The organism is Roseivivax isoporae LMG 25204 (assembly GCF_000521865.1).
GTDB lineage: Bacteria > Pseudomonadota > Alphaproteobacteria > Rhodobacterales > Rhodobacteraceae > Roseivivax > Roseivivax isoporae.
The window spans coordinates 1-44,392 of the sequence record NZ_JAME01000036.1; the positions used below are offsets into that span (position 1 = coordinate 1).

Genomic DNA, 44,392 nt, shown 5'->3' on the forward strand with positions numbered 1-44,392 from the left:
GGATTACTCCAAATACCCGCAAGGGAAAAAATCGCCCGGAGGCCGTTTTTTTCGTTTTTCTGTCATGCGGCGGAAAAAGTGCAAGAAAATCAGTCGCTTTCATGAGCGCCCCCGAACGGGGCCCCGGTGGCACCCAGGTTCCCGCCCGCCCCTGCCCCGCGTCGGAGGCGACTCGCCCCCCTGCAGGGACGCGGAATCGGGTGGGACGGTGGCCTGCCCGCCCCTATCGTGGACCCGCCACAGAAAGGGAGATCACCATGTTCACACGCCGCTCGTTCCTGCATGCCGGAAGCGGCACCGTCGCGGGCATGCTGCTCGGCCTGCCGGCGATCGCCGAACGTGCGCTCGGCACCGGCCGCCTGCGCACGGTGTCGGACGGCCATCTCGTCCTGCCCGAGAGCTTCGTGCTGGGGGACCTCCCCGAGGAGGAGGCCCGCGCGATCCTCGCCGCGCGCGGACTGCAGGCCGGCAGCCTCGAGACGCCCTGCAACCTCGCCCTCTGGGAGGACGGCACGCGGCGCGTTCTCTTCGACGCCGGCTCGGGCGGCTCCTTCATGCCGAGCGCGGGACGATTGGCCGACAGCCTCGCCGCGCTCGACCTTGCCCCCGGCGACATCACCCACGTGATCTTCACCCATGGCCATCCGGACCATCTCTGGGGCGTGCTCGACGATTTCGACGAACCGCTCTTCGTCAACGCGCGCCACGTGATGGGTGCCGAGGAAGCCGCCTACTGGCGCGATCCCGCAACTCTCGACGCCCTCGACCCGGCGCGGCAGAGCTTTGCCGCGGGCGCGTCGCGCAGGCTCGAGGTGCTGGGCGCGGGGCTCGACCTTGCGGGTGACGGCGACGAGGTGGCGCCGGGGATCACCTTCACCGCCCTCAACGGCCACACGCCCGGGCACATGGGCGCGCGCGTCGCGTCCGGAGGAGAGAGCGCGCTGATCGTGGGCGACGCGATCGGCAACGGGCACCTCGCGCTGGCGCGGCCCGACTGGCCGAACCCTGCGGACCACGAGCCGGACGTGGGCATCGAGACGCGCATGGCGCTCCTCGCCACGCTGGCCGAGAGCGGCGAGACCATGGTGGGCTTCCACCTGCCCGGCGGCGGGATCGGCACCATCGCCGCCGACGGCGACGGCTACGCCTTCACGCCCGCCGGATGAGGAAACGGCGGCGGGCCCGCGCCCGCCGCCGTCGTGCCGTCCCCTCCCGGAGGATCGTCAGCCGAACATGTCCGCGGTGATCGCCGCGTACCAGCCGATGCTTTCCTGGTAGGTGGCCGCACGCACCTCGGGCTCCTCGCCGGTCTGGCTGATGAAGCTCTCGGTGCTAGCGATCTTTTCTTCCGTCGGCTCGTAGGTTGCGCCGACCTTCACGCCGTCCTCGGGCGCGATGAGCGACCAGCACGTGTTCGAGTAGCGGGCCGGGAAGACCCGCGAGTCGGTGAGCGCGCCCAGGACCGCGTTGGCGCAGACCTTGGCCTGGCTGTTCGCGGAGTAGCCCGATTTCGGCATGTCCCCCTGCTGCGCCGCGTCGCCGAGGACGTAGATGTCCGGATCCGCACGCGAGGACATGTCGGCGGGATTGACCGGCGCCCAGTCGCCGTCGGTGATCCCCGCGTCATGGGCGATCTTGCCCGCGCGCTGCGCGGGAATGACGTTGCAGACATCCACGCTCTCGACCGCGCCGTCGATGTCGATGGTCATCGCCGCAGGATCGACCGAGGTGTTCTGCGCCCCGAAATCCGGGCCGATGCGCTCGATCATGCCGCCGTAATGCTTCTGCCAGCCTTCCTCGAACAGCGCCTGCTTGGAATAGCCGTCCTTCGGGTCGACGATGAGGATCTTGGCGGTGGGATTCACCTCGCTCAGGACGTGCGCGACCATCGAGATGCGCTCGTAGGGTCCGGGCGGGCAGCGGTAGGGGTTCGGTGGCGCGACCATCGCGTAGGTTCCGCCCTCGCGCATGGCGAGCACCTGCGCCCTGAGGAGCTCGGTCTGCGATCCGCCCTTGTAGGCATGCGGCATGGCGTTCTGGGCCGAAAGGTCCCAGCCGGGCACCGCGCCCTCCTTGAAGTCGATGCCGGGTGACAGGACCAGCTTGTCGTAGGGGACGCTGCCGCCGCCGGCCAGCGCCACGGTGCGCGCGTCGCGGTCGACCCCGACCGCCCAGTCGTGCACCACGTTGATCCCGTATTCCGAGGCCAGCGTGCCGTAATCGTGGCCGAGGCTCTCCATGTCGCGCAGACCGCCGATATAGAGGTTCGAGAAGAAGCAGGTGTAGTAGCGGCGGGTCGGCTCGATCAGCGTGACGTTCACCGCACCGGATGACTCCCGCGCGATGTAGCGTGCCGCGGTGGCCCCGCCGGCGCCGCCGCCCACGACGACGACACGCGGCGCCGCCTGCCCCATGACCATCGGCGCGCCGAGCACGGCGGCGCCGGCCGCCAGGCTGCCGAGAACGGCCCGTCTGTTAAGTCGCATGTCGTCTCCTCCCTTCGAAAAACGGGCCGTTCAATCGGCCTCGCTGAAATAGGCGGCGAGCGCCGCGATCTCCTCCTCGCCGAGTCGCGTCGCGATCGTCTGCATCACTTCATGCTGCCGCGCCCCGAGACGATAGTCCACAAGGGCCCCGACGATGTAGCCGGCCGGCAGGCCGTGGATCTGGGGAATGCCGCCCTCGGTGCCGACGCCGTGGCAGCTCGTGCATTCCGAGGCGAGCCAGGCGCCGTAGGCCGTGTCGGCCGGCAGCGCCAGGATGTCGGCGATCTCGTTGTGGACAAGCTCGTGATCGGGAGCCGCGGCCGCCGGAAGGACGGCGGCCGCGAGAGCGGCGAGGCCGCGCCGGATCATTCGGCGCCCGCCGACCGGAGGTACGCGACAAGCGCCGCGATCTCGTCATCCTTGCGCAGGCCGCCGAACGACATCTTGGTGCCGGGATAGGTGCCGCGCGGGTCAGCGAGGAACTCGGCGAGGTGCTCCTCGGTCCAGACATCCCCGGCCGCCCGCGCTTCCTCGAACACCGCGGAGTAGTTGAAGCCGTCGACGCTCCCGATGGGGCGCCCGACGAGATCGGTCAGATGCGGGCCGACGCGGTTCGCCGCGTCCTCGCCGACCTCGTGGCAGGCCTGGCACTTGCGGAACACCTGCGCGCCGGTCTCGACGAGTGCCGGGTCGGGCCCGGCGGCCGCCGCTTCCGTGGCCGGCTCGGGATCGGCGGCCGGTTCGGGGTCGGCGGGCGCGGCCGCCGGTTCGGGCGCGGCATCACCCGGGGACCCCGACGATCCCTCGAGGTCGATGCCGCCCCCGTCACCGCCGCCCTCGGGCGTCACGTCGAGCACGCGGGCATGCATGGTGATCTCGACACCGTCCTTGCACGCCTCCATGCACGGCGCCTCGGAGAAGCGGGCCAGCTCAACCTCCGGACGGTCGTCCATGTAGAAGTTGTCCTCGTTGGGCATGGTCACCTCGGCGAAGCTCTCGCGCGAGAGGACGAAATCGTCCTCGACCACCTCGTTGAGGTAGAGGATGTAGGCGGTGATCGCGTAGACCTCGTCCGGCGACAGCGACTGCGCGTTGCCGAAGGGCATGGCGCGGTGGACGTAGTCCCACACCGTCGAGAGGTACGGCCAGTAGGATCCGACGGTCTTCACCGGGTCCGGACCCTCGAGAGTGCCCTGCCCCATGGCGAGTTGCGGCCAGCGCCCCGCGCCCTCGCCGAAATCGCCGTGGCACATGGCGCATTGCTCGACGAACAGCTCCTCGCCCGTCCAGACGTCGCCCGAGCCCTCGGGCAGTCCCTGCCCGTCCGGGCGGATGTCGATGTCCCAGGCCGCGACCTCCTCGGGCAGCGCCGCGCGGCCGAGCCCGAAGTCGCCCTCGCGCGACGGCGACGGCGCGGTTTCCGTCCCGGCCGACGCGGCCTGCACGGTGGCCTCGGCCGGCACCTCGTCGGCACTCGCCGCCCCGACCAACGGCACGCCGCCCCGCGCCGGGGCGGGCAGGTCCACCACGAACTGGTCGGCGAGGATGTACGAGGCGCCGAGGACGACGGCGATGCCGCCGAAGGTCAGCCCGAACAGCTCAGGAGATCTCGACATTTTCGGCCACCCCGCTCTCGTTCACGGCCCAGGTCTGGATGCCGTTGTTGTGATAGATCGAATTCTCGCCGCGGATCTCGCGCAGCGCGTCCTTGGTCGGCTGCACGTACCCGGTGGAATCGTGCGCGCGGGACTGCAGCAGCATCGGCCGGCCGTCCCAGACGAAATCGTGGTAGAACCGGTGCAGCGACTTGTCGAAGGACGGCCCCGACATCCGCGCCTCGGTCCATGTCACGCCGCCGTCGAGGGTCACGTCGACCCGCGGGATGGTGCCGCGACCGGACCAGGCAAGCCCGGTCAGAACCATGGGCCCTGGCCCATGCGGAATGGGCGCCTGCGGCGAGGGGCTCGTGATGACGGATTTCGCGTCCATTTCCCAGGTGAAGCGGCGGGCGCGGCCATCTGGCAGGAGGTCGGTGTACTTCGACGTCTCCTCGCGGTGATGCCACGGCTGGTCGCCCACCTCGATCCGGCGCAGCCATTTCACCCACATGTTGCCTTCCCAGCCCGGGACCACCAGCCGGACGGGATAGCCCTGTTCGGGACGCAGGGCCTCGCCGTTCATCTTGAACGCCACGAGGCAGTCGTCGAGCGCCTTCTCGAGGGGGATCGACCGCGTCATCCCCGAGGCGTCCGCACCTTCCGCGAGGATCCACGCGGCCGAGGTCCTGACCCCCGCCTCCTCGAGCAGGAGCCGCAGCGGCACGCCCGTATACATGACGTTGTGGATCATGCCGTGCGTGAACTGGCAGCCGTTCAGCTGCGCGCCGCGCCATTCCATCCCGCTGTTCGCCGCGCATTCGAGGAAATGCACCCGGTTCTCGCGCGGGAAGCGCAGGAGGTCCTGCATGGTGAAGACGAGCGGGCTGTCCACGAGCCCGTTGATCATCAGCCGGTACGACCCCGGGTCGAGCTCGGCGATGCCGCCATGGTGACGTTCGAAGCAGAGCCCGTTCGGGGTGATGATCCCGTCGAGTTCGTGCAGCGGCGTGAAGTTCACGGACGAGGTCGCGTCGGCGGTCAGCCACGGCACGTTGCGGCGCACCACGTGCGCCTCGTGCTCGGACGGAAAGCCGTAGGGCCGGGCGTCGACGCCCTCGCCCAGGTATTGCTGCCACGGCTGCAGCTCGGTGATCGCGGGATCGGGCGCTGTCTCTGCGCCCGCGCGCGCCGCGACGAACCCGCCGCCGATCGCGAGCGCGCCGGTCAGGAATCCGCGTCGGGACGGATCTCGGGTGTCGGTCATCCTTAATGTCCTCCTTGGATCAGCCCGCGATCACGTCGACGCTCTGGTTCGGATCGATCGTCACGGTGCCCTGCTTGCGGATGTGCGCCTCGACCACGTCCCAGATGGGCGGGCCTTCGGTGCCCTCGTTGACGCTGGCCCAACCGGACACCGTGTAGGTCCGGTCGGGGTCGATACGCTCTCCCGTGCGCAGGAGCGTCATCTCGGTGATCCGGCTGCCCTGCGGCTGGGTCACGTCGATGCGGTAGCCCATGCCGCCCACGCGGACCATGTCGCCGCCCTGCTGGTAATAGGGGTCGGGGTTGAAGAGGTTGTCGGCCACGTCCTCGAGCACCGTGTGCAGGAACGCGCCGGTCATCTCGGTCCGGTAGGCCGCCGGATAACTCATGGCGGTGACGTTGAAGACGTCCTCGCGCGTGATCTCCTGCCCGGGCAGGAGCGTGGCACCCCAGCGGAAACCCGGCGACAAGGCGATGTCCGCCTCGCGCTCGGCCACGAGCGCGTTGCAGATCAGGTCGTCCCACGTGCCGTTGAAATTGCCCCTCCGGTAGAGCAGCGACCCCGTCGTGCCCAGCACCTCGGACATCTCGTCGGCGAAGGGCGCGCGCGTCTCCTCGACCAGCGCCGTCATCTCGGCATCCGGCGCGATCACGTCCGAGAAGATCGGGATCAGCCGGTGGTCGATGCCCTGCACCGCGCCGTCGCGCACGTCGAGGTCCACGCGGCTGACGAACTTGCCGTGGCTGCCGCTGGCGATGAGGGCGGTCTTGCCCACCATGACGGGCTCGGGGATCGCGTCGTGGGTGTGACCGGTCAGGATCACGTCGATCCCCGGCACGTCCTCCGCCAGCTTGCGGTCCACGTCGAAGCCGTTGTGCGACAGGAGCACGACCGCCGACGCGCCGGCGTCGCGGGCCGACTGCACGACCTCCGCCATCCGCTCCTGCCGGATCCCGAAGGAGAGGTCCGGGAAAAGCCAGCCGGGGTTGGCTATGGGCAGGTAGGGAAAGGCCTGGCCGATCACGGCGATCTGCGCGCCGCCGCGCTCGACCATGGTCATGGGCTCGAAGGCCGGCTCGTCCCATTCCGCGTCGAAGATGTTCGCCCCGAGGAACGCCGCCTGCAGGTCGCCCTCGACGATCTCGCGCACGCGGTCGATGCCGAGCGTGAATTCCCAGTGCGAGGTCATCGCCTCGACGCCCAGCGCGTTGAAGAGGCGCACCATGTCGGCGCCCTCGGTCCGCAGCGCTGGCAGCGATCCCTGCCAAGTGTCCCCGCCGTCGAGCAGCAGCGCGTCCGGACGGTCGGCCCGGATCGCCTTGACCACCGTGGCGATGCGGTCGAGGCCGCCCATCCGGCCATAGGTGCGCGCCAGCGCCACGAAGTCGTCGTGCGTGAGCGCGTAGTCCCGCGGCGATCCCTCGGCGATGCCGAAGGCCTGGCGGAAGGCCGCGCCGGTCAGGTGCGGCGGCAGCCCGGCCACCGCGCCCACGCCGAGATTGATCTCGGGCTCGCGGAACCAGACGGGCTGCGTCTGGGCGTGGATGTCGGTGATGTGGATCAGCGTGACGTTCCCGCTGCCCCCACCGCCGATCAGGTCGTCCTGCGTCAGGCTCTGCTGCGCCGCGAGGCGCGACCAGTTGCCGAAGCCCGACGCGCCCACGAGGGCCGAGGCGGCCAGTCCGGCTTGCAGGAAATGGCGGCGTGCGATCATCGTTTCACCACATTGCTATCTGTGAATGTGTCGGGGCCGAAAAAGCCCCGCGCCGCTGCCGGCACGGGGCCGTTCCGGTCAGTTCCGGACTGCGGGTCCCTCGACCGACAGACCGTTGCCGCGCGAGGCGACATAGAGCTCGAGCGCGACGAATTCCGGGCTGCCCGGCGAGAACGTCTGCGCCATGGTGTCCCGGATGCAGCCCTTGAAGCGGTTGTGCACCGAGTTCAGCTTCGTGTTCTTCAGCCGGTACGTGGGAAAGCCGTTGACCATGCCCTGGCTCAGGTGGTCGGCCCGGATCATGTTGTCGTAGTTGTCCTCGTGGCAGTTCGCGCAGGACAGCTCGAGCTGGCCGTAGCGGGTGTAGTACATGTCCTTTCCCTGCTGCCACGTCTCGGCCGCCGGGCCGTCGATCGCGACGTTCACGATCTCGCCCCGGGACACGAAGGACATCAGCGCCGACATGTTCACCATGCGCGACGCGTCATAGGGCCACGCCTCGGCGCCCATGCGCTCGGTCACGCATTCGTTGACCTGCATCTCGATGGTCTGCACCTCGCCCGCGGCGTCGTCCCACTTGGGGTAGACCGCGCGCACGCCGGCGAGGTCCTCCGGGCTCTCGTGGCAGGACGCGCAGCTTTCGCCGTTCGCCCCGAGGGACGCGTCGAAATCGTCGCGCGCGGCCTCGACGCCCAGGATCGCCGGGTTGTCGAAGTCGTCCATTTCCATCGCCTGCGTCTCGGGCGACCGGAAGGTCCAGCCCGACCGGATCACCGAGAACGCCTCGACGTGCTCGGGCGCCGGCGCCTGGGTCACGATCGGGATCTCCCCGTTGATCACCAGTTCGTCGTCGATGACCTCGTCCGCGCCCGCGAGCGGCGCGGCGAGGACAAGGGCCAGCGCGGCTGCGCCGCCCGACCGAAAGCCCCTCGCCATGAGTGTCTCCTCCCTTTTCTTTTCCTTGGATCCGGCGATCAGCCGACGGTGATCTCCTGGGAGTCCTCGTAGACCGAGCCGTCGTCGTCATACCAGGTGAAGGTCATCGTCCCGCTTTCGGGGATCTTCGCCTGGAACTCGAAATAGGGGTTGGTCGAGATCGCGGGTTCGAGCGTCACGTCGATCACCGTCTCGCCGTTGTAGGCGGCGACGAAGCGGTTGATGATCGAGCGCGGAATGACGTTTCCGGCATCGTCCTTGCGCTGGCCGCTCTCCATCTGGTGCGAGATGAGCGTCTTGATGGTGACCACCTCGCCCGCCGTCGCGGAGGACGGCACGCGCACGCGGGGTTTCACATTGTCTGCCATGACCTTGCTCCTGGTCCTGATACGGGTCGTGCTGCAAAGCGTCGGGGCGCGGTCACCTGGATGCCGCGCGCCGCGCTCAGCCGCCGCACCCGCCGATGGTGACCTTCACTTCCTGGCGCGCCTCGACGAACGAGCCGTCGCCCATGCGCGCGATCGCCACGACGTCCTGCGTCTCTGCGAGGCGGATCCGCGTGGAAGCGGACTGCGCCCCCGAGAGCGGGCCGAAATTGAAGGTGGCGACGTCGGGATTGGGGTTGCCGGCGGCCAGCACCATGATCGCCTCGGCGCCCGGTGCGGACACCTCAATGGGCACCGTGTTGCCGTTCTCGGCGATCTCCGGCGCGGTCAGCGTGATGCCGCCCTGCCCCACCGACGCGCCGCCGGTGAAGGCCGCGATCGCGTCGTCGGTCGCGGCCACCGCGACCTTCGGCAGGACGAACGCCGCGGCAAGGGCCCCGAGGCCCAGCGCCATGGTGTCTCTGCGGGACAATGTCGTCATGAGGTCTCGCTCCTTGTTCGGTTTCATTCGGGATAGGTGTCGAGCGTCATCAGGTAGGCGACGACGTTCTCGACGTCCTGCGCGCTCAGCAGCGGCGCGACATCGCCCTTGGCCGCGTCCCCGGTGAACGCGTCGCCCGGGCGGACATAGGGACCGGTGTGGTAGAAGGCGGGCATGATCGTGCCCGGGAACGTCTTCTTGGCGTTGGCCACGATGCCGCGCAGCTGCGCCTCGTCCCAGCGGGTCGCGACGCCGTCGAGCGGCGGGCCGATCTCGCCGTGGAAAGGCAGGTCGGAAAGCGCCGTGACCTTGTGGCAGGCGATGCAGTTGCCCGACCCCTTGTTCATGAGCTCCGCACCCGCGGCGACGTCGCCCGGCGTTCCGGTCAGCGAGGTCTCGATGCCCCCCATGTCGGTGAAGCTGACGGCGGATGGCGCGACGACCTCCTGCGCGTGCAGCGGCGCAAGGCCCGACACGATCAGAAACGCGGCACAGGCGACGGGTTTGGCGAACATGGTCATCTTTCCTCCCTCTCCGGCTCTGGCGGCCGGTGCTTCCCTACACATTAGTCTCGGTGACGCACCGGATGCAAGCTTTTATATAGACGTTTGCGAATATCTTCATTCGATGATCCCCTCCTCCTGCAGACGCCGCGCGTGGTATTTCTGGAAGGGCTCGTCGGTCTCGTAGACCTTGTCGGACACGTAGGTCAGCAGGTTCAGCGTCGTGTGCTTGCCAAACGCGCCGGGCATCGTCGCAACCGAGGCCTCGGCCGCCGAAGCGGCGTCTCCGGGCTCCTCGGGAAGGAACATCAGCGTCGGCGTGAAGAGCAGGCCCCAGCGGCGCACCATCTCCTTCTCGGGCAAGGCAGTGCCGTCGAGGTCGACCACCTCGACGTCGCCGAACATGTTGATCTGCACGACAAAGAAATCCTCGCGGATCGCCGCGTCCACGGCGGGGTCGGGGAACACCTCCTCGTGCATGCGCTTGCAGTAGATGCAGCCACGCTGTTCCACCAGGACCATCAGGCGCTTGCCCTCGGCGGTCGCCTCGGCGAGGTCCTCGCGCAGGTCGAGGAAGGTCTCGCGCAGCCAGTCGGGCTTGTGCAGGCCGTCGTCGCCCACCGGCGCGGCGCCGGCTGGCAGGGCGAGGGCCGCGACGGCGAGCAGCCCCGTCAAGGCGCGGCGGAGCGACGGATGCGGCATCGTGCGGAGGAACATGCGGTGTCTCCTTTACCGAAGGTTTCAGCCGTAGCGCGAGAAGACCGGAAAGGTGTCGATCATCCACTGCGCGATGAGGTTCACGGAATTCGTCGCGATGAGCAGCCCGAACACGACCAGCATGCCGCCGGTGACCTTCTCGACCGTGCCGAGGTGCCGGCGGAAACGGGCCATGAATCGCTGGAAGGGCCCGACGAAAGCCGCCGCCATCACGAAGGGCGCCGTCATCCCGATCCCGTAGGCAAGGAGCAGCCAGGCGCCCTGCCCGGCGGTCTCGGTGCCCGCGGCGGTGAACAGGATCGCGGCCAGCACGGGCCCCACGCAGGGCGTCCAGCCGAACGCAAAGGCGAGCCCCAGCACGTAGGCCATGGGCAGCGAAAGCTTGTGCACGTCGCCCGGTTCGGCCCGCATCTGCCGATAAAGGATGCCGATCCGCAGGATGCCGAGGAAATGCAGGCCCATGACGATGATGATCCCGGCCGCGATCCAGCGCAGCACGTCGAACCAGTCGCGCAGCACCTGTCCGGCAAGCGAGGCCGAGGCGCCGAGCGCGACGAAGACCGTCACGATCCCCAGAGAGAAGACGATGGCGGGAATCACCGCCGCGCGGCTCGCATTGGCCTGCGGCGCCCCGCCCGCGACCCGTTCGGCTCCCGCGCCCGCGAGATAGCCGATGTAGAACGGCACGATCGGCAGGATGCATGGCGAAAGAAAGCTCAGAAGACCGGCAAGCAAGGCACCGCCGAGCGTCACGTCGAACATTTGCGGCCGCCTCCCTTGCGATTTAGCATTGACATATTATCATTCGTGAATGAAAGCGCGGCATCGTGCAAGGGTCTTTGTCGGCCCCCTGCGCGGGGCCGATCCGGCAAACAGGATGGATCACGCGCCATGATGCGCACGGACCGAACCGCAGGGTACCCGCACTCTCCCGCCACGGGTCGCATGGCACGCCTCCGCAGGGGCGCGCTTGCCGTCCTCGCGGCGTGCGCGCTGTCCGGTCCCGCGGCAGCCGACACCGCCCTGGTCATGGTCGAGGAAGACGGCTGCGTCTGGTGCGCCCGCTGGGACGCCGAGATCGCCCCCGCCTATCCCAACACCGCCGAGGGCCGCGCTGCGCCCCTGCGCCGCATCGACCTGCGCGCGCCGCTGCCCGAGGACCTGAGCCTCGACAGCAGGCCGCGGATCACCCCGACCTTCATCCTCGTGCGCGACGGCGTCGAGCTCGACCGGATCGAGGGCTATCCCGGCGCGGACTTCTTCTGGCCGATGCTCGGTGCCATGCTCGAGCGGTCGGACGTCGCGCCGGCCAACCCCGACCTTCCGTCGAACTGACCGAAGACAGGACATCACAGATGGACAACACCGCCCCGATGCCGGCCGACCAGGGCAGCCTCCCGGTTTTCGACGAGGACCTGCCGGCCGAGGACATGGACCGGATGATGGCGCAGGCCTGCGCCGCGGCGGACTTCCTCAAGACGCTCGGCCACGAGGGCCGGCTGATGATCCTCTGCCACCTCGCGACGGGCGAGAAGTCCGTGGGGGAACTCGAGCGCCTCCTGTCCGCGCGGCAGGCCTCGGTGTCGCAGCAGCTGACCCGCCTCCGGCTCGAGGGCCTTGTCCAGCCGCGGCGCGACGGCAAGACGATCTATTACAGCTTGACCGACGACAAGCCCCGCAAGATCATGGAACTTGTCTACGAGCTCTTCTGCAAGAAGAGCTGAGACCGGCCGGACAGGCGCGCCGTCAGATGCAGCGCTCCGGCCATTGGGAGGAGCCATGCTCGACCTCGTGTCGGAAAGATGGATGCTGGCCGCCATCGGGTTCGCGGGCGGCGTGATCCTCGGGATCGCGGCGCGGCTCGGACGGTTCTGCACGCTGGGCGCCATCGAGGACTTGCACTATGCCGGATCGTCCACGCGCATGCGGATGTGGGGCGTGGCGCTTGGCGCGGCGATCCTTGTGGTCTTCGCCGCGCATGCCGCGGGCTGGGTCGACCCGGCGGACAGCTTCTACCTGCGCATGGCCCCCGACCTCTCTGCCGCAATCTTCGGCGGGCTGACCTTCGGCATCGGCATGGCGCTTGCCGGCAATTGCGGTTTCGGCGCGCTCGCGCGCCTCGGCGGCGGCGACATGCGGTCCTTCGTCATCGTCGTGGTGATGGGCCTCGCCGCCATGGCGACGCTCTCGGGGCCGCTCGCGGCGCTACGGGTCGAGGTCTTTCCCCCGCTCGAGGCCGCGTCCCCGCCCGGGCTCGCGCACCACCTTGCAGACCGCCTCGGCGTGCCGGCCGTGGCCGCGGGCATCGCCATCGGCGGCGCGATCCTCGCCGGATCCGTGCTGGGCCACCGCGATCGCGCGGTGTTCTGGGGCCTGCCGGTGGGGCTTGCCATCGCATCGGGCTTCGTCGGCACGACATGGGTCGCCACCCACGGCTTCGAGGCAGTCACCGTCACCTCGCACAGCTTCGCGGCACCCCTCGGCGAATCCCTTCTCTTCGTCATGCTGTCGAGCGGGCTGTCCCCGAGCTTCGGCATCGGGTCGGTGGCGGGCGTGCTGGCCGGAGCGCTCGCCGGCAGCGCCTGGCGCGGCGTCTTCCGGTGGGAGGCCTGCGACGACCCGCGCGAGCTGCACCGCCAGCTTCTCGGAGCCGCGATGATGGGCGTGGGCGCGGTGATCGCGGCAGGTTGCAGCGTGGGACAGGGCCTGTCCGCCTTCGCCGTGCTGGCCGTCACCGCCCCCGTGACTCTGGCCTGCATCTGGCTCGGCGGTTTTCTCGGGCTCAAGCTGATGATCGAGGGGCGCGCGGCCTTCTTCCGCGCCTGACACGGGCCTCAGGCCGCGGACTCGGGGCCGCAGAACACGTCGTGAAGCGCCATCATGACCTTGGCCGTTTCCGGATCGGCGATGCGATAATGCACGCTGGTGCCGTCCCGCCGCGTCGCGACCATGCCCGCAGACCGCAGCCGTGCCAGGTGCTGGCTCAGCGCGGACTGGCCAAGTCCCAGCGCATCCTGCAACGCCCCGACCGACCGCTCGCCCTCGGCCAGGAGGCAGAGGATCATCAGCCGGCGCGGGTTCGACAGCTCGGTCAGCACGGCCGCGACCTGTTCGGCCCGCGCCCCCAGCGCGGCGGCTCCCTGCGGATCGGCAAGTGCCATCTATATCACCTATTGCTAATTTAGTTAGGACTAATATATAGCGGTCACCGCGGCAGATGCAATCCGCCGCCACCCACACGCCACAGGAGCCGGTCCCGCCATGGAGCTTTCCGTCGTCACTCCCTTCACGCCCCTCGCGTCGCTTGCAGGCGGCGTCCTCATCGGGCTGAGCGCCGTGCTGCTGATGGCGCTCTACGGCCGCATCGCCGGCATCTCGGGAATCACCGCGGGGGGCCTGCTGCCCGCCGGGACCCCCGCCCCCGACCGGGGATGGCGCGTGGCCTTCGTCGCGGGCATCGTGCTCGCCCCGCTCGCCTTCGGAGCGGTCACGGGCGCCCTGCCCACCCAGACCGTGCCCAGCGCCCCTCTCGCGATGGCGCTCGCGGGCCTGGCCGTGGGTCTCGGCACCGCGCTCGGCTCGGGGTGCACGTCCGGGCACGGCGTCTGCGGGCTGGCGCGGCTCTCGCCCCGGTCGCTCGTCGCGGTCCTGACCTTCATGGTCACGGCCGGCGTCACCGTCTTTGTCCTGCGCCACCTGATCTGAGGAGACCCAACGCATGAATATTCTCTGGGGACTGATCTGCGGCTTCGTCTTCGGCCTCGGGCTCGTAATCTCGGGCATGGCCGATCCGGCCAAGGTCCTGAACTTCCTCGACATCGCGGGCACCTGGGATCCGAGCCTGATCTTCGTGATGGGCGGCGCGATGGTCACGACCTTCGTGGGCTACCGGCTGGTGTGGAAACGCGGCACGCCGCTCCTGTCCCACGCCTTCCACCTGCCGACGGCCAGCGACATCGACGCGCGGCTCGTGGGCGGCGCCGCGCTCTTCGGTCTCGGCTGGGGGATCGGCGGGTTCTGCCCCGGCCCGGCCTGGGCGGCGCTGCCGCTTCTCGCTCCGGGCACGCTGGTCTTCCTGCCCGCCATGCTCGCGGGCCTCTGGCTCGGCGGATCGATGAAGGGCGGCGTGGGACGCCGCACGGCCATGCCTGCCGCCTCCGGCCGCTGACGCACGACGCCGCCGGCGCGCACGCGAAGGGCCCCGGACCACCGGGGCCCTTTTCACGTTCGCGTGTCGCCTTGACGTCACATCGCATGGCGTCGGCTCAACTTAACCTATCAAGGTATTGTATCATTTAGGTTTCTCCCGGGGTCAGCTTCGGCGCAGTCGCGCGGGTAAGGTGTTCCCGACTGTGCCGCACCTGCACAGCGATGCTACCCAAGGTGGTATCAGCCCCCGGTCTTCCGCGGAATTTCACCACGCGGGAACGTCCCCCGGCCACGGCCCGCCGCGCCCCGCGCGGCGCGACCGGACACGGTCGGGCGCCACCCGAGGTCTGCGCCTCAAGTCATTCAAGAAATGCATTTATTGCGGAGCCTCCCCATGACCGAACATGTCCTTGTCTCGCCCCGATTGCGCGCAGCCGCCCTGTCCGCCGCCGCGCTCCTTCTCCTCCCCGCGACCGCGGCCGCGCACGAGGCCTGGCTGCTGACCCCGGCCGAAATCGAAGCGCTTGCGGTCGCGCCGATCCCAGCCCTGTTCCAGAGCCGCCTCTGGCTCGGCCTGTCCGCCATGGCCGGGGCCGCGGGCGTCATGGCGGCCATCACCGCCGACCTGCGCCTTGCGTCGCTCGAGACGCGGCTCGCGGCACCGCTCGCCCGCCGCGCCGCGGATGTCGGGCCGCTCGTCCTGCGGCTCGGCCTCGCCGCCATGCTCGCACTCGCCGCGACCGGCGGCCTGCCCCGGCACGGTACCGCGCTCTGGACGCAGCCGACCTTCCTCGTGCCCGACATGCAGCTTGCGCTGGTGCCCGGCTGGGACGCCCTCGCGCCGCTGCAGTTCGTCCTGGCAGCGCTTCTCGCCGCGGGGCTGGCCACCAGGGCCGCGGGACTGGTCCTCGTCGCGCTTGCGGTTCTGGGCTTCGGCCTCTTCGGAGCCGCCTTCGCCAGCTACGCCCCGCATTTCGCCGCGCCGGGCCTGATGCTCGTGCTGTGCGGCGCGGGTGCCGGGTCGCTCGACCGATCCCTCGGCATCGACGGCATCGGCGCGCCGTCCCCGGCGGCCACCGCGGCGCTCTGGCGCGCGGCCTGCATCCTCGTGGGCGGCGGCTTCGTCTACCTGGCGCTCGCCTACAAGCTGACGCAGCCCACGCTGCTGATCGCGATCCTCGACCACGGGGACTTCCCGCGCTTCGGGCTTTCCTACCCGGTCGTCGCGCTGGTCATGACCTGGGTCGAGATCGTCTGCGGCACGCTCCTCGTCCTCGGCCGCGCGGTCCGCCCCGTCGCCCTCACCATCGCCGGCGCGATCACGTTCCTCGCGCTCACGCTGGGCGAGACGCCGCTCTTCCACGCGAATCTCTACGGCTGCATGGCGCTCCTGGCGCTGGCGGGACGCGACCTGGCCTTGCCCGTGCCCCTGCGGTGGAGCGGGCGGAGGGCTGCGGCATGACCCTGCCCCCGCTCCGGCGGCTCGCCGCCATGGCGCTCGCGACGAGCCTTTTCGCGGGCATCGCGCTCGCCGGACCCGTCATCAACGGCCATGCCGGGCCGCCACGCACGGTCTTCCTCGCGCTGCCGCCCGACAGGCCGGCGCCCGACGTCGCGCTGCGGGTGACCCCGCTGCCCGGCGGCGGCTGGCGCGTGGCGCTCGACACGACGGGCTTCGTCTTCACGGATGTCTGCGTGCAGACCGCCGAGGCGCGCCCGATGGGCCACGCGCACCTGATCGTCGACGGGGTCAAGGTCGCCTCGGCCTACGCGCCCACGGTCGACCTCGCGCCCCTGCCGCCCGGTGTCCACAGGATCGAGGCCATCCTGCGCGGCCAGGACCACCGCGCGCTCCTTGGCCCCATGGGCCTCATCAAGGCGACGGCATTCCTCACGGTGCCCGCGCCCGGCGGGCGGTAAGCGGCGCGCGGCAGGTCAGCGGCCGCGCGTCTCAGCCGATCCAGCGGAGCGGCAGACCCGCGAGCAGGTCGCGCACGCGGCCGAGCGGGTGGGCGTAGTTCTCCTCCTCGAAGAAGCCGCCGTAATGCAGGCCAAGCGCACGGTCGGGCGCATCGAGAAGGTCGAGGAGCGGCGAGCCCGAATTGCCCCCGAGGGTCGCCGCGTCGTGGGTCATCACGCGGCGCAGGTCGCGGTCGTCGGGCAGGCTACCCGGCCCGAGAACGATGAGCCCCGGCGCCCAGCGCTTCACGCCGAAGACGGAGCCGAACACCACCTCGCGGATGCGCTCGAACTCGGGCTGCGCGAGGGCACCGAAGCCCGAGGGCTTCATCGGGTGGCCGATCACGTGGATGCGCGGCTCGGCGCCGCCCATGGGCAGCGTGCCCGCGACCGCGAGCGGCGGCGGCCCCTCGGCGTCTAGCTCCAGAATCGCGACATCGAGATTCGCGAGGTTCAGCGCGTGGCGGATCTCGGTATCGCTGGCCCATGTGACACCGCGCACCCCGATCCTGGCGGCCGGGTCCGGATCACGGCCCGCCTCGACGCCGAAGTCGAGGGTCACCGGCCCGCCGAACTTCTCGATCCACACACCGCCGTGCTGTTCCCAGATCGCCTCGACCACGTGGCGGGCGGTGGCGGCGAGCCCCGGCGCGATCATCCACGCGGTGCCGAAGACGCGCGTGTCCGAAAGGTCTCCCCCGCGCAGGACCCGTCCGGTGGCGGCGATGGCGCGCCGAACCGCGTCCGGGTCGGTCCCGAGATCGTCCGCCCAGTCGCCGAGACGCGGGTCGGCCATGTCCACGAACCCGTCGCGGATCAGCGCCGAGGGGCGCGAGCCGTCGGTGGCGATGACCGCCTCGAGGCCCATCTCCTCCATCCGGTCGAGATCCGCCTCGGGACCCTCGGCCGCAAGCTTTTCCATCGCGCGGGTGGCGAGGCCCACCACGCGCTCGGTCTCGTCGGGGTCCACCGGGGGCGCGCCGGGTTCGGCCGCGCCGCGGGAGATCGCCTGGCGCAGCGCCTCCTCGGAGCGGCGGCGGCGGTCGACCGACAGGTCGGTCTCTGGCGTCGCCGCCGCGCTTTCGAGGCCCTCGAGCGCGGGATCGGCCGGCGCGGCCGCCGCGCGCCCGCAAAGCTGGCGCAGGCGGTCGCGCGCCGCGCCCGGCCGGTGGTCAGCCGGCCGCATTCAGCCGCTCTCCCCACAGCGTGCAGATCTCCTCGACCGCGCTGCCGCCGACCCGCTTGACGAGGAGCGCCGCCAGCACGCCCGCGAGCAGCGCCGAGACGCCGAGCGGCCCCGAGACGAGCCAGGCCGCGATCGCACCGACAAGCGCATCCTGCCCTGCACCCAGCGCTTCGCGCAGCTTCGTGCGCTCGGCCGCGTCCGCCGCGGCGTCACCGCAGATCAGGTCGTAGAGCTCGCGTTCCCAGCGTCGCAGGAGCCGCCGCGCGAGCGGCCCCACCGTCGTGGCGATCCCGCCCTCGAGCCCGCCCGTGGAGAGCGACAGGAGCGGCGCCGACGGCAGGTCCGCGGTCGCGGGATCGCGGTCGATGAGGTCGAGCCGTTCCTGCAGCTCGCAGAGCAGCGCATGCTCGTCGAGCGCGGAGAGCGCGGCGGCATGCGCCGCGACCGCCGCGACCGGCGCGCCCGCGGGTTCCGGCACCTCGGCGATCCCGGCCTCGAGGCCGCCGGCGGCCGGCAGGTGCCGCCGCAGCGCGTCGGCGAACAGGTCTGCCGCGGCGCGGTTCTGGGACGACGACATGTGGATCTCGTCGTACCATTGCCCGGGTTCGCGCCCTAGCCCCGTCAGGTCCACGTGCACGAGCTTGCCGTGAAAGGCGGGCTCGGCCGCGAGCCGCTTCTGCGCGGCGTTGAACCGAGCCAGCATCACCTCGACGACGCGGTTCTGCACCGCGACGGGCATGACGCCCGCCTCCTTGAGCGGGCGGCCCACCCAGCGGTCCATGCGGCTGAACGCGGCCGAATAGCCGTGGATCAGCATGACCACGTGCGGAAAGGCCGAATGCACCCGCTGCAGGAGCCCGCGATAGAGGCCGATCACCTCCGACAGGAACGCGTCGAAGCGCGCGCCGACGAGGTCGTTCGCACTCATGCCCGGACGGACGTCCTCGATCAGGCGGGCGATGTTGCCGTTCTCGAAAAGGTCGTTGCCGCCCGCCGACAGCATCAGCGCCGCGGCTCGCTCGCGCGAGATCGCGGCGAGGATCTCGTTCTGGCGGAGCATCTGCGCGAGGGTGTGGCCCGCGCCCGAGAGCGAGAGCACCGCGTGATCGCGCATCATGTGGTCGACGATGTCCTCGAGCAGGAGGGGATACTGGAACCAGCTGTCCCCCTCCTCGACGATGCGCGGGCCGGACCAGCCCGCGGCGATCCGGTCGCGATAGGCGCGCTGGCGTTTGCGCCGCTCGCGGTTGTTGAGCGACTGCACGATCAGCCCGCCCTCGAGACCGGTGACCAGCCCCGTGACCCGCGACGGGTTCGGCTGGAAGCCCGGCTCGATGCCGCCGTCGGGCGAGGGCACCGGGATCAGGTAGGGCGCGATCTGGGCGTCTGGCACGGACGGATCGTCCATCCGGCGCATCAGTTCCGACAGGTCGATCGGGGGGGCGGACTCGTCGGCCATGGTCAAATCCTCGGTGAATCTATGCGAATGGAACGAAATGGAACGTCTTCAATCGCGAGAAACGTAACCCGGGGACGACGAGTCGGGCAAGCGGTACAACCGTGGCGTGATGGACGTGGCATGACGGGCCGGCACGCGGCCGGCCCGGTCAGACCTTCTCGAACTGCGCGGCCTCGCGCGCGGTCCAGCGCACGGTCAGGTCGTAACCGTCGTCGGTCTGCACCTCCTCCTCGACCAGGCCGCGGTCGAAGAGCCACGCACGCTTGCGCCCGTCGGAGAAGTCGAGGTGCAGCGCCTCCTCGCGCTTGTCGCCCTCCACGCTCTCGGCGATGGCGTCGAGCAGCGGCGCCATGCCCTCGCCCGTCCAGGCCGACAGGGCGAGAATGCCGCGCGTGCGCTCGGCGCGGGTCAGCGCGGCCTCGCGCGACTCAGGCGGCAGTCGGTCGATCTTGTTCCAGACCTCGATCTGCGGCGTCGATTGCGCGACGCCCAGCGAGGCCAGGATCGCGTGCACGTCGTCCGCCTGTTCCTGCGCGTTCGGATGCGAGATGTCGCGCACGTGCACGATGAGATCGGCCTCGAGAACCTCCTCGAGCGTGGCGCGGAAGGCGGCGACCAGTTCCGTCGGCAGGTCCGAGATGAAGCCCACGGTGTCCGACAGGATCACGTCGACGCCGTTCTCGAGCCGCACCGCGCGCATGGTCGGGTCGAGCGTGGCGAACAGCATGTCCTTCGCCATCACCTCGGCGCCGGTGAGCCGGTTGAACAGCGTGGACTTGCCCGCGTTCGTGTAGCCCACGAGCGCGACGATCGGATAGGGCACCTTGGCGCGCGCCTTGCGGTGCAGCGCACGGGTCTTGACCACCTTGTCGAGCTGGCGGCGCAGCCGCACCAGCTGTTCGTCGATGGCGCGGCGGTCGGCCTCGATCTGCGTCTCGCCGGGGCCGCCGACGAAGCCCAGCCCGCCCCGCTGGCGTTCGAGGTGGGTCCAGGCCCGCACCAGGCGCGTGCGCTGGTAGGACAGGTGCGCCATCTCGACCTGCAGCACGCCCTCCCGCGTCGCCGCGCGGTCCGAGAAGATCTCGAGGATGAGCCCGGTCCGGTCGAGCAGCTTGACCTTCCACGCCTTCTCGAGATTGCGCTGCTGCACGGGCGTCACCGGACCGTCGACCAGCACCAGCTCGACCTCGGCCTCCTTCAGCCGCTCGCCGAGCTCCGCGATCTTGCCGGTGCCGAACAGCGCGTTGGCGTGCGGCTGGGGCAGCGGCACGATTTCGGACCCGACCACCTCGAGGTCGGGCAGCGCCACGGCCAAGGCCACGGCCTCGTCCAGCGCCATGTGCGCGTCGCGGCGCTCACGGTCGCTCTTGATGTCGGGATGCAGGACCCACGCGCGGGTCACATGCGGGGAATGTTCCCTCAATTCGCCTCGTCGCCGTCGTAGAGATTGATGGGCTGCGCCGGCATGATCGTCGAGATCGCATGCTTGTAGACAAGCTGCGACTGTCCGTCGCGGCGCAGAAGCACGCAGAAATTGTCGAACCAGGTGATGACGCCCTGCAGCTTCACCCCGTTGATCAGGAAAACGGTCACCGGAACCTTGGTCTTCCGGACATGATTGAGAAACGCGTCCTGAAGGTTCTGTCTGTCGGAAGCCATTGAAAAAGCCTTTTTTTCTTGTAAGCGCCGCAGCGCGGCACCCTCGTGTCCGACCCGAGTATGTCGAAGGGACGGCGCGACTTCCAGAGGAAATCTGGAAGCGGGGCCCGCAGGACCCGTCCCGGGGTCAGTCCCGCCACGGATCGGGGGTCAGCATCACGACGAGCGCCAGCACCTCGAGCCGTCCGAGCACCGTCCCGGCGGCGAAGACGAGCTTGGTCGCGGCCGCGCTCTGGGCGAGGTTGATGGGCGTTTCCATGCCGAAGGCCACGAGCGGCCCCGCATTGGTGAGTGAGGCGATGGCGAGCACGAAGGCCGGTTCGAACCGGATGCCGGTCAGCGCGAGCGCGAGGACCGTGGCGGTCAGCGTCAGCGCGAACATCATGAAGAACACCCAGGCGATGAACGCGCCCTCGCGCCGCGTGCGCCGCGACAGGAGCCCCGAGCGGCCGACGGAGTTCGGGTGGATCAGCCGCTCCAGCTCGCGCTTGCCGTTGAGGTAGAGAATGAACACGCGCAGGAGCTTGACCCCGCCGGCGGTCGTGGCGACGCCCCCACCGACGATTGCGAGCCCCATGAGGATGAGGCCCGGCGTCTCGATCCCCGACCAGCTCTGCGCGCGCGTCCACTCCCCGCTCTCGAACCCCGTCGTGGTGAGGAAGGACAGCGTCGTGAACGCCCCGCCCCAGAGCGACAGGAGCGCCGCGCGCAGGTTCTGCTCGTCGCCCACGTCGAAGGCGGCGACCCAGTGGCGCAGGAACAGGAGCGAAGGCACGGCGAGCGCGATCAGGCAGCCGAGCCGGAACTCGGGATCGTACCAGAGCCCGGTGCGCCGCGCGGCGCTCGTGTCGTTCGAGAAGGTCAGCCGCGAGAGCGCGAAGAACAGGAAGGCGAAGACCACCGCCTCGCCGGCGAGCCCGCTCGGCGCATCGGACAGGCCGCCGAGCGGCGAGATGCCCGAGGTCGAGAGCGTCGCCATGGCATGGCAGAGCGCGAGAAGCGGCGGATCGCCCGCGATGAGAAGGAGGAGCCACACCGCCCCGGTGAGGCCCACATAGACCGGCACCAGCGCCGAGACCGCCCGCGCCAGACGTGCGCCCGGATCGGCGCGGTCGCGGTGCGCCGCACCCGGCGCGGGCGTCTGGCCGGGCTCGGACACCGCCGTCACCTCGAACCCGCCGAGCGTCAGCGGCGCGAGGATCGCCGCCGCCGCGATCCAGAGTAGCCCGCCGCCCATCCAGCCGACCAGCGCGCGCCACAGGTGCTCGGAATCCGACAGGCGCTCGGACGCGAAGAGCGTGGCGCCCGTCGTGGTGAAGCTCGACACCATCTCGACATAGGCGTTGAGGAAGGTCGTGTTCCGCACCGCCTCGTAGAACGGCACGGCCAGCACCGCGGGCAGCAGCACGAAGGCCGCGAGCAGCGCCACGAGCTGCCGGATCGGGTTCGACTGGTGCGGCCGGCCCGATTGCGCCACGACGATCATCGCGGTCAGGATCAGCCCGATCAGACCCGAATAGAAGAAGCTTCGCGCATCGTGGTGGTCCTCCTGCGCGAGCGCCAGCACCGCCGGCGCGAGCATGGCAAGGCACACCACGCCGGACAGCAGCAGCAGGAGCGGCAGCTGGACGAGGCGGGCCATCACTCAGAAGAAGTCGATGGAGACCTGCAGGAGCCGCTCGACCTCCGGCACGTCCTTGGTCATGGCGAAGAGCACGATCAGGTCGCCCTCCTCGATCCGGAGCGAGCCCGAGATCTTCTGCACCTTGTCGCCGCGCAGCACCGCCCCCACAAGCACGCCTTCGGGGAAGTCGATGTCGCGGATGCGCTGGCCCGAGATCGGCGAGGTCGACAGGACCTCGGCCTCGATCACCTCGGCCTCGGCATCGCCGATGGAATAGACCGCGCGGACCCGGCCGTGGCGGATGTGGCGCAGGATCGAGCTGACCGTCGTCGCGCGGGGGTTGATGAAGGCGTCGATGCCGAGCGGCTCCATCAGGTTCACCAGCGTCGGGTCGTTGATGAGCGCGATCGACATGCGCGCGCCCGCTGCCTTGGCCCGGACCGCCGCCAGCATGTTGGTCTTGTCGTCGTCGGTGACGCACAGCACAGCGTCCGCGCGCTCGATATTGGCCTCGGCCAGAAGGCCCGCGTCGAGCCCGTCGCCGTTCAGGACGATGGTCTTCTCCAGCGCCTCGGCCGCGCGTTCGGCCATCTTGCGGTTGCGCTCGATGATCTTGGCGCGGACCCGTTCCTCGCGGCTCTCGAGCTCGCGCGCGACCATGAGGCCGACATTGCCGCCGCCCACCAGCACGACCCGTTCCTGCCGCCGGTGCGGCTTGCCGAGGATCTCGAGCAGACGCCGGACGTCATCGCGGTGGCATACGAAATAGGCCGAATCCCCGGCGAAGAGCTGGTCGCGCGCCTCGGGCGCGAAGAGACGCCCGTCGCGGCGCACGCCGACCACCACCGCGCGCAGGGTCGAGAAGAGGTCGGTGAGCTGCCTCAGGGGCGTGTTCACGATCGGGCAGCCCTCGTCGATGGTCAGCCCCAGAAGCCGCGCCTGCCCCTGCAGGAACGTCTCGGTGTCGAAGGCCGCCGGCAGCGCGAGCCGCTGGAGCGCGGCATCCGCGACCTCGCGCTCGGGGCTGATGACCACGTCGATCGGCATGTGGTCGCGGCGGTAGAGGTCCGAGTAGATCGCCGTCAGGTAGGACTGCGCCCGCAGCCGCGCGATCTTGCGCGGGATCGAGAACACCGAATGGGCCACCTGGCAGGTGACCATGTTGACCTCGTCGGAATGGGTCGCGGCGATGATCATGTCGGCGTCGCGCGCGCCCGCTCGGTCCAGCACGTCGGGATAGGAGGCGAAGCCCGCGATGCCCTGCACGTCCAGCGTGTCGGTGGCGCGGCGGACGAGATCGGCGTTGCTGTCCACCACCGTCACGTCGTTGCGTTCACCCGACAGGTGGCGGGCGATCTGCCAGCCCACCTGGCCCGCGCCGCAGATGATGACCTTCATGAAGCGATGTCTCGCGCTGTCCTCGGCATCCCGGTCTGACACGCGGCGAAGCGGGGGTCAATCTGGCCCCGCCGCCGTGCCGTCGCGGAACGGCTTCCCCTGCCCGCCTCAGCCGACGCGACGCGCCTCGGCCGGCTCGTCCTCGTCGTCGACATCGTCGACATGGGCGATGCGCGCCCCGCCCTTGGCCGAGGTCACGACGCCGAGGCTCTTGAGCTTGCGGTGCAGCGCCGAGCGTTCCATCCCGACGAAGCTTGCCGTGCGCGAGATGTTTCCGCCGAACCGGTTGATCTGCGTCAGCAGGTACTCGCGCTCGAACGCCTCCCGCGCCTCGCGCAGCGGCATCGTTGCGAGCGTGCCCGACAGCACCACGCGGTCGCCGCCGTCATCGTCGCGCGGCGCCTCCTGCGGCAGCTCGCGCGCCTCGATCGGGCCGGAGCCGTCGCCGAGGATCAGCACGCGCTCGACGAGGTTCTTGAGCTGGCGCACGTTGCCCGGCCAGACCATCGTCTGCAGCAGCGCCACGGCCTCGTCGCTCAGGTCGCGCTGGGGCAGGCCCTGCGACTTGTGGCAGGCCTCGATGAAGTGGCGGGCGAGGCGCGGGATGTCCTCGCGCCGGTCCTCGAGCGAGGGCACGGCGATCGGCACCACGTTCAGCCGGTGAAAAAGCTCCTGCCGGAACCGGCCCGCAGCGATCTCGGTCTCGAGGTCGCGGTTGGTGGAGGAGATCACGCGCAGGTCGACGCGCACCCGGTCGGTGCCGCCCACGCGGGTGAACTGCTGGTCGACGAGCACGCGCAGGATCTTGGACTGGGTACCGGACGGCATGTCCGCCACCTCGTCGAAGTAGACGACGCCGCCATGCGCCTGCTCGAGAAGGCCGGGCTCGACGCCCCGGTCCGCGGTTTCGCGGCCGAACAGCGTCTCTTCCATCGTTTCGGGCGCGACGCCCGCGCAGTTGACCGTCACGAAGGGCGCCGTCGCGCGGTTCGACTTGGCGTGGATGTAGCGTGCGGCCACCTCCTTGCCCGACCCGGCGGGCCCGGTCAGCATCACCCGGCCGTTCGATTTCGTCACCTTGTCGAGCTGCGCCGCCAGCGTGCGGAAGGCCGGGCTTTCGCCGATCATCTCGGCCGCCTGCACCTCGCGCCGCTTCAGGGACTGGTTCTCGCGGCGCAGGCGCGAGGTCTCCATCGCGCGGCGGATCACCACCAGGAGCTGGTCGATGTTGAACGGCTTCTCGATGAAGTCGTAGGCGCCCTGCTTGATCGCCGCGACCGCGATCTCGATGTTGCCGTGACCCGAGATGATGACGACGGGGATGTCGGGATTGTCCCGCTTCACCGTCTTCAGGATGTCGATCCCGTCCATCTTGCTGTCCTTCAGCCAGATGTCGAGGATCATGAGCGCCGGCGGCTCGCCGTTGATCTCGGCCATCGCCTCGTTGGAATTTCCGGCCAGGCGGGTGGTGTAGCCCTCGTCCTCGAGGATGTCGCCGATCAGTTCCCGGATATCGCGCTCGTCGTCTACGATCAGGATGTCGCCCATATCTGCCAGTCCCTTCATGTCGTTTCTTGTTCAAGCGGCCGCGCCGCCGGGTGGAGGTCGCCCCCGGCCGGCAGACGGACGACCGCCATGGCCCCCGGTCTGGCCGCTCCTCCCATGGGTGGAGCATCCTCCAGAGCGAGGGTGCCGCCGTGTTCCTCGATGATCTTCTTGACGATGGGCAGGCCGAGCCCGGTCCCCTTGTCGCGGGTCGTCACGTAGGGTTCGAAGAGCCGCGCGCGGTCCTCGGGCAGCCCGATGCCGTTGTCCATGATGCGGATCTCGGCCCAGCCCTCCGTCGTTCCCAGCGTCACGCGGATCGTCGGGCGATGCCCCTCGGGCGCGCCACGCTCGGTCAGCGTCTCGATGGCCTCGCCCGCGTTCTTGATGAGGTTCGTCAGCGCCTGGCTGATCATCGTCGCGTCGAGCTCGGCACCCACGGGCAGGTTCGGCAGCACCGTCTCGAACCGCACGCCGGGCTGGCCGGTCTCCTGCAGCAGGACCGCGCCGCGCAGGAGCTCCGCCAGGTCCTCGGGCCGGCGCTCGGGTTCGGGCATGCGCGCGAACTTCGAGAACTCGTCGACGATCCGGCGCAGGTCGTTCGTCTGCCGCACGATCACGTCGGTCAGCTGGTCGAGCCGCTGCGCGTCCTCCTCGTCGAGCCCCTTGCGGTAGCGCCGCTTGATGCGCTCGGCCGAGAGCTGGATGGGCGTCAGCGGGTTCTTGATCTCGTGCGCGATGCGGCGCGCCACGTCGCCCCAGGCCGCCATGCGCTGCGCCGAGACGAGGTCGGTCACGTCGTCGAAGGCGACCACGTATCCCTCGAGGCTGCCGTCGTCGCGCCGCCGCGGCGACATGCGCACCAGCAGGTGCTCGAGCCGGCCCTCGCGGCTGACCTTGATCTCCTCCTGCGCGACCTCGGTGCCGCTGTCGCGCAGCCGGTCGAAGAGCGCGCCGAATTCCGGCACCGCCACGTGCAAGGGCAGCGTCGCGTTCTCTTCCTGCCAGTCGAGGAGCCGCTCGGCCGATCGGTTCACGAAGGTCACCCGGCCGTCGGGATCGAGCCCCGCGACCCCCGACGTGACCGAGGTCAGCACGGAGTCGAACAGCCGCTGGCGCCGCTCGATCTGGCGCGTGTTCTCGAGGAGCCGCTCGCGCTGGCGCTTGAGCTGCCGGGTCATCTGGTTGAAGTAGCGCCCGAGCATGGCGATCTCGTCGTCGCCCGCCTCTTCCTTGACCTGCACGTCGAGATCGCCCGCGCCGACCCGTTGCGCCGCGCCGGTGAGCCGCCCCACGGGCTGCGACAGGCGCTCGGCGAACCACAGGCCCAGCCAGACCGCGGCGAGGATCAGCAGCACCGCGAACCCGAGGTAGAGCAGCGCGAAGTCGAAGAGCCGCCGGCCCCGCTCGCTTTCCTGCTGCTGGTAGAAGCGCGCGGTCTCCTGCGTGTCGTCGAGCAGGTTCAGGATGTCGCCGTCCACCTCGCGCGTGACATAGAGGTAGCGGTCGACGAAGGCCTCGAGCGGCACGAGCGCGCGGAACTCGTTGTTGTCCCAGTCGCCGATCAGCGACACGCCCTGCGCCTCGGCCTCGTCGAAGAAGATCGCGGCCGGGCGCTCGTAGTCGAAGAGGTACGAGCGTTCGCCGCGCGCGCGGATGTCGGCCTGCCCGTCGATCACGTAGGCCTCGCGCAGGCCGCGCTGGATCTGCGACTGCCCGGTGGACAGGAGCTGGCGCAGTTCGCCGTCGTCCATGAACGGTGCCGCGCGCCGGTTCGCGTCGAGGAAGTTGGCCAGCACCCGCGCGTCCTGTTCGAGGTCGGCGCGGTGTTCGGCCTCGTAGGCCTCCGCCGCCTCGAGCGACGCGCCCACCACGTTCTGCACGCGGGTCGAGAACCAGGTCTCGAGGCCGATGTTGATGGTGAGGACGGCGAAGACCGCAACCGTCACAGTCGGCAGGAACGCCATCAGCGCGAAGACGCCGGTCAGCCGCAGGTGCAGCCGCGATCCGGCCGATTGCGCCCGGCGTGCCGCGACCATCTTGGCGACCCGGCTCAGCACCAGCGCCGCGAGCAGCAGCACGTAGACCAGGTCCGCCAGCAGGACGAGCCTGAGCGTCATGCTTTGCCCCGACCCGCTCTCGAGCGGGCCGAGCACGAGATACGTGAAGACGGCCAGCACCGGGCCGAGGATCACCAGCCCCAGGGTGCCAGCGTTCTGCACACGCCGCTGCCGTCTCAGACGGTCGAGCCGCGACCAGTCCAGTTTCCGTGCCCGAGTGGCCACAACCACCCCTCGCCTTGATGGACCGCGCGACGCGGCCAACCGCCATATCTTGTGGTCTCTCTGCCACTGCGAAGACGCCATCGGCGCGACGCGGCGGCAGGGCCACGGTTCTGTTGCGGTTTTACATCAACTTGCGGCGCCGTGTCACGCGAATATCGAGGTCGGTGATCTTCTTCCGCAACGTATTGCGGTTGATCCCGAGGAGGTCGGCACATTTCGCCTGGTTTCCGCCCGTCGCGTCGAGCGCGATCTCGATCAAAGGCGCCTCCACCTCGCGCAGGATGCGCGCGTAGAGCCCCGGCGGCGGCAGCATGTTGCCGTGCAGGTCGAAATAGCGCCGCAGGTGCCGCGCGACCGAGGTGCCGAGCTTCTCCGAATCGCCGCCCTTCAGGATCGGGCCGGTCTCGGGCTGGTTGCCGAGCACCGTCTCGACCTCGGTGCGGGTGATCTCGTCGGCGCGGCTCGTCAGCGACAGCCGCCGCACCGCATTCTCGAGCTGGCGCACGTTGCCGGGCCAGGAATAGGCGCGGAAGAGGTCCGAGGCCTGTTCCGACAGCCAGCGCTTGGGCCCGCCCTCCCGTTCGATCCGGGCCAGGAAGTGGTCGGTCAGGAGGGCGATGTCCTCGACCCGCTCTCGCAGCGACGGCACGTTGATCGTCGCGCCCGACAGCCGGTAGTAGAGGTCGCGGCGCACCCGCCCCTCCTCCATCGCGTGGGTCAGGTCGATCTGCGAGGTCGCCATGAAGCGTGGCACGTGGTCGCCCGGCACGTCGATCATGCGCACGATGCGCGCCTGGATCTCGTCGTCGATGTCCGAGATCTCGTCGAAGAGAAGCGTGCCGCCCCGCACGCGCGCAAGCACGCGCGCCGGCCCCTCGAGATCCGACAGATCCCCCGCCGTGACCGTCACGAAGGGCAGCGTCCGGCGGTCCGAGAAGTCGTGGATCGCCTTGGCGATCAGCGACTTGCCCGTGCCGCTCTCGCCGCAGATCAGGACCGGCAGGTCGGTGTTCATGACCTTGGCCACCAGCCGGTAGAGCGCCTGCATCGCCGGCGTCTTGCCCACGAGCGGCAGCTCGTCCGGGCTGTCGGCGCCCGTCACCGGCACTTCCGAGCGCGGCACGCGGTTGCGGTTCTCGAGCGCGCGGGCCGTGCGCTTCATGAGGTCCGGCAGGTCGAAGGGCTTGGGCAGGTAGTCGTAGGCCTCGGCCTCGGCGGCCTGGATCGCGGTCATGATCGTGTTCTGCGCCGAGATGACGATCACCGGCAGGTCCGGGCGGTCGTGGTGGATCTTCGGCAGCATCTCGAGCCCGTTGCCGTCCGGCATGACCACGTCCGAGATCACCACGTCGCCCTTGCCCTCGCCGACCCAGCGCATGAGCGTGGTGAGCGAGGAGGTCGCGTGCACCTTGCAGCCCGCGCGGGTCAGCGCCTGCGTCAGCACCGTGCGGATCGTGCGGTCGTCGTCGGCGACCAGTACCGTGCCATCCATCAGTCTCTCTCCTTGGCATCGCGCGGGGCGCGCGGCAGCGAAATGCGAAACAATGTCCGGCCGGGCACGCTGTCGACCGAGATCCAGCCGTCGTGGTCCGACACGATCTTGGACACGAGCGCGAGGCCGAGCCCGGTGCCGTTCTCCTTGCCCGACACGAACGGGTCGAAGATGTCGCCCTTGATGTCGGGGGGCAGGCCCGGGCCGTCGTCGATCACCTCGACCTGCAGGGGCAGCGACTGGCCGCTGCCGTCGGCGCGCCGGAGGCGGAAGCTGTGCTCGTAGAACGTGTGGAGCCGGATCGTGCCGCCCGAGGACGGATCGGCCGCCTCGGAGGCGTTCTTGAGGAGGTTCAGCAGCACCTGCAGCAGCTGGTCGGGATCGCCCCAGGCGAGCGGCAGCGAGGGATCGTAGTCCTCGACGATCTTCATGTGCCCGCCGAAGCCCAGCAGCGCCGACCGCCGCGCGCGATCGAGCACGTCGTGGATGTTGACCGCGCGCCGGTCGGGCGCGGACAGGTTGCCGAACTGCTCGACCTGCTCCAGCAGCTTCACGATGCGCCGCGTCTCGGCCACGATGAGGTCGGTGAGCTCGAGGTCGTCGGCCTTGAGGTTCATCGACAGAAGCTGCGCCGCCCCGGTGATGCCCGCGAGCGGGTTCTTGATCTCGTGGGCCAGCATCTCGGCCATGCCGATGGCGGACTTCGCGGCGGACTTCACCGAATGGCTCTGCGTCATGCGGCCGGCGAGTTCCCGCGGCGAGATCAGCATGACCATCCAGCCCGGCTGGCCGGCAAGCGGCGCGATGTGCAGCGAGCAGACGAGCGGCGGGCGGGCGCCGGTGCCCACGTCCACGTCGTTCACGAAGAGCGGCGTGCCCTGCTCGCGCGCCCGGGCAAAGCTTTCCTCGAGCGGCGCGTCGACGGCGAGCCGGTCCCAGATCGGCTGGCCGATCAGCCACTTGGCCGAGTTGTTCATGAACCCTTCGGCGGCCGGGTTCATGTCGGCGATCCGGTCGTCGGAATCGAGCAGCACCGCCGGCACCGGCAGCGACGACCAGATCGACAGCTCGCGCGCGGCGTTCATGCGGCCTGCCTCGCCCCGGCCGGCGCCGAGAGCGCGCCCGGAAGCGCGCGCAGCACGTCGGACGGCGCACCCAGGGTCAGGATCTCGCGCCGGAGCGCGGCGTCCACGCGGACCCCGTCCAAGTACCAGCCGAGATGCTTGCGCGCGACGCGCAGACCAAGATCGGTCCCGTAGAAGTCGAGCATCGCCTCGTAGTGCCGCGCCACGAGATCGGCGAGCGCCGCGCCCTCGGGCGGAGCCGGGACCGGCCGGCCCGCAAGCTCTGCCGCGATCCGGGCCAGCTGCCAGGGCCGCCCCTGCGCGCCGCGCCCGACCATGACGCCGTCGGCGCCCGACAGCCTGAGCGCGGTGCGCGCGCTCTCCGCGTCGACGATGTCTCCGTTTGCGACGACCGGAACCTTCACCGCGTCCTTCACGCGGCGGATCGCGGCCCAGTCGGCCCGGCCCTTGTAGAACTGGCAGCGCGTGCGGCCGTGGATCACGATCATCGCGACGCCCGCGCCCTCGGCCCGGCGGGCGATGTCCGCGGCATTGAGGCTGTCGTCGTCCCAGCCCAGCCGTGTCTTCAGCGTCACCGGCACGTCGACCGCGCCCGCGACCGCCTCGATCAGGCGCAGCGCGTGGTCGGGGTCGCGCATCAGCGCGGACCCCGAATAGCCGCCCACGACCTTCTTGGCGGGGCAGCCCATGTTGATGTCGATGACCGCCGCGCCGTTCGCGGCGACCATGCGCGCGGCCTCGGCCATCCAGTAGGGATCGCGGCCGGCGAGCTGCACCGAGGTGCCGGCGGCGCCGAGGCCCAGCTCCGCCTTCTCGCGCACGGCCCACTTGCCCTGCACCATTTCCTGGCTCGCGATCATCTCGGACACGACGAGCCCCGCGCCGAACCCCGCCACGAGGTGACGGAACGGCAGGTCCGTGATTCCCGCAAGCGGGGCCAGCAGCACCGGCGATCCGAGAGGCATGTTTCCGATGGTAAAGCTCAAGCGCCTATTCCTTGTGCACCCCTCAGGAGCTATCGCGCAGCGCGGCGCCATTCAATTCTCCGGGCGCATCGCGCGACCGCGGAAACGGCGGCTGCCGCTTTTTTGGGCAGTGCTCGTCGGGTGATTGCGCGTCGTCGGCGCAGGACCTAGAGATTGGACCGACCCGGAGGATGCCCCCATGCGCACAGCCGCCCTCATCGTGGCCGCAGGCCGCGGCACGCGCGCCGGAGGCGCGGTGCCCAAGCAGTGGCGCGTGGTGGCGGGACGGACGGTGGCGCGCTGGACGCTCGAGGTCTTCGAAGGCATGCCCGCGACGCTGGTCGTGCACCCTGACGACATGGACTTCGCGCGCGCCGCCGCCGAGGGGCTCGACGTCAGCGTCGTGGCGGGCGGGGCGACACGCGCGGCCTCGGTGCGCGCGGGTCTCGAGGCGATGGCTGCGACGCCGCCCGATTGCGTGCTGATCCACGACGTTGCCCGCCCCTGCCTGCCGCGCGCCGTGCTGGACGCGGTCGTGGCGGCGCTGGGCCATGCCGACGGCGCGGCGCCGGCGCTTGCCGTGACCGACGCGCTCTGGACTGGCGCGGACGGGTTCGTGACGGGCACGCGCGACCGTGCCGGTCTCTTCCGCGCGCAGACGCCGCAGGGCTTCCGCTACGACGCGATCCTCGCGGCGCATCGCGGCCATGCCGGCAGCGACGCGGCGGACGACGTGGAAATCGCCCGCGCGGCCGGGCTTGCAGTTGCGATCGTGCCGGGATCGGAGCAGAACCTGAAGATCACCGGCCCCGGCGATTTCGATCGTGCGGCGGCGATCCTGGAGGAGAGGCATGGACGTAAGGCTCGGGAACGGATTTGACGTGCACCGCTTCCGCGACGGCGACGCGGTCGTGCTGTGCGGCGTCCAGGTGCCGCACGTGGCGGCGCTCGAAGGCCATTCGGACGCGGACGTGGGCATGCATGCGGCGACGGACGCGATCTACGGCGCGCTGGCCGAGGGCGACATCGGCACGCATTTCCCGCCCTCCGATCCGCAATGGAAGGGGGCCGAGAGCCGCATCTTCCTGCGCCACGCGGCAGAGCTTGCCCGCAGCCGCGGTTTCCGCATCGCGAACCTCGACATCACGCTGATCTGCGAGGCGCCCAAGGTCGGCCCGCACGCCGCGCGCATGCGCAAGGTGCTGGCCCAGATCGCGGGCATCGACGTGGACCGCGTGTCGGTCAAGGCGACGACCTCCGAGAGGCTGGGCTTCACCGGCCGCGGCGAAGGGATCGCGGCCATGGCCACCGCCGCGCTGGTGTCCGCATGAGCCGGGCCATCGCGACGCTCTTCGGCGTGGGCCTCCTGCGCCCGGGCCCCGGGACCTGGGGCTCGCTCGCCGCGCTGCCGCTCTTCTGGGCGCTGCATGCTGCGGGCGGCATCGCCCTGACGCTGGCCGCTGTGGCCGCGGTGACCGCGATCGGGTTCTGGGCCGTGGACCGCGCCACCGAGGGCATGGCCGAGAAGGATCCGGGCGAGATCGTCATCGACGAGGTCGCGGGCCAGTGGATCGCGCTCCTGCCGGTGTCGTGGGGCGCCGCGTTCTCGGGCGCGGACGTCCTTGCGCTCTGGCCGGGCTGGGTCGCGGGCTTCGTGTTCTTCCGTGCCTTCGACATCTGGAAGCCGTGGCTCGTGGGCCGGGCGGACCGCATGCCGGGCGCGCTCGGCGTGATGCTCGACGACCTCGTCGCGGGGGCCTTCGCGGCCGGGGCGACGCTGGTCCTCGGCGCGCTGTTCCACGTGGTCCTGCTGTGACCGGGGACGTGGCCGCCGCGATCGTCGCCGCCGCCACCGCGCGCGGCGCGACGATCACCACCGCCGAAAGCTGCACGGGCGGCATGGTTGCGGCGGCGATCACCGACATCGCGGGATCCTCGGCGGTGTTCGAACGCGGCTTCGTCACCTATTCGAACGTCGCCAAGACCGAGATGCTGGGCGTCGCGCCCTCGACGCTCGACGCGCATGGCGCGGTGTCCGAGGAGGTCTGCCGCGAGATGGCCGAAGGCGCGCGCCAGGAGGCCGGCGCCACCCTGGCGATCGCGATCAGCGGCATCGCGGGTCCGGGCGGGTCGGAGTACAAGCCCGAGGGCCGCGTGTGCTTCGGCATCGCCACGGCGGCCGGCGTGCACACGGAAACGGTGGAATACGGCGCCCCCGGCCGGGCCGAGGTGCGCCGGCAGGCGACCCGGCACGCGCTGGACATGGTCCGCGACGCGCTGGATCGCCTCTAGCTCGGGATGCGGCGCGCGCGTCAGACGACGCGCGACAGTCCGCGCCCGATCTCGGACATCGCGGCATCGGTGTTGGCCGCGACGTAGCCCCTCTGGGCCTCGTCGGTGCGCACCTTGGCCGCGACCGTCTCGAGCGGGTCGACACGGGTGCCGATGCCCTCGACGAGCCGCGCCGACAGGAACTGCTCCTGCGCCTTGATGGCGAGGCGGCGCGACGATTCGATGTCGCCGTCGGCCCCGGCCGGCACGTCGAGCCGCAGCGACGCGGTCGGCGCCGGGGCGCGGAACGCCGCGTAGCTTTCGAGCGTACGCAGCGAGCCCCCGGATGCCGGCTCTGCGCCAGCGGCCGACTGGCCCGACGCCGCCGCGGCGGCTTCGCCCAGCGCGGCGGTGGCGGCGTTGACCTGCGCGGTCGCGGCATTGCCGTTCTGGCCGCCGGCGCCGTCCTGGCCCCGGTTGCCCGCGCCCGCGCCGTTCGCGGCGGGTGCGGCCGGCGGCACGGGCGCGACGGCGCCCCCGCCGGGCTGGGTCTGTGCCTGCGACTGGCCCTGCGAGGATGCGGCGGGCTGCTGGGGGGCCGGGGGCGTGTAGCCGTAGCCCAGGAGTGCGGACAAGATCACGATGGTCACCTCTCAAGAAAACATGAATCTGGTACTGACCATCAAATGCGGCAGAAATTGTCCGAATTTTCCGATAATTAGAGCGTGAACTCACTGTTTCCGGAAAGGGATGCAGTCCCGCCCTCCGGACGTCCCGCTCAGCCCTTGCGCAGCACTGACAGCGGCGCGTCCGGCAGCCCGAGGATCTGCGCCATCCGGTAGCCGGCGGTGGCGGCCCCCTGCCCCGCGGTCTCGCGGTGCAGCTTCTCGGTCTCGGCCTTCATGCGGTCGGCCTGCGCCATGTTCCGGGCGACGTTTTCCTTCATCCGCTCCACCACGCCGTTCTCGGCGGGCGGCGGCACGGCGCGGCCCGGGGATGCGGGACCGGCACCGGTCGACGGGGTCAATGGGTCCATCGTCGGTCTCCTCATGCTGGGTTGCACGGGTTCCGGGATGACGGCGGAATCGGGCGAAACGGCGGCGCGGGAGCCGCCGCGAGCCGTGTTTCCGAGCAGATGGTTAATGATGCGCCGCGGACCCGTAGAGCGCCGCCGCGCGCCGCTCGAAGGCGCGCACGATGCGCTGCATGGCGTCGTTGAACACGACGCCGATGATGCCCTGCAGCATCGCGTTCCGGAACTCGAAGTCGACATGGAAGGACACGTCGCAGCCGCCCTCGGCATCCTGGAAGGCCCAGTTCGACTCCATGTAGCGGAACGGGCCGTCGAGGTATTCGGTGTCGATCTTCTTCTGGTCGGGCCAGAGCGTGACGCGGCTGCCGAAGCGTTCGCGGAAGACGCGGAAGCTGATGACCAGGTCGGCAAGCATCACCTCGTGGTCGCCTTTGTCCTCGGTCGAGCGGATTCGCGCCGCCGCGCACCAGGGCAGGAATTCGGGGTAGGAAGAGACGTCCGCCACGAGGTCGTACATCTGCTGCGCCGTGTAAGGCAGGCGCCGGGTCTCGGAATGGGTCGGCATGTCGCTCCGTTCGCGGTCGGTGTCGTCTCGACAGTGCCCCGCGATTTCGTATGGTGCACCCGGAAAATCAAGGGAAAGCCATGACAACGCGACCCTATGTCATCGACGAGATGATCTCGGCCAAGTCCATCGCGGCACGCATCGAGGCGCTGTCGCGCGAGATCGCGCAGGAATTCGCGGACACGGAGCAGCTGGTGGTCGTGGGCCTCCTGCGCGGCTCGTTCGTGTTCATCGCGGACCTCGTGCGCGAGCTGCGCCTGCCGGTCGAGGTCGACTTCCTCGAGGTGTCCTCCTACGGCAACGCGATGGAATCGAGCCGCGAGGTGCGGATCCTCAAGGACCTGCGCTCGGCCATCGAGGGGCGCGACGTGCTGGTGGTCGAGGACATCGTCGATACCGGCCACACGCTGAGCCACGTGGTCCGGCTTCTGACCTCGCGCAATCCGCGCAAGCTCCGGACCATCGCGCTGCTCGACAAGCCGTCGCGGCGCGAGGCGGACATCAAGGCCGACTGGACCGGGTTCGAGATCCCCGACGAGTTCGTCGTGGGCTACGGCATCGACTACGCGCAGGCCAACCGCAACCTGCCGCATATCGGCAAGGTGCGGTTCACGGACGGGGGCTGAGGCGATGCTGCCGGTGCACTGGCTGATGCGGATGCGCCGCTGGGCGCAGCACCCGCCGAGCCCGGCGCGCGTCAAGCTGGTCCTCGCCGTCGTGGCGATCTGCACGGCGCTCTTCGTGGTCGAACGCTATGTGGGCCTGCCCGACTGGATGGCCGTCGACCGCATCGACCGCGGCGTGCCGATGGTGCGCTGAGGCGCTCAGCCGATGATCTCGAACCGCGTGACGTCGACCATGCCGCGGTCCGTGATCTTGAGCGCGGGAATGACCGGCAGCGCGAGGAAGGACAGCTGCAGGAACGGCTCGTGCAGCGTCACCCCCAGATCGCGCGCCGCGGCGCGCAGGTCGCGCAGCCGGTCGCGCACCGTCTCGAAGCTCTCGAGGCTCATGAGGCCCGCGACCGGCAGCGCGAGCTCGGCGCGCACCCTGCCCCCGCGCACCACCACGAAGCCGCCCTCGATCTCGCCCAGCCGGTTCGCGGCCACGGCCATGTCGTCGTAGTCCGCGCCCACCGCCACGATGTTGTGGTGGTCGTGGCAAAGCGTCGAGGCGATGGCGCCGGCCTGCATGCCGAACCCGCGCACGAACCCTGTGGCGATGTTGCCGTTCCGGCCGTGCCGTTCGATCACCGCGACGCGCATCAGGTCGCGCGCGGGATCGGGGCGCTTGTCGCCGTCCTCGATCGCGATGTCCTCGTGCAGGTGGTCGGTCAGGATGCGCCCCTCGCGGACGCCGATCACGTCGGTCTCCTGACGGTTGCCGGTGCTGCGGAAATCGGCCGCCGCGACGCGCGGCGCACGGACCGATTCCCGCCCGACCGGCGGCAGGTCCCCCCGCGCGGCGAAGGCCGCGTCGTCGGCCACGACGCCGCCCGCGATCACGAAGGCCACGTCGCAGCTGTCGACGTCGTTCAGCGCCACGATGTCGGCCCGGTAGCCCGGCGCGATCAGCCCGCGGTCCCTGAGCCCGAACGCCTCGGCCGCCGAAAGCGACGCCGCCCGATAGGCGGCGAGCGGCGGCGTGCCGCGCGCGATCAGCGTCCGGATCATGTGGTCGAGGTGGCCCTCTTCGGCGATGTCGAGCGGATTGCGGTCGTCGGTACAGAGGCACATGTAGGGCGCGGTCCGCTCGGTCAGGACCGGCTGCAGCGCCTCGAGGTCCTTCGACACCGACCCTTCGCGGATCAGGACCCGCATCCCGCGCATGAGCTTCTCCCGCGCCTCGGCGGCCGAGGTCGCCTCGTGCTCGGTCCGTATCCCGGCGGCGCAGTAGGCGTTGAGGTCGCGCCCCGACAGGAGCGGGCAATGCCCGTCGACATGCCCGCCCTCGAAGAGCGCGAGCTTGGCAAGCGCCGCGGGATCGCGGTGGATCACGCCCGGGTAGTTCATGAACTCGGCCAGCCCGATCCCCGACGGATGCCCCCTGAGCGCGGCGAGGTCGTCGGCATCTAGCGCCGCGCCCGCCGTCTCCATGTGCGTCGAGGGCACGCAGGAGGACAGCTGCACGCGCAGGTCCATAACCGTGTGCTCGGACGCACGCTGGAAGTAGCGGATGCCCTCGGCGCCGATCACGTTCGCGATCTCGTGCGGGTCGCAGATCGCGGTCGTCACCCCGTGCGGGGTCACGCAGCGGTCGAACTCGAGCGGCGTCACGAGCGAGCTTTCCACGTGCAGGTGGGTGTCGATGAAGCCCGGCACCAGCGTCAGGCCCGTGGCATCGATCACGCGCGCGCCCTCGTAGGCATGCCCCGTGCCCACGATGGTCTTCCCGAGGATCGCCACGTCCCCCTCGAAGGTCTCGCCCGTCACGAGGTCGAGCACGCGTGCGCCCCGCAGGACGAGATCCGCGGGCGCGTCCCCGCGCGCGGCGGCGATGCGGGAGGCGAGGTCGGTCATGGGTGGCTCCGTGGCTTGCTCGGTCTCGGTCGGGCTCAGGAGACCGCGTTCCGACCGGACATGCCAGCCCTGCCGATCACGGGATGGGGAATGTGGCTCGGGAGACGGCGAAAGAGGAGGCGGCACGCCGCCCCCTCTCCGCTGTGCGACGACCTATTGGGAACGGCCGCCCCGGGCCAGGGAGGACGATTGCCGCTCCCGGTCGTCGCGCAGGTTGCGCTCACGCGGCACCGCAGTGACCACGTAGATCAGTAGTGCGATGAAGGAGAGCGCAGCCAGCCCTGCGATGAAAACATCGGTCGACATTTGCTCATTCCTTCTGCTCGTTTGGCAGAAGAACACGCCGCTTGCGCCGAAAGTTCCGGAACAGTCGGGTGCATGGCGGGTTTGACGTGCAGGAGGGGCACACCATGCTGATCAGTCTGGCAGATCTTCTGACCTTTCGAATCCGCGCCGGCGAGGCCCGGCATCCGGTCGGCGACCTGCTGTTCGACGGGGCGACCATGGCGCCGGCCTACCTGTCCGTGGACATCGGCGGCTGGCTCGAGCGCGAATGCCTGCTGGTTGCCGCCGCACGCATGCGCGACGTCGATCCGGCCGGCGGCGAGGTCATCCTCGACACGCGGGAGGACGAGTTGCGCGATGCGCCCCGCTGGCGGGACGACCAGCCGCTCGGCGATTTCCTCGCCGCGATGCCACCGCTCGTCGTCGGGCCCTTCGGCGCGACCCACGCGCCGCTCGCCATGGCGGCGGAGCTTTCCCCGCAGCGCAGTCCCGACGACGCGGGCGGCGACGCGCGGGCGCTGGAACTGCTCGAACGGTTCGAGAGCGCCTCGGACTGGATCGGGTCCGAGGTCTTCGGCGCGGACGGCGCGCTCGGCACGCTCGCAAGCCTCGTCCTCGACACCGGGCAGAACCGCCTCACCCATCTCGTCATCGACAACGAGAAGGTGCTGGCGGGAAAGCTTCTCGCGGTGCCGGCGTCGATCCTGCGGCACCGGGCCAAGGGCGGTCACCTCGTGCTCGACGTGACGCGCGCGGCACTCAACGCCGCTCCGCAGATGCGGGACCTGGGCGACCTCGACCAGCGCGGGACGACGGCGCTGCACGCGCATTTCGTTCCGCCGATGTGATCGGGGCTTTCCTCAGGCCCGCGCCGCCGGTCCCCCCGGCACGCCGTTGAGGCGCGCCTCGGCATCGGCCGCCTCGACCTGGCCGCGGTCGCCCCGGCGCGCATTGGCCGCCTCGATCAGCGCGCGGAACAGCCGTCGATGGGCACGCCGGTAGAACAGGTGCTCGGGGTGCCACTGGACCCCGAGCGCGAAGGGATCGCGCACCCGCTCCACCGCCTGGATCATGCCGCCCTCGTCGCGCGCGGCAACCTGCAGGCCGCGGCCGAGATTGCGCACGGCCTGGGTGTGGAGCGCGTTCACATCGAGGCACGGCACCCCTGTCGTGCGCGCGAGCAGCGTGTCGGGCGCGACGCTCACCCGTTTCTTCGGCAGGATCGTGCGGATGTAGCGCGAGGGGTAGACCTTGTACGCCTCCTGATGCAGGTCGCCGCCCAGCACCACGTTCAGCATCTGCGCGCCGCGGCAGATGCCGAGGACCGGCAGGCAGCGGTCGTAGGCCTCGCGCAGGACGCGCGCCTCGAGCGCGTCGCGGTCGGGATCGAGCCGGACGCCCACCCGGATCTCGCCGCCGTAGAGCGTGGGCGCGATGTCGTCGCCGCCGCCGATGACCACGCCGTCCACCGCGGCGAGGTCCACGTCCCCGCCGGCGCGCCACTTGACCGCGCGCCCGCCGGCGAGCCGGATCGCAAGCCACATGAGAGGAAAGATGCGCCAGCCCGAACGGCGCGACACCGTCACGCCGATGACCGGCCGGCCGTCTCCTGTGGTCATGCGAAGGCCCCGAGCTTCTCGGTGACGTGCCGGGTCCAGTCGCTGCGCAGGGTTGCAAGCGCGGCGCGGTGCGCCCGCCATTCGCGGCAGAGCGCGCCCACGAGGCCTGCATCCGCGGCCAGACGCTCGATCCTCACCCAGCGGTTCCACTCGAGCGCGAGCGACCAGTCCGGCTCGTCGATGCGGCAGTCGGGCAGACGGTAATGGTAGGTCGGCCGCGCCGACACGAGGCCCATGTCCATTCTCGTCGCCACCCGATCACGGTCGAGATGCGCGAAGAGGCACGTCATGTCGAGCCCGTGGTTCCGCGACGGCGCACGCTCGAGGTAGAGGTCGATGAGCGCGGTCATGTCGCCCGGCCGCGAGTCGGCCGCGAGCCCGTCGAGGAGCGGGCGCGGATAGGTCTCGATGAAGGGCAGGACGCGCCGGGCGATGTCGATGCCCATCTCGCGCCGCAGCGCATCCTCGCAGAGCGCGAAGACCGTGACCACGGGCAGGACACGGTCGATCTCGGGCGCGACGATCTCGGGATTGAAGTGCACGCCGAAGCCGAGGAACAGCCCCGCGCTCGTGCCGGTGGCGCCCGCATCGCGCAGGCGCACCACGAGCCGGTCGAGATCGGCGATGCGCGCCGGCTCGATGGGCTGCGTGACGATCTCGACCGGCACGACCGTACGGGCGACGTTGTGCACGCTTTCCGCGAACTTGCCCTCGGGGCGGCCCAGATAGGCGGTGTCGAGGTAGACCTCCATGTCGCCGAGCTCGCCCCCCTCGACCACGAGCCCCTTGTCCTCGCGGCGGGCGATCTCGCCGCCGAAGGTGTCGCGCACGATGTCGGCCACCTGCGTCTCGGGCAGGCCGCCGAGCTCGATCTCGACGCCCACGCGGCGCGGCGTGCCCTCGGCGGTGTTCGGCTCGGGCAGGTCCTGGATGTCGGGCGGTTGGGACACGGGACGCGGGTCCTCCTCTGGGCTCAGTAATCGACCACTTCGGGCTTGAAGTCGGACAGGTGGAAACGCACCGCGACCACGTAGCGGTCGCCCGCCGGCCCCTGTTCCAGCGCGCCGCCGAGCTGCGTCGCGAAGGCCTGGATGAGCCGCGTGCCGAGGCCCGGACGCGCGCCCGCGGCATCCGCATCAGGTTCGGCGAGATGGCTGTTCGAGATCTCGAGCCGCACCGAGCGGTCGGGCTCGATCCTGAGCTCCACGTGGATGCGGCACATGCCGTCCGGATCGGGCGCCATGTACTTGCCCGCGTTGGTCAGCGCCTCGGCGGTCAGGAGCGACATGGGCACCGCCTGGTCGGGATAGACCTCCACGTCCGCGAGGCTCTTCGTCATCTCGAGCCCGTCGCTGTCCTTGGGCGGCAGGATGGTCATCTGCGCGATCAGGTCCGACAGCAACTCGCTCGCGTTCACGTGGCCGAGATCGCCGGTCTGGTAGAGATTGCGGTGGATGGTGGCGAGACCGCGGATCCGCTCCTGCAGCCGCTGCAGCACCAGCCGGGTTTCCTGCGCCTCGCTCTGGCGGATCTGCATGTTCATGATCGACGAGATGAGCTGCAGGTTGTTCTTCACCCGGTGGTGGACCTCCTTCAGCAGGATGGTCTTTTCCCGGAGCGTGTTCTCGAGCTGCGCCTCGTCCTGCAGGATCGAATCCGCCATGTGCAGGAAATCGTTCTCCATGTCCCGCAGTTCCAGCGCCATGTCCGCGGCGTTGCTCTGCGAGGGCACGCGGCGGTCGCGGGCAAAGCTGCGCATCTGCTGGCGCAGGGTCCGGATGTGGCGGATCACCAGGCGGTTGACCGCGAGGTAGGCGACGATGACGCTCGCCGCCCACATCACGAGCGGCAACGTCCGCGCGATGCCCGTGCCGCCGAGCGATGTGGCCGCGGAGCTGTCCCGCGGCCACACGCTCAGGGCGTAGACGAGGTTCGGCACCACGGGCGACAGCGCGAAGATGCGGCTCTCGCCATCCGCGCTCCGCGCGAGGAAGCTGTGCTCGGACGACCCCGCGAGCGAGGCGAGGTCGATGTCCGCCGGCAGGTGGGCGCGCGTGTCCTCCCAGTCGCTGTTCGCGGTCAGGAGCTGGCCGGTGCGGCTGAAGGTCACGATGTTCTCGTACTCGGTCTCGCGCCCCGTGTCGCGCGGCCGCATCTGGTCGACCGGGATCGAGATCGCGACATGCCCGTACATGACCCCGTCGACCTCGAACGGCTCGGACACGACGATCACCGGCGTCGAGCTGACCGCCGGGTTGTCGATGCGCGTGACCGCCGGGAACGGCTCCTGGATCGCGGCCAGCATGCGCGGGTAGTTCCGCAGGTCGACCGCGGTATCCGTCGACGAACACTTCACCCGCCCGCTTTTCAGCAGGACGCCGACGAAGCTGTAGTTCTGGCTCGATTCGCGGAAGTCGGAGAGGTAGGCGCTGCATTCCTCGGGATCGACGCCGACGACGCTGCGCGTCGCCCCCATGGCTTCGGCAGCACCGAGCGCGCGCAGGATCAGCGACCGCTCGGAATTCGCGGCCGCCTCGGTCACGCCGGCGATGCTGAGCTCCGCGCGGGCGCGCGTCTCGCGGTCAAGCTGCGTGGTCTGGAAGTAGGCGACGAGACCGATCGGAACCAGCGCAATGGTCAGGAACCCGATGATCCGCGCCCCGAGTCCGCTGGGGACCGGCCTCGGTCCGGGGGCGCCGATCATGACTCAGCCCGCTGCGCTGACTTTGTTGCCCGACACCACCGCCATTGTGGCGCTGTCGGTCATCTCCAGCGCCTCGTTCTCGCTCAGGTGCATGAGCTCGGCAAGACGCGCGCGCGCCCGGTTCGTCCGGCTCTTGATCGTGCCCACGGCGACCCCGCACATGTTCGCGGCCTCCTCGTAGGAGAAGCCCGACGCGCCCACGAGGATCAGCGCCTCGCGCTGCTCGTCGTTGAGCTTGGCGAAGGCGCGGCGGAAATCCGCGAGCTGGAGGCGGCCGTCATGGGCCGGCTTCTCCGACAGGCTCTCGGTCATCACGCCCTCAGAATCCGAGATCTCGCGACCGGCCTTCCGGCGGTTGGAGTAGTAGGTGTTGCGGAGGATGGTGAACAACCACGCACGCATGTTCGTGCCGGGTTCGAAGGTGTGGATCTTGGTCCACGCCTTCACCAGACTGTCCTGCACCATGTCGTCCGCCAGCGCGGAGTTCCGCGTCAGGCTGAGCGCAAAGGCACGCAGCGCAGGGAGGTGTTCGACGATCTCATCGCGAGGATCGGCATTCATCGACTGCTCCCGCCCTGCTCCGGCTTCTGCTCCTGCTCCTTCAGCTGAGAGAGCAGATCCAGAAATCGGTCGGGCACTTTTTGGTCCAGCATGTCCTGATAAACACGCTTGAGATTCTCGTCTATCACTTGCGCCTGCTTTGTATTGTCCCGGGTCTGAGCCATCTTGTTCCTTGCCCGCGGTTCGGCCGTTTACTCGTCAATGTCACCGGAACCAACTGCACCATGGCGCGTTTGGTTCCCGAAAAAAGATCACAAGGGAATCTCACATGACACAGGCGGACCTCAGCAGCGAGATCGGCACCGCATTGCCCTACCTGCGGCGCTATGCCCGCGCGCTGACCGGCGCCCAGACGTCTGGGGACAAGTATGCCGCGGCCACCCTTGAGGCGGTGCTCGCGGACCGCAGCATCTTTTCGGAAGCAAGCTCTGCCAAGGTCGGATTGTTCCGAGTCTTCCACGGCATCTGGGTCACCACCGGCGCGCCGGTGACGGACGAGGATTCCGGGCCCCGGGCGGCGGCGCAGCGGCATCTCGCGCGGCTGACCACCAACAGCCGGGAAGCGCTGCTCCTCCACACGATCGAGGAATTCACCATCCCCGAAGTGGGCGAGATCATGCAGATCGGCTCCGACGAGGCCGACACGCTGGTCGAGACCGCGCGGCAGGAAATGGCGGACGGGCTTTCGGGGCGGGTGCTCATCATCGAGGACGAGGCGATCATCGCCATGGACCTCGAGAGCATCGTCGCGGATCTCGGTCACCGCGTGACGGGCGTCGCGCGGACGCGCGACGGCGCGGTGAAGCTCGGCGCACAGGAGACGCCGGACCTGATCCTCGCGGACATCCAGCTTGCGGACAACTCGTCGGGGGTCGACGCGGTCAACGACCTCCTGTCCGACCTCGGCCAGCGGCCGGTGATCTTCATCACCGCCTTCCCCGAGCGGCTTCTGACCGGGGACAAGCCCGAACCGGCCTTCCTGATCTCGAAGCCCTATTCCGAGGAGCAGGTGCGCTCGGCGATCAGCCAGGCCATGTTCTTCTCCTCGACGGAGACGCTGCGCGCCTGAGCGCGCCGCGCGATCCGGGACCTGCGCGCCGGAGGCACGGCCTTCGGCGCGCGTCGTCTCCCGGGGACCTGGATGCCCTCGGGGCGTGGCGGCCGCGCCGCCTCACCGATCCTAGGACGCCGTCGCGCCGCGACGGCGCCGGGGACGACGGGATCGCACCGGTGGTGTCCAAGGTATTGTTTCTCGGACTTGCATCGCCCGTGCGCTCGTCTAATCGGGGATGCGGGGTCCCGTGCGGGACACCCGACCGAAGCCCGGAGTGCCCGATGACCCGTTCCGCCCTTGCCGCCCTGCTCGCCGCGCTCTGCCCCGTCCCCGCGTCGGCGCAGCAGGACGCGTCCCGGCCAGAGACCGGGCGCGCCGACATCGTCCGCATCATGGATGTCCTCGCCGGCATCCGCTGCGAGATCGCCCCGGACGACATCGAGCCCACGCGCTCGGGCTACGCGCTGCACGACGTTCTGTGCCCGGACGGCCGCTACGAGATCGTGCTCGACGACAGCCTGCAGATCACCGACCGCCGCCGCCAGTAACCGCGGCGCCACCCCCTCACATCCCCGTGGTTGTACGCCCGCACATTGCATTGCGCGGGGGGTTGCAACCTGCAACGCTCCTTTCCGGGAGGTGCGTGGTGGCGGTAACGGGCGAGCAATTCGAACGGCTTACGCAAGGGCAGTCAAATGCGTTTACACACGCACGAGCGAAGTAGAAAAATTTTTACAAAAAAACCCCATCATTTTATGAACTTATTTCTTTCTTTGCTCGATGGCGTATGATCCCCGTCAACGCGCCCACGGGCGCCGCAGGAGGAGAGGAGGACCTTCGATGACCGAACACAGCACATCCTTTGCCCCGAGCGATGCGATCCGTGCGCG

The 44,392-nt window shown here is 69.9% G+C and carries 50 protein-coding genes; 17 read left to right on the forward strand and 33 right to left on the reverse strand.

Annotated elements, in window-relative coordinates:
- Positions 1 to 257 precede the first annotated feature (257 nt).
- Positions 258 to 1,166, forward strand: a complete 909-nt coding sequence (locus RISW2_RS18715; RefSeq protein ID WP_043774027.1) for an MBL fold metallo-hydrolase — start codon at positions 258 to 260, stop codon at positions 1,164 to 1,166.
- Positions 1,167 to 1,223: 57 nt separating this feature from the next.
- On the opposite strand, the gene RISW2_RS18720 is transcribed toward RISW2_RS18715, so the two are convergent.
- The 11 genes from RISW2_RS18720 to RISW2_RS18770 form a co-directional block, all read right to left on the reverse strand.
- Positions 1,224 to 2,486: an NAD(P)/FAD-dependent oxidoreductase gene (locus RISW2_RS18720; RefSeq protein ID WP_043774028.1), complete on the reverse strand. Its 1,263-nt coding sequence runs from the start codon at positions 2,484 to 2,486 to the stop codon at positions 1,224 to 1,226.
- Between the two features lie 30 nt (positions 2,487 to 2,516).
- Positions 2,517 to 2,855: a c-type cytochrome gene (locus RISW2_RS18725; protein WP_043774029.1), complete on the reverse strand. Its 339-nt coding sequence runs from the start codon at positions 2,853 to 2,855 to the stop codon at positions 2,517 to 2,519.
- Entirely contained in the window at positions 2,852 to 4,102 is a 1,251-nt protein-coding gene (locus tag RISW2_RS18730) for a c-type cytochrome (protein ID WP_043774030.1), read from the reverse strand. The genes RISW2_RS18725 and RISW2_RS18730 overlap by 4 nt, the downstream gene beginning before the upstream one ends.
- Positions 4,086 to 5,348, reverse strand: coding sequence for a sulfite dehydrogenase (soxC, locus tag RISW2_RS18735; protein WP_051492153.1), 1,263 nt, complete (start codon positions 5,346 to 5,348; stop codon positions 4,086 to 4,088). Before soxC ends, RISW2_RS18730 begins: the two co-directional genes overlap by 17 nt.
- 19 nt (positions 5,349 to 5,367) lie before the next feature.
- Positions 5,368 to 7,062 carry a thiosulfohydrolase SoxB gene (gene soxB / locus RISW2_RS18740; RefSeq protein ID WP_043774031.1) on the reverse strand — a complete coding sequence of 565 codons (1,695 nt, stop codon included), beginning with the start codon at positions 7,060 to 7,062 and terminating at the stop codon, positions 5,368 to 5,370.
- Positions 7,063 to 7,140: 78 nt separating this feature from the next.
- Positions 7,141 to 7,998 (reverse strand): sulfur oxidation c-type cytochrome SoxA, encoded by an 858-nt coding sequence (soxA, locus tag RISW2_RS18745; RefSeq protein ID WP_043774032.1) that lies wholly within the window; start codon positions 7,996 to 7,998, stop codon positions 7,141 to 7,143.
- A 38-nt stretch (positions 7,999 to 8,036) separates the two neighbouring features.
- A complete protein-coding gene (gene soxZ, locus RISW2_RS18750) occupies positions 8,037 to 8,366 on the reverse strand; it encodes a thiosulfate oxidation carrier complex protein SoxZ (RefSeq protein WP_043774033.1) in 330 nt (109 codons plus the stop codon).
- A 76-nt stretch (positions 8,367 to 8,442) separates the two neighbouring features.
- Positions 8,443 to 8,865 (reverse strand): thiosulfate oxidation carrier protein SoxY, encoded by a 423-nt coding sequence (gene soxY, locus RISW2_RS18755; RefSeq protein WP_043774034.1) that lies wholly within the window; start codon positions 8,863 to 8,865, stop codon positions 8,443 to 8,445.
- A gap of 23 nt (positions 8,866 to 8,888) precedes the next feature.
- Entirely contained in the window at positions 8,889 to 9,386 is a 498-nt protein-coding gene (soxX, locus tag RISW2_RS18760; protein WP_244437646.1) for a sulfur oxidation c-type cytochrome SoxX, read from the reverse strand.
- A gap of 99 nt (positions 9,387 to 9,485) precedes the next feature.
- A complete protein-coding gene (locus RISW2_RS18765) occupies positions 9,486 to 10,085 on the reverse strand; it encodes a thioredoxin family protein (protein WP_244437647.1) in 600 nt (199 codons plus the stop codon).
- Between the two features lie 24 nt (positions 10,086 to 10,109).
- Positions 10,110 to 10,847: a cytochrome c biogenesis CcdA family protein gene (locus tag RISW2_RS18770; protein WP_043774035.1), complete on the reverse strand. Its 738-nt coding sequence runs from the start codon at positions 10,845 to 10,847 to the stop codon at positions 10,110 to 10,112.
- Positions 10,848 to 11,030: 183 nt separating this feature from the next.
- Between RISW2_RS18770 and RISW2_RS18775 the strand changes: the two genes are divergently transcribed.
- Genes RISW2_RS18775 through RISW2_RS18785 form a run of 3 tightly spaced genes read left to right on the forward strand, consistent with a single transcriptional unit; the run spans position 11,031 to position 12,911 of the window.
- Positions 11,031 to 11,420 (forward strand): thioredoxin domain-containing protein, encoded by a 390-nt coding sequence (locus tag RISW2_RS18775; RefSeq protein ID WP_043774036.1) that lies wholly within the window; start codon positions 11,031 to 11,033, stop codon positions 11,418 to 11,420.
- Positions 11,421 to 11,440: 20 nt separating this feature from the next.
- Positions 11,441 to 11,809: an ArsR/SmtB family transcription factor gene (locus RISW2_RS18780; protein ID WP_244437649.1), complete on the forward strand. Its 369-nt coding sequence runs from the start codon at positions 11,441 to 11,443 to the stop codon at positions 11,807 to 11,809.
- A gap of 55 nt (positions 11,810 to 11,864) precedes the next feature.
- Positions 11,865 to 12,911, forward strand: a complete 1,047-nt coding sequence (locus tag RISW2_RS18785) for a YeeE/YedE family protein (RefSeq protein ID WP_043774037.1) — start codon at positions 11,865 to 11,867, stop codon at positions 12,909 to 12,911.
- 8 nt (positions 12,912 to 12,919) lie between these two features.
- On the opposite strand, the gene RISW2_RS18790 is transcribed toward RISW2_RS18785, so the two are convergent.
- Complete coding sequence (locus tag RISW2_RS18790; protein WP_051492154.1) at positions 12,920 to 13,246, reverse strand: ArsR/SmtB family transcription factor; 327 nt, start codon at positions 13,244 to 13,246, stop codon at positions 12,920 to 12,922.
- 100 nt (positions 13,247 to 13,346) lie between these two features.
- Here RISW2_RS18790 and RISW2_RS18795 point away from each other — a divergent pair, with 100 nt between their 5' ends.
- From RISW2_RS18795 to RISW2_RS23630, 4 genes are all read left to right on the forward strand, one after another.
- Positions 13,347 to 13,790 carry a YeeE/YedE family protein gene (locus RISW2_RS18795; protein ID WP_043774038.1) on the forward strand — a complete coding sequence of 148 codons (444 nt, stop codon included), beginning with the start codon at positions 13,347 to 13,349 and terminating at the stop codon, positions 13,788 to 13,790.
- Positions 13,791 to 13,803: 13 nt separating this feature from the next.
- The gene (locus RISW2_RS18800; RefSeq protein WP_043774039.1) at positions 13,804 to 14,253 is read left to right on the forward strand and encodes a DUF6691 family protein; all 450 of its coding nucleotides are present in this window, start codon (positions 13,804 to 13,806) and stop codon (positions 14,251 to 14,253) included.
- 375 nt (positions 14,254 to 14,628) lie between these two features.
- Positions 14,629 to 15,696: a hypothetical protein gene (locus RISW2_RS18805; RefSeq protein ID WP_051492155.1), complete on the forward strand. Its 1,068-nt coding sequence runs from the start codon at positions 14,629 to 14,631 to the stop codon at positions 15,694 to 15,696.
- Positions 15,693 to 16,154, forward strand: a complete 462-nt coding sequence (locus RISW2_RS23630) for a hypothetical protein (protein ID WP_156943891.1) — start codon at positions 15,693 to 15,695, stop codon at positions 16,152 to 16,154. The genes RISW2_RS18805 and RISW2_RS23630 overlap by 4 nt, the downstream gene beginning before the upstream one ends.
- Before the next feature lie 31 nt (positions 16,155 to 16,185).
- On the opposite strand, the gene RISW2_RS18815 is transcribed toward RISW2_RS23630, so the two are convergent.
- The 11 genes from RISW2_RS18815 to dusB all read right to left on the reverse strand — a co-directional run bounded on the left by RISW2_RS18815 (position 16,186) and on the right by dusB (position 30,891).
- Positions 16,186 to 17,379 (reverse strand): trypsin-like serine peptidase, encoded by a 1,194-nt coding sequence (locus RISW2_RS18815; protein WP_043774040.1) that lies wholly within the window; start codon positions 17,377 to 17,379, stop codon positions 16,186 to 16,188.
- Positions 17,366 to 18,838, reverse strand: a complete 1,473-nt coding sequence (locus RISW2_RS18820; RefSeq protein ID WP_043774041.1) for an SGNH/GDSL hydrolase family protein — start codon at positions 18,836 to 18,838, stop codon at positions 17,366 to 17,368. Before RISW2_RS18820 ends, RISW2_RS18815 begins: the two co-directional genes overlap by 14 nt.
- A gap of 148 nt (positions 18,839 to 18,986) precedes the next feature.
- Positions 18,987 to 20,240: a GTPase HflX gene (gene hflX / locus RISW2_RS18825; protein ID WP_043774042.1), complete on the reverse strand. Its 1,254-nt coding sequence runs from the start codon at positions 20,238 to 20,240 to the stop codon at positions 18,987 to 18,989.
- Positions 20,241 to 20,257: 17 nt separating this feature from the next.
- Positions 20,258 to 20,497 (reverse strand): RNA chaperone Hfq, encoded by a 240-nt coding sequence (gene hfq, locus RISW2_RS18830; protein WP_043774043.1) that lies wholly within the window; start codon positions 20,495 to 20,497, stop codon positions 20,258 to 20,260.
- A 127-nt stretch (positions 20,498 to 20,624) separates the two neighbouring features.
- On the reverse strand, positions 20,625 to 22,139 hold the full coding sequence (locus RISW2_RS18835; protein ID WP_043774044.1) for a potassium transporter TrkG: 1,515 nt from the start codon (positions 22,137 to 22,139) through the stop codon (positions 20,625 to 20,627).
- Between the two features lie 3 nt (positions 22,140 to 22,142).
- Positions 22,143 to 23,519, reverse strand: a complete 1,377-nt coding sequence (gene trkA / locus RISW2_RS18840; RefSeq protein WP_043774045.1) for a Trk system potassium transporter TrkA — start codon at positions 23,517 to 23,519, stop codon at positions 22,143 to 22,145.
- 108 nt (positions 23,520 to 23,627) lie between these two features.
- Positions 23,628 to 25,067, reverse strand: coding sequence for a nitrogen assimilation response regulator NtrX (ntrX, locus tag RISW2_RS18845; protein ID WP_043774046.1), 1,440 nt, complete (start codon positions 25,065 to 25,067; stop codon positions 23,628 to 23,630).
- Between the two features lie 14 nt (positions 25,068 to 25,081).
- A complete protein-coding gene (locus RISW2_RS18850; RefSeq protein WP_425277797.1) occupies positions 25,082 to 27,349 on the reverse strand; it encodes a sensor histidine kinase in 2,268 nt (755 codons plus the stop codon).
- 121 nt (positions 27,350 to 27,470) lie between these two features.
- The gene (locus tag RISW2_RS18855) at positions 27,471 to 28,841 is read right to left on the reverse strand and encodes a sigma-54-dependent Fis family transcriptional regulator (protein ID WP_043774048.1); all 1,371 of its coding nucleotides are present in this window, start codon (positions 28,839 to 28,841) and stop codon (positions 27,471 to 27,473) included.
- The gene (locus RISW2_RS18860) at positions 28,841 to 29,926 is read right to left on the reverse strand and encodes a two-component system sensor histidine kinase NtrB (RefSeq protein ID WP_043774049.1); all 1,086 of its coding nucleotides are present in this window, start codon (positions 29,924 to 29,926) and stop codon (positions 28,841 to 28,843) included. The genes RISW2_RS18855 and RISW2_RS18860 overlap by 1 nt, the downstream gene beginning before the upstream one ends.
- Positions 29,923 to 30,891, reverse strand: coding sequence for a tRNA dihydrouridine synthase DusB (gene dusB / locus RISW2_RS18865; protein WP_051492157.1), 969 nt, complete (start codon positions 30,889 to 30,891; stop codon positions 29,923 to 29,925). The genes RISW2_RS18860 and dusB overlap by 4 nt, the downstream gene beginning before the upstream one ends.
- 199 nt (positions 30,892 to 31,090) lie before the next feature.
- On the opposite strand from dusB, the gene ispD reads away from it, so the two are divergent.
- Genes ispD through RISW2_RS18885 form a run of 4 tightly spaced genes read left to right on the forward strand, consistent with a single transcriptional unit; the run spans position 31,091 to position 33,183 of the window.
- Positions 31,091 to 31,771 (forward strand): 2-C-methyl-D-erythritol 4-phosphate cytidylyltransferase, encoded by a 681-nt coding sequence (gene ispD, locus RISW2_RS25925; protein WP_043774051.1) that lies wholly within the window; start codon positions 31,091 to 31,093, stop codon positions 31,769 to 31,771.
- Positions 31,743 to 32,222, forward strand: coding sequence for a 2-C-methyl-D-erythritol 2,4-cyclodiphosphate synthase (ispF, locus tag RISW2_RS25930; protein WP_043774079.1), 480 nt, complete (start codon positions 31,743 to 31,745; stop codon positions 32,220 to 32,222). The genes ispD and ispF overlap by 29 nt, the downstream gene beginning before the upstream one ends.
- Positions 32,219 to 32,707 carry a phosphatidylglycerophosphatase A family protein gene (locus tag RISW2_RS18880; protein WP_043774052.1) on the forward strand — a complete coding sequence of 163 codons (489 nt, stop codon included), beginning with the start codon at positions 32,219 to 32,221 and terminating at the stop codon, positions 32,705 to 32,707. Before ispF ends, RISW2_RS18880 begins: the two co-directional genes overlap by 4 nt.
- Positions 32,704 to 33,183, forward strand: coding sequence for a CinA family protein (locus RISW2_RS18885; protein ID WP_043774053.1), 480 nt, complete (start codon positions 32,704 to 32,706; stop codon positions 33,181 to 33,183). The genes RISW2_RS18880 and RISW2_RS18885 overlap by 4 nt, the downstream gene beginning before the upstream one ends.
- A 20-nt stretch (positions 33,184 to 33,203) precedes the next feature.
- Here the strand turns inward: RISW2_RS18885 and RISW2_RS18890 are convergent, their stop codons facing one another.
- From RISW2_RS18890 to RISW2_RS18900, 3 genes are all read right to left on the reverse strand, one after another.
- Positions 33,204 to 33,803 carry a hypothetical protein gene (locus RISW2_RS18890; protein WP_156943892.1) on the reverse strand — a complete coding sequence of 200 codons (600 nt, stop codon included), beginning with the start codon at positions 33,801 to 33,803 and terminating at the stop codon, positions 33,204 to 33,206.
- A 137-nt stretch (positions 33,804 to 33,940) separates the two neighbouring features.
- Positions 33,941 to 34,198, reverse strand: a complete 258-nt coding sequence (locus RISW2_RS18895) for a hypothetical protein (RefSeq protein WP_043774056.1) — start codon at positions 34,196 to 34,198, stop codon at positions 33,941 to 33,943.
- A 103-nt stretch (positions 34,199 to 34,301) separates the two neighbouring features.
- On the reverse strand, positions 34,302 to 34,760 hold the full coding sequence (locus RISW2_RS18900; RefSeq protein WP_043774057.1) for a type II toxin-antitoxin system RatA family toxin: 459 nt from the start codon (positions 34,758 to 34,760) through the stop codon (positions 34,302 to 34,304).
- An 80-nt stretch (positions 34,761 to 34,840) separates the two neighbouring features.
- Here RISW2_RS18900 and hpt point away from each other — a divergent pair, with 80 nt between their 5' ends.
- Together hpt and RISW2_RS18910 are read left to right on the forward strand one after the other, a co-directional pair.
- Complete coding sequence (hpt, locus tag RISW2_RS18905; RefSeq protein WP_043774058.1) at positions 34,841 to 35,386, forward strand: hypoxanthine phosphoribosyltransferase; 546 nt, start codon at positions 34,841 to 34,843, stop codon at positions 35,384 to 35,386.
- Between the two features lie 4 nt (positions 35,387 to 35,390).
- Positions 35,391 to 35,579 (forward strand): hypothetical protein, encoded by a 189-nt coding sequence (locus RISW2_RS18910; protein WP_043774059.1) that lies wholly within the window; start codon positions 35,391 to 35,393, stop codon positions 35,577 to 35,579.
- Between the two features lie 5 nt (positions 35,580 to 35,584).
- On the opposite strand, the gene ade is transcribed toward RISW2_RS18910, so the two are convergent.
- Both ade and RISW2_RS25405 read right to left on the reverse strand, forming a co-directional pair.
- Positions 35,585 to 37,279 (reverse strand): adenine deaminase, encoded by a 1,695-nt coding sequence (gene ade / locus RISW2_RS18915; protein ID WP_043774060.1) that lies wholly within the window; start codon positions 37,277 to 37,279, stop codon positions 35,585 to 35,587.
- A 153-nt stretch (positions 37,280 to 37,432) separates the two neighbouring features.
- The gene (locus tag RISW2_RS25405) at positions 37,433 to 37,585 is read right to left on the reverse strand and encodes a hypothetical protein (protein ID WP_164490724.1); all 153 of its coding nucleotides are present in this window, start codon (positions 37,583 to 37,585) and stop codon (positions 37,433 to 37,435) included.
- A 104-nt stretch (positions 37,586 to 37,689) separates the two neighbouring features.
- Here RISW2_RS25405 and RISW2_RS18920 point away from each other — a divergent pair, with 104 nt between their 5' ends.
- Positions 37,690 to 38,412, forward strand: a complete 723-nt coding sequence (locus RISW2_RS18920) for a PRC-barrel domain-containing protein (RefSeq protein ID WP_051492158.1) — start codon at positions 37,690 to 37,692, stop codon at positions 38,410 to 38,412.
- Between the two features lie 12 nt (positions 38,413 to 38,424).
- Here RISW2_RS18920 and RISW2_RS18925 read toward each other — a convergent pair whose 3' ends face one another.
- From RISW2_RS18925 to RISW2_RS25080, 5 genes are read right to left on the reverse strand one after another with little or no spacing between them, the layout of a single operon-like run.
- Positions 38,425 to 39,183, reverse strand: coding sequence for a gamma-glutamyl-gamma-aminobutyrate hydrolase family protein (locus tag RISW2_RS18925; RefSeq protein WP_043774062.1), 759 nt, complete (start codon positions 39,181 to 39,183; stop codon positions 38,425 to 38,427).
- On the reverse strand, positions 39,180 to 40,133 hold the full coding sequence (locus RISW2_RS18930) for an amidoligase family protein (RefSeq protein WP_043774063.1): 954 nt from the start codon (positions 40,131 to 40,133) through the stop codon (positions 39,180 to 39,182). The genes RISW2_RS18925 and RISW2_RS18930 overlap by 4 nt, the downstream gene beginning before the upstream one ends.
- Positions 40,134 to 40,156: 23 nt before the next feature.
- On the reverse strand, positions 40,157 to 41,887 hold the full coding sequence (locus RISW2_RS18935; RefSeq protein WP_051492160.1) for a sensor histidine kinase: 1,731 nt from the start codon (positions 41,885 to 41,887) through the stop codon (positions 40,157 to 40,159).
- 3 nt (positions 41,888 to 41,890) lie between these two features.
- Positions 41,891 to 42,448, reverse strand: coding sequence for an RNA polymerase sigma factor (locus RISW2_RS18940; protein ID WP_043774064.1), 558 nt, complete (start codon positions 42,446 to 42,448; stop codon positions 41,891 to 41,893).
- On the reverse strand, positions 42,445 to 42,612 hold the full coding sequence (locus RISW2_RS25080) for a NepR family anti-sigma factor (RefSeq protein ID WP_043774066.1): 168 nt from the start codon (positions 42,610 to 42,612) through the stop codon (positions 42,445 to 42,447). The genes RISW2_RS18940 and RISW2_RS25080 overlap by 4 nt, the downstream gene beginning before the upstream one ends.
- Before the next feature lie 104 nt (positions 42,613 to 42,716).
- Here RISW2_RS25080 and RISW2_RS18950 point away from each other — a divergent pair, with 104 nt between their 5' ends.
- Together RISW2_RS18950 and RISW2_RS18955 are read left to right on the forward strand one after the other, a co-directional pair.
- The gene (locus RISW2_RS18950) at positions 42,717 to 43,517 is read left to right on the forward strand and encodes a response regulator (protein WP_043774068.1); all 801 of its coding nucleotides are present in this window, start codon (positions 42,717 to 42,719) and stop codon (positions 43,515 to 43,517) included.
- A 266-nt stretch (positions 43,518 to 43,783) separates the two neighbouring features.
- Positions 43,784 to 44,050: a hypothetical protein gene (locus tag RISW2_RS18955; protein WP_043774069.1), complete on the forward strand. Its 267-nt coding sequence runs from the start codon at positions 43,784 to 43,786 to the stop codon at positions 44,048 to 44,050.
- Positions 44,051 to 44,392 lie beyond the last annotated feature (342 nt).

Excerpts from the sequence above, each read along its gene's own strand:
- RISW2_RS25080 (WP_043774066.1), bottom strand. The coding sequence starts at position 42,612 with ATGGCTCAGACCCGGGACAATACAAAGCAGGCGCAAGTGATAGACGAG.
- RISW2_RS18800 (WP_043774039.1), top strand. The coding sequence starts at position 13,804 with ATGAATATTCTCTGGGGACTGATCTGCGGCTTCGTCTTCGGCCTCGGG.
- RISW2_RS18950 (WP_043774068.1), top strand. The coding sequence starts at position 42,717 with ATGACACAGGCGGACCTCAGCAGCGAGATCGGCACCGCATTGCCCTAC.
- RISW2_RS18900 (WP_043774057.1), bottom strand. The coding sequence starts at position 34,760 with ATGCCGACCCATTCCGAGACCCGGCGCCTGCCTTACACGGCGCAGCAG.
- RISW2_RS18780 (WP_244437649.1), top strand. The coding sequence starts at position 11,441 with ATGGACAACACCGCCCCGATGCCGGCCGACCAGGGCAGCCTCCCGGTT.
- RISW2_RS18765 (WP_244437647.1), bottom strand. The coding sequence starts at position 10,085 with ATGTTCCTCCGCACGATGCCGCATCCGTCGCTCCGCCGCGCCTTGACG.
- RISW2_RS18835 (WP_043774044.1), bottom strand. The coding sequence starts at position 22,139 with ATGGCCCGCCTCGTCCAGCTGCCGCTCCTGCTGCTGCTGTCCGGCGTG.
- ispF (WP_043774079.1), top strand. The coding sequence starts at position 31,743 with ATGGACGTAAGGCTCGGGAACGGATTTGACGTGCACCGCTTCCGCGAC.
- soxB (WP_043774031.1), bottom strand. The coding sequence starts at position 7,062 with ATGATCGCACGCCGCCATTTCCTGCAAGCCGGACTGGCCGCCTCGGCC.
- trkA (WP_043774045.1), bottom strand. The coding sequence starts at position 23,519 with ATGAAGGTCATCATCTGCGGCGCGGGCCAGGTGGGCTGGCAGATCGCC.
- RISW2_RS18940 (WP_043774064.1), bottom strand. The coding sequence starts at position 42,448 with ATGAATGCCGATCCTCGCGATGAGATCGTCGAACACCTCCCTGCGCTG.
- RISW2_RS18925 (WP_043774062.1), bottom strand. The coding sequence starts at position 39,183 with ATGACCACAGGAGACGGCCGGCCGGTCATCGGCGTGACGGTGTCGCGC.
- RISW2_RS18860 (WP_043774049.1), bottom strand. The coding sequence starts at position 29,926 with ATGAACGCCGCGCGCGAGCTGTCGATCTGGTCGTCGCTGCCGGTGCCG.
- RISW2_RS18855 (WP_043774048.1), bottom strand. The coding sequence starts at position 28,841 with ATGGATGGCACGGTACTGGTCGCCGACGACGACCGCACGATCCGCACG.
- RISW2_RS18805 (WP_051492155.1), top strand. The coding sequence starts at position 14,629 with ATGACCGAACATGTCCTTGTCTCGCCCCGATTGCGCGCAGCCGCCCTG.
- soxC (WP_051492153.1), bottom strand. The coding sequence starts at position 5,348 with ATGACCGACACCCGAGATCCGTCCCGACGCGGATTCCTGACCGGCGCG.
- RISW2_RS25405 (WP_164490724.1), bottom strand. The coding sequence starts at position 37,585 with ATGTCGACCGATGTTTTCATCGCAGGGCTGGCTGCGCTCTCCTTCATC.
- RISW2_RS18790 (WP_051492154.1), bottom strand. The coding sequence starts at position 13,246 with ATGGCACTTGCCGATCCGCAGGGAGCCGCCGCGCTGGGGGCGCGGGCC.
- ntrX (WP_043774046.1), bottom strand. The coding sequence starts at position 25,067 with ATGGGCGACATCCTGATCGTAGACGACGAGCGCGATATCCGGGAACTG.
- RISW2_RS18730 (WP_043774030.1), bottom strand. The coding sequence starts at position 4,102 with ATGTCGAGATCTCCTGAGCTGTTCGGGCTGACCTTCGGCGGCATCGCC.
- RISW2_RS18880 (WP_043774052.1), top strand. The coding sequence starts at position 32,219 with ATGAGCCGGGCCATCGCGACGCTCTTCGGCGTGGGCCTCCTGCGCCCG.
- soxX (WP_244437646.1), bottom strand. The coding sequence starts at position 9,386 with ATGACCATGTTCGCCAAACCCGTCGCCTGTGCCGCGTTTCTGATCGTG.
- RISW2_RS18815 (WP_043774040.1), bottom strand. The coding sequence starts at position 17,379 with ATGCGGCCGGCTGACCACCGGCCGGGCGCGGCGCGCGACCGCCTGCGC.
- RISW2_RS18895 (WP_043774056.1), bottom strand. The coding sequence starts at position 34,198 with ATGGACCCATTGACCCCGTCGACCGGTGCCGGTCCCGCATCCCCGGGC.
- RISW2_RS18785 (WP_043774037.1), top strand. The coding sequence starts at position 11,865 with ATGCTCGACCTCGTGTCGGAAAGATGGATGCTGGCCGCCATCGGGTTC.
- ispD (WP_043774051.1), top strand. The coding sequence starts at position 31,091 with ATGCGCACAGCCGCCCTCATCGTGGCCGCAGGCCGCGGCACGCGCGCC.
- RISW2_RS18820 (WP_043774041.1), bottom strand. The coding sequence starts at position 18,838 with ATGGCCGACGAGTCCGCCCCCCCGATCGACCTGTCGGAACTGATGCGC.
- RISW2_RS18795 (WP_043774038.1), top strand. The coding sequence starts at position 13,347 with ATGGAGCTTTCCGTCGTCACTCCCTTCACGCCCCTCGCGTCGCTTGCA.
- soxY (WP_043774034.1), bottom strand. The coding sequence starts at position 8,865 with ATGACGACATTGTCCCGCAGAGACACCATGGCGCTGGGCCTCGGGGCC.
- soxA (WP_043774032.1), bottom strand. The coding sequence starts at position 7,998 with ATGGCGAGGGGCTTTCGGTCGGGCGGCGCAGCCGCGCTGGCCCTTGTC.
- RISW2_RS18715 (WP_043774027.1), top strand. The coding sequence starts at position 258 with ATGTTCACACGCCGCTCGTTCCTGCATGCCGGAAGCGGCACCGTCGCG.
- RISW2_RS18775 (WP_043774036.1), top strand. The coding sequence starts at position 11,031 with ATGGCACGCCTCCGCAGGGGCGCGCTTGCCGTCCTCGCGGCGTGCGCG.
- ade (WP_043774060.1), bottom strand. The coding sequence starts at position 37,279 with ATGACCGACCTCGCCTCCCGCATCGCCGCCGCGCGCGGGGACGCGCCC.
- RISW2_RS18910 (WP_043774059.1), top strand. The coding sequence starts at position 35,391 with ATGCTGCCGGTGCACTGGCTGATGCGGATGCGCCGCTGGGCGCAGCAC.
- RISW2_RS18770 (WP_043774035.1), bottom strand. The coding sequence starts at position 10,847 with ATGTTCGACGTGACGCTCGGCGGTGCCTTGCTTGCCGGTCTTCTGAGC.
- RISW2_RS18920 (WP_051492158.1), top strand. The coding sequence starts at position 37,690 with ATGCTGATCAGTCTGGCAGATCTTCTGACCTTTCGAATCCGCGCCGGC.
- RISW2_RS18935 (WP_051492160.1), bottom strand. The coding sequence starts at position 41,887 with ATGATCGGCGCCCCCGGACCGAGGCCGGTCCCCAGCGGACTCGGGGCG.
- RISW2_RS18955 (WP_043774069.1), top strand. The coding sequence starts at position 43,784 with ATGACCCGTTCCGCCCTTGCCGCCCTGCTCGCCGCGCTCTGCCCCGTC.
- soxZ (WP_043774033.1), bottom strand. The coding sequence starts at position 8,366 with ATGGCAGACAATGTGAAACCCCGCGTGCGCGTGCCGTCCTCCGCGACG.
- dusB (WP_051492157.1), bottom strand. The coding sequence starts at position 30,891 with ATGCCTCTCGGATCGCCGGTGCTGCTGGCCCCGCTTGCGGGAATCACG.
- hpt (WP_043774058.1), top strand. The coding sequence starts at position 34,841 with ATGACAACGCGACCCTATGTCATCGACGAGATGATCTCGGCCAAGTCC.
- RISW2_RS23630 (WP_156943891.1), top strand. The coding sequence starts at position 15,693 with ATGACCCTGCCCCCGCTCCGGCGGCTCGCCGCCATGGCGCTCGCGACG.
- hfq (WP_043774043.1), bottom strand. The coding sequence starts at position 20,497 with ATGGCTTCCGACAGACAGAACCTTCAGGACGCGTTTCTCAATCATGTC.
- RISW2_RS18725 (WP_043774029.1), bottom strand. The coding sequence starts at position 2,855 with ATGATCCGGCGCGGCCTCGCCGCTCTCGCGGCCGCCGTCCTTCCGGCG.
- RISW2_RS18720 (WP_043774028.1), bottom strand. The coding sequence starts at position 2,486 with ATGCGACTTAACAGACGGGCCGTTCTCGGCAGCCTGGCGGCCGGCGCC.